Consider the following 52,973-nt stretch of genomic DNA (forward strand, 5'->3'; position numbering starts at 1 on the left):
CCTTCGAGGGGCGCAACCTGCACGCCGAATACGAGGCGCTGCGTTCCCGCATCGGCATGGTGCCGCAGGACGATGTGTTGCACCGGCAGCTCACCGTGCGTCAGGCCCTCGGCTACGCCGCCGAACTGCGACTTCCGCCGGACAACTCGAAGGCCGACCGCCAGCAGGTGATCGACGGTGTGCTGAAAGAACTTTCGCTCATCGAACATGCCGACACCAGGGTGGACCGGCTCTCCGGCGGTCAGCGCAAGCGCGCGTCGGTGGCGCTGGAACTGCTCACCGGTCCGTCACTGCTGATCCTGGACGAACCGACCTCGGGGCTGGATCCGGCGCTCGACCGTCAGGTGATGGTGATGCTGCGCGAACTGGCCGATGCCGGGCGCACTGTCATCGTGGTCACCCACTCGGTGGCCTGCCTGGACATGTGCGATCAGGTGCTGTTGCTCGCGCCCGGTGGCAAGACCGCCTTCTGCGGTCATCCGGCCAGCGTCGGCGCGGCCATGGGCACCAGCGACTGGGCGGAGATCTTCGGGCGGGTCGCCGCGAATCCGGATCAGGCCTTCGCCGCGTACCGGTCCAGGCTGGCCTTCGCGCCACCGCCGCCACCGCCCGCGCCGCCGCGGCAGGGATCGGCTGGCAGTCCGCCGCAATCCGGGCGCGCCAAGCAGTTCTCCACCCTCGCACGACGCCAGGTGCGGTTGATCTTCGCCGACCGCGGTTACCTGGCGTTCCTGGTGATCCTGCCCTTCATCCTCGGTGCGCTGTCGCTGGTGGTGCCGGGCAGTAACGGTTTCCAGAGCGGTCCGCTGGAGCAGGTGCAGAGCGGCAACGAGACGCTGTTCGTCCCGTCCGGCGGCAGCGAGACCCAGCAGTTGCTCGTCGTATTGATTCTGGGCGCCTGCTTTATGGGGTCGACGCTGACCGTGCGCGATCTGGTCGGTGAGCGCACCATCTTCTATCGCGAGCGCGCGGTCGGGCTGCTGCCCTCGGCGTATCTGTTGGCCAAGATCGCGGTGTTCAGCATTACCGCGTTCCTGCAGGCGGCGGTGCTCGTCGGCATCACACTGATCGGTAAGAAGCCGCCGCTGGCGGGCTCGGTCATGCCGAACGGGTCCGCCGAGCTGTACTTGGATATCGCATTGACCGCGGTGTGCTGTGTGGTCTTCGGACTGCTGCTGTCCAGTCTGGCGAGGTCCAATGAGCAGGTCATGCCGATGCTCGTGGTGATGATCATGGTCCAGTTGGTCATGGCGGGTGGCCTGATTCCGGTGACCCACCGGGTGGTGCTGGAGCAGATCTCGTGGCTGTTCCCGTCGCGGTGGGGTTATGCGGCCGGGTCGTCGACGGTGGATATTCGGACACTGTTCGCCAACGCGCAACCCGACGCATTGTGGAAGCACGAGCCGAATATCTGGTACCTCGATATCGGCCTGCTGGTCGCGATAACGGTGGTGTTGGCGTTCATCACGTGGCGTCGGTTGCGGTTGCGGAAGTCGAACGCGGCGGCGTGAACGAGCGAACCATGTCACCACAGCGCGGCGGGCCGTGCGACGGAACCGAGCGCCGGCAACGTGAAGTCGTACGGACCTGCTCAGGCCGGCTCTCACCGGACGCAGTGCGCATATCGCTAGCGCAGCAGGCACACTTATGCCTGTGACGGTGCGAGTTGGGGCAGTACATCTCGGGTGGGATGTGGTGTCCGTTGCCGCGGGCGGCGGCGGGACACCGATCCGCCCCGTGCAGGTAGAAGGTACATACACGCCGCCGGCATATTTGCTGGCGGATTCGTCGGGTCGGCTGCATACCGCCGGAGTGGAGCGGCAGCGGCCGGATCTGGGCATGGCGATCGCTGATGTGCGCGACATCCTCGGTCATCCGCAGATCATGGTGGCCGGTGCGACCTGGCCCGCCGAACTGGTCTTCCGTGCCCGCATGTACAACCCGCTCGCGGCCGTCGGCAAATATCTGCGTGGTAAACCGGATCTGATCGCGCTGCCCTTCCCGGACGGCTGGCCCGACGCGAAGGTCGATGTGTACGTCGACCTGGTCGAACGGCTGGACGTCACGGTCGAACCGCTGCCGGAAAGCGTCGCGCTGTCCGGATATGTGCGTGCGCTGGGGCTGGTGCGGTCGCCGGACGATCGCAATCCGCACGGCATCGGCGCGACCGGGGTGTACTCCGACGGGCGGACCATGTTGGTTGTCGCGGTGCACGGCGACGATGAGCAGCCGACCGAATCGGTCGACGTACCGGTCACCGCGGAGGCAATGCGCGACGCGCGTTCGGCCGACAATGTGGTGATAGAGGTGATGGCCGCGGCCCGCTCGATCGGCGCGGACACCTCGACGGTGCTGCTGTCCGGCAATGTCTGCTTCAACGACGCGCTGCGGTTGGCGTTCCAGAACCACCTCGGGCACCGGTTGCACGTGGCCGATCACCCGATGCACGCGCTGGTGCTCGGGGCCGCGCACCTGCTGGTGACCGATAACGAGAACGGTGAGCCGGAGTCGGCGGGCCGACATGCCGAGCCCGCACCGCCGCCGCGGGTGCGGCCGGTGGAGTCGGCACAGCAGCAGGCCGAATCGGCACAGCAGCAGGAGCATTCGGCGCAGCGTCAGGCGGAAGCGTTCCATGCGCGGTCGGATGTGCCGTCTCGCTCGGAGCAGGAGACGGCCCGTCCTGAGCAGGGGCAGGGCCGTCGTGAGGGCGCGCAGTCGCATCCGTCGGTGGTTCAGTACGGGCCTGGATATCCGACCGCGCAGTCGTCGACCGAGCCGACGGGGGAGGAACCGACCACCAGGGTCAGCCGGGAGTCCCTGCCGCCGAACCTCGCCGAGTTGGGAAGCCGGTTCACCCGCCCGCCCGGGCAATATCCGGAAGAGCAGCGGCCCACAGTCATCGGTCGGCCGCCGACACCGCAGGGACCGACGCCGCAAGGACAGGTGCAGCCGTCGGCTCCGCGCGGTCCCTACCAGCCGCAGCAGGAGCAACCGCCGCCGAGCGGCTCGGAGTGGCAGTCGCGCGAATCGGACGAGGACGCGGACAAACCACGCAAGGGCAACCGATGGGGCAAGTTGTTCGGTGCGCATGCGGTGGTCGGTGCCGCCGCATTGGCCGCGATGGCCATGTCTTCAGGCGGTGACCGGGTCGAACTGGCCACTGATGTCACCGGAGCGCCGGTCTCCTGCCCGTTGACCCCGTACGTGACCAATGAGCAGCGTGCGGGCATTGCCGCGGCGCGCGGATACGACCCGGGCCTGGTGTCGGAACAGGGCGACTCCGGATTCGACGCCGCGGGCGCGGAGTGCGCGCAACCGAGCATCGACGTCCCCCGCTACGTGGTCCCTGGCCCGCCCGGCGCCATCGACCACGGACCGCCGATCGAGATCTGACCGGTTTCATACCGCTGGGACATGGCTGGTATCGTTGCCCGTCGGCGTGTGGAAGTACGTCGAGCCCGGGTCTCCACCGGCCGCCGGGAACCGCTCGATCGCATGCCATGGGCTGGCAACACCGACTACAGACAGGGAACCACTGTGCCTACGTACAGCCCCAAGGCGGGTGACGTGACCCGTAAGTGGTACGTCATCGACGCCAGTGATGTAGTGCTCGGCCGTCTCGCCGTCCAGGCAGCGAATCTGCTGCGCGGCAAGAACAAGCCGACCTACGCGCCGAACTTCGATGGTGGCGACTTCGTCATCATTATCAACGCCGACAAGGTTGCCATCTCCGGCAACAAGAAGTCGGACAAGCTGATCCACCACCACAGCGGACACCCGGGCGGCCTCAAGTCGCGCACTGTCGGTCAGGTGTTGGAGTCGCGTCCCGATCGTCTGGTGGAGAAGGCCGTCAAGGGCATGATCCCGAAGAACAAGCTCGGCAACGCCATCGCGGGCAAGCTGAAGGTCTACGCGGGCCCGACGCATCCGCACGCCGCTCAGCAGCCCATTCCGTTCGAGATCAAGCAGGTGGCCCAGTGACCGCTCCTGAGGAATTCAACGAGGACTACGCCGAGGACGCCAACGTCGAGGTCGTCGAGGAGGACTACGGCTACGAGGCCGAGCCCGCCGCTTACGCCCCGGTCGTGATCGACCGTCCGGTGCAGACCGTCGGTCGTCGCAAGGAGGCCGTCGTTCGCGTGCGCCTGCTGCCGGGCACCGGCAACTTCGTACTGAACGGCCGCAGCATCGAGGACTACTTCCCGAACAAGGTGCACCAGCAGCTGGTGAAGTCGCCGCTGGTGACCGTCGAGCGGACCGAGTCCTTCGACATCCACGCGCGTCTCGTCGGCGGTGGCCCCTCGGGCCAGGCCGGTGCGCTGCGTCTGGCCATCGCCCGCGCGCTCATCGAGGTCACCCCGGATGACCGCCCCGCCCTCAAGCGGGCCGGCTTCCTGACCCGTGACCCGCGTGCCACCGAGCGTAAGAAGTACGGCCTCAAGAAGGCCCGCAAGGCGCCTCAGTACTCGAAGCGCTGATTTGGCTGCGTCGGCCGTCGGCTTCCGTCACCCTGGAGGTGTCGGAGACGGTCCGGTCGGCGGGGCACCTGCACGAGAGCAGGCTCCCAGCACTGCTGGGCGCCTGCTCTTGTGCTGTATGAACTCGAGGCATTCGCGGGGCACTTCCCGGTCGCACCGGCCGCCGCCTTCGGGCACGCCGCGGATCCACCGATGATGGGCGAAGGTATGGGACGTTTGTTCGGCACCGACGGAGTCCGCGGGCTCGCCAATGGCTCACTGAGTCCGGAACTGGCGCTACAGGTTTCCGGGGCGGCGGCACAGATTCTGAGCCGCGGCAAGGAACGCGCGCTCGCCGTGGTCGGTCGCGATCCACGCGCCAGCGGCGAGATGCTCGAGGCCGCGGTGACCGCCGGCCTGACCGCCGCGGGGGTGAATGTGCTTTCGGTGGGGGTGTTGCCGACACCCGCCGTGGCATATCTGACCGGGTTGTACGACGCCTGCCTCGGCGTAATGATCTCGGCCTCGCACAATCCCATGCCGGACAATGGGATCAAGATCTTCGCGGCGGGCGGGCACAAGCTCGAGGACGCGGTCGAGGACCGGATCGAGGCGTTGATCGCCGAGGGCACGCCACTGCGCCCGGTCGGCACGGGGATCGGTCGGGTATTGAACGCATCCGGCGCCAGGGACCAGGGGCTGGTCATCCCCGATCAGTACAGCGTGGCCGGAACACATGAGCGCTACGTCGAGCATCTGGTCGCGGCGACCGGGCAGGATCTGTCCGGGCTGACCGTCGTGGTCGACTGCGCGCACGGTGCGGCCGCCGAGGTCGGTCCGGCCGCGTACCGCGCGGCCGGAGCAACGGTGATCGCGATCAATGCCGAGCCGGACGGCCTGAATATCAATGACGGTTGCGGCTCGACGCATCTCGGCCAGATCCAGCGCGCGGTGGGTGAGTACGGCGCGGACCTCGGCATCGCACACGACGGCGACGCCGACCGCACCCTGGCCGTGGACGCCAACGGCGCGATCGTCGACGGTGACGCGATCCTGGCCATCCTCGCGCTGGCCATGCACGAGACCGGGTCGCTCGTCCAGAACACCTTGGTCGCCACCGTCATGAGCAACCTCGGCCTGCACATCGCCATGCGTGAAGCCGGAATCACCTTGCGCACCACCGCCGTCGGCGACCGGTACGTCCTCGAGGAATTGCGCCGCGGCGGTTACAACCTCGGCGGCGAACAGTCCGGTCACGTGGTGTTCCCCGACTTCGGCACCACCGGCGACGGCATCCTCACCGGATTGAAACTGATGGCCCGCATGGCACAAACCCGCCGCTCGCTGGCCGATCTGGCTTCGGTGCTGCAGACCGTGCCCCAAGTGCTGGTGAACGTCCCGGTTACCGACAAAGCCACGGTCGCCGCCGCCCCCGAAATTCGCGAGGCGGTACAGGAAGCTGAACGCGTCCTTGGGGACTCCGGTCGAATCCTGTTGCGCCCCAGCGGAACCGAACAACTGGTCCGGGTAATGGTGGAGGCGACCGATCCCGTACAGGCCCAGCAACTGGCCGACGATCTGGCCAAACGCGTCGCCGCGGTGTAATCGCTGTTCGGGCGCGCTCAACTGCTTCGATGGTCCGATCCGGCGTGCCGCTCCGACCGACGGGTGGCGCGTGTATCGCGGGAGTTCCGGCGAGTTGTCCACAGAAAAATGGTTATCCACAGACTTTCTGTTCGCCCTGGTCGGGCACTGAGGCCGTGGTGCCGTTGCACCGACAGTTGCTATATGCGACCAGGACTGGAAGAAGTACGCGACAAGCAATTCGGGGTATTCGCCGCATGGCAGGTGCTGTGCGAGTACACCCGCGCGGAGATGCGAGCACTACTCGACCGAGGCGAATGGGTACGGGTCTTCCGCGGCGTCTTCCGTGAGGCCACCACCGCACCGTCGGCCCAATTACGCGTAGAGGCGGCCCGCCTATCCATGGGTGTGCCGTCCCTCACCGCCGCCTACAACACCGCCGCCGAACTCCACGGCTTCGCGGTGCAACACAATCACCCAACCCACGTCCTCGGCCCACAGGATTCGCGCATCGGCCGTCTCATCGTCCACCACGACCAGGTGGACAAAGTCGAACTCGAACTGATCCAGGGCACCGTCACCACCAACGCCGTCCGAACCGCAATCGACGTCGCACGAACGGTCAGCCGACCGGATGCCTTGGCAACCTTGAACGCCGCTCTGCGCCGGGGTGTCCCGCGTTCCGCCCTGACCCTCGAACTCCAACGCCAGTACAGACGCCGCGGCTACATCCAAGCCGCTGAACTCCTGGAACTCGCCCGAGCACACCCCCAATCCACCCTCCGCACCGACCTGCACGGCCCGAACACGACGCCTAGCTTTCGGTGAGTCGGCCGTTGTTCATGTGCCAGCGGCGGGTTGCCGTGACCGAGTCGAGCATGCGGCGGTCGTGGGTGACCAGAAGCATTGTGCCCTGGAACGATTCGATGGCCTGCTCGAGCTGTTCGATGGCGGGTAGGTCGAGATGGTTGGTTGGTTCGTCGAGGACGAGCAGATTGACGCCGCGGGCTTGCAGGAGCGCGAGGGCGGCGCGAGTACGTTCGCCGGGGGAAAGGGTTTCGCAGGCGCGCAGGACATGTGGGCCGCGCAAGCCGAATTTGGCCAGCAGGGTGCGGACCTCGGCGTCGGGCCAGTCGGGCATTTCCGCGCTGAAAGTGTCTGCGAGGGAGGTACTTCCGCGGAACAGCCCGCGCGCTTGGTCGACCTCGCCGATTTCCACGCCGGAGCCCAGTGTGGCGGTTCCGTTGTCCGGCTGTATTTTTCCGAGCAGCAGTGCGAGCAGCGTGGACTTACCCGAACCGTTGGCCCCAGTCAGTACAATGCGGTCGGCCCAATCGACCTGAGTGGTTACCGGGCCGAGTTCGAAATCCCCTCGGGCGAAGGTCGCATTCGACAAAGTGGCGACCACCGAACCACTGCGCGGGGCCGCCGCAATGGACATGCGCAGCTCCCACTCCTTGCGTGGCTCCTCGACCACGTCCAGACGCTCGATGCGCCGTTGGGTCTGGCGAGCCTTGGCGGCCTGCTTCTCGGTGGATTCGGCGCGCATCTTGCGGCCCGCCTTGTCGGAGTCGAGCTTCCTGGGGTCGCGGGCCTTGCGCCGAGCATTGCGAACGCCGTGTTCGAGCCAGTTGCGCTGCATTTGAGCGCGAGCCTCGAGCCCGCCCTTGGTGTCGGCGTACTCCTCGTAGGCCTCGCGGGCGTGCTGGCGGGCGATCTCGCGCTCCATCAAATACGCCTCGTAGCCACCGTCATAGATCCCGACCTGCTGCTGCGCAAGATCGAGTTCCACAATGCGATTCACGGTGCGCGCCAAGAACTCTCGGTCATGACTGATCACCATCAACGGCACCCGCACGTCGGTCACGAACTGTTCCAGCCGGGCAAGGCCGTCGAGATCCAGATCGTTGGTCGGCTCGTCGAGCAGCAGAATGTCGAAGCGGGACAACAGCACCGAGGCGAGTCCGGCGCGGGCCGCTTGACCGCCGGAGAGTCCGGTCATCGCGGTGTCGAGGCCGTTCGGCAGGCTTTCCGCGAGACCGAGATCCGCCGCGACCTCGTCGGCCCGCTGGTCCAGATCGGCACCGCCGAGCGCGAGCCAGCGCTCCAGGGCGGGCGAATATTCGTCCTCGCCGCCGTCGGCCAAGCGCTCTGCCGCGGCATCCATGATCCGCTGTGCTTCGGCGACACCTGTTCGGCGGCCGAGGAATTCGAGCACCGTCTCCCCAGCGATCCGCTCAGCCTCCTGCGCCAAGTACCCGACGGTGGCATCGGGCGGTGACAGTGTGATGCTGCCGGTGGCCGTGGATCGATTCGCGAGCATGCGCAGCAGCGTCGACTTGCCGGCACCGTTCATGCCGACCAAACCGATCACATCACCCGGTGCAAGGGTGAAATCGAGGTCGTCGAACAGGGTGCGTTCGCCGTGGCCCGCGGAGAGTCCGCGGGCGTGCAGAGTGGTGCTCACCAGCATGAGTCTGCCGTGTCCATGCCACGCGTCGACACCCGGTCCGATCCGAGGGTGCCGGTCCTCGGGGTTTCACCCCGAGTCCATGGCCTGCGGAAATCAGGGTCGGGATAGGTCGTGTGACCGATGTAATGCGCGGTTTTCCTTGGGAGAGTTGATGTCGTACCGAACATCGCCAGAGAGGGAACACAATGACTGCCCCCGCACCCACCCGCCGACTCACCCGCTCCGCCAACGACAAGTGGATCGCCGGCGTCTGCGGCGGCATCGCCGAATACTTCGGCTGGAACGCTAATGTCGTCCGGTTGCTCTTCGTCCTGTCCTGCTTGCTCCCGGGCCCGCAGTTCATCGTGTATCTGGTGCTGTGGCTGATCATTCCGAAAAAGTGACTATCCCCAACAACTAGGGGCAGCGGCTGCACCCGGGACTCGCGGATGACACTATGGATCGGCACCCACCGATCGACCGCCGTGTCAGCCACGCGAGTCCCGACCAGGAGGAGTCATGATCACCTCAGGTGAATTCCCGGGCATGGATCTACCCGGCATCGACGCATCCTCCTCCCTGGACGGCCTCGGGGAAGTCGAACTGCACCACCCGACCCAGGACATCGACGGCGACGGCACTCTCGACACCGTCACCACCACGGGCCCCGAGGCCATGCAGGTGTGGACCGACTGGGACCACGACGGCATTGCCGACCAGGTGACCGTGGTCGAGAAAGACGGTGACTATTCGGCATGGGAGTTCCATCGGCATCCGGACGGGACGTCCGAGTGGGTGCGAACCGACCGGGGGAAGATCGGGCACTAGCCGCCGAGCGCCTTCGATTCTCGGCCCGGCCTCGTTCTCGGGGCCGGGCCGAATCTGTATGTCACATCCAGCCGTGACTACCCGTTGCCGGACCGCGTCTCGACACTTCCACTCGCTGGCCGAAACTCAATTACACTGTCCGACAACGGCCTCCGCAACTCAGCTTCGTGGTTCACCCGGCCGCAAGTTGCAATGATTCGCGCACCTCATGTGCGGATCATTGGAATCTGCGGAACAACTACGATGTCGGCAACCTCGAGCCCTGCGGTTCTTCTGCGACGCGTCGAAGGTGTTTGTAGCTGGTAGGCCCACGCAGTGGATTTCTGCTTGTACGACCTGGGCCGAGCGATTCGATGGAACCGAGCCCGAATCGGTTGCGTCCAAGGGAATATGGCAACGTCTGAATCTCGAGTTGGGGCCGGACGATCGGCAACCTGTAGTGGGAGGGGGCTGGACTGTGAGTGATTCGAGCATGCTCGGTGTCAAGACGGGTGAGCTGGGAAAATTCGCCAACGATTTGGGCGACTCCGGGCAAGTTGTTCGAAACCGGGCGATGGACGTGGCCGACCATATGTTCGGACCCGCTGACGCCGGTGCGAACTACCAAGATCGAGGGAAGAAGATCCAGGCGGGGCTGGAGAAGATCTACAATTGGCTTGGAAACTGGTCCGAGGCGACGTTGGCGACGTCGGATGTGATCGGTGCTTCGGTGGTCAAGTACTCGAATACCGATGATGAGAATTCGCGCAACATTGAAAAGCTTGGCAATGACAAGAAAACGTAGCTATTGGCCGAGCGAATTGAATACTTCAGAGGGGGTGGTGCAAAGTGACATTTGAGGTGCCCGCGAATGGGACAGTCAAAGAGTATCTTGATATCGGATCCCGAAGCCTCTTGTACTTCGAGTGCTTCGAGCCGCGGTACAGGCGCGCATTCGGTGATTTGCCAGCGGGATTTCCGGCGTACGCTCAGCTGCATAAGCGCCATTATGAGCAGAATGGCCTGAACGAAGACACGCTTCTGAAGGCTGCGTCAAATCTGGAGATGGTCCTGCGGCACACAGGTGCTGAGCTTGATGTACAGCGAACACACGCGAAAAACCTTCCCTCGCTGTGGTCGGGCGAGGCGGCTAGTGCGGCTCTGGACATGCTGAACAAGCAGATAGCTCGAGCCGACGCGGACAACAGCGCCGCAGGCGCGGCGCGGAAGTCCATCGCTGACTCTTTCGAGGGGTTACGTGCGGCCGTCAGGCTCAAGGCAGAAGCGGTCCGCTATATTCTGGAGAACGGCGAAGAAATTCGGATTGCAGAAAAAACTCCAGAAGATATCGACAATATTATCTCCGGTAGAAGTATTGCGTGGAGCAATACGTCCGATAGCAGCCTGCTCAACAAGCTGTGGCGAATTTTTCCGGATTTGACCGGAGGTGTCGACGCCTGGCATATTCAGCAAGCCGGTTATGTGGAGCCCGGATCCGACTATAATAATCGAATTCAGGATCGTTGCCGACACTGGCTGGAGAATGTGTTCAAGCCGGACTATTCGGCAAAGATCAAGACGTTTACCGATGCTTGCGATTCGGCGGATCGCGGCGTCAAACAGGTGTACGACAAGATTATCGAGGACTTGGAGAAAGTCTCGGACGCACGATACGACCGCCCAGCTGGTGCGCCAACTGAGACGCCGAGCACCCCAGGTACTCCGGGCACCCCGGGTACGCCGGGCACCCCAGGTGCACCGGGTACGCCAGGTACGCCGGGTACGCCGGGCACCCCAGGTACGCCGGGCACCCCAGGCACCCCAGGCACCCCAGGCACCCCAGGCACCCCAGGCACCCCAGGCACCCCAGGCACCCCAGGCACCCCAGGCACCCCGGGTACGCCGGGCACCCCCGGCGCAACGAATCCGACTTCGACGAATACCACCACGGCGAGCAGTCTCCTGTCCGGGTTGTCATCGCTGACGTCGGCAGCCTCGCAATTGACATCACTCGGCGAGTCCGTCGGTCAAGGTCTCACTTCGTTGAGTACGTCGATCAAAGACACTGTCGACAACGCGATCGAGCAGTTGACAAAGACTTCCGAGACAACGGAAACCGAGGACAAGGACGGCGACGGCAAGCCGGACGGGGACAAGCCGGACGGGGACAAGAACAAGACCGCGGCCGAGTTCGACTTGGGTGGAAAGCATGTCAAGGTCGAGATAGGCGCAGATGGTCAGCCCAAACTCGTGATGACCGACAGTGACGGCACATCGCATGAGTACGGCGTGACTCTGGATGACAAGGGCAATCCGGTCATCTCCACCGACGAGTCGAAGGTGGAGGACGACGAATCCACGACGCCCGGTGACAAATCCGATACGGGAACGCCTGCTACCGAAGAGAACAACGGAAGTAGTCCGGGAAGCGCTTCAAGAGTCCCCTCGACCGGCAAGCGGGAAGAGGACGGCGAGCATACGCCACAGCTTGTACCGGAAGCGGATCCGCAATGGGAGGAGCCCGCCGACAGCGGTGCCGAACTGGCCGAGGCCGGGCCGTTGTGAAGTTGTTCCGCGCCAATGTGATCGGTGACCTTCGCAGGAGGGCGTCATCGTGAACCATTCAGACGATATGGAACAGATCGTCGAGGAGATCCGTCGACGGTCGACGATGCTGCTCGACGAATTCGAGGAGATCAATAGACGCACCGCAGACAAGGACCGTGAGCTTGCCGAACAGTCCGCCATAGGAATGCGTCAGTTCTGGGAAGACCATGCTGAAGAGCTGGCGGCGGCAAAGGCTGAGGCGGAACAGAAAGAGCGGCTCGAGGTCGAGGCACGCGCTGAGCAAGAGCGTCTGAAGGCGGAGGCTCGTGAGCAGCGCGAGGCGATCGCGCGGTCTATTGCCACTCGCAGAGCACACGATGTTGTCACCCCGATAGACGACGAAGGTGACGAGGAATCGGAGTATTACCGCCGCAATAGTTGGTTGATCTGAGGAGCTGCAGGCCGCCGTGCGAGGATTCGGTTAATGGGCCATTGCTTGCGGCCTTGGATCGCGCCGTCGCACGGCGGGCAGGAGCAAGTCCTCGCGACCGCGAAAGCGCTGTTCACCCAACGCGGTGACGAGGTACAGATGGCCGATGTGGCGGAACTCGCGCTCGACGGCCTCCGGCCATGATCACTTGCGCAACAGCTGCGCGAGCTGCAAGACCGGGAGCTTCGGCGGCTCCTCCTCGCGTGGCGCTTCCGGATCGACCACAGTGGTGTGCGGGATAACCGCCTCTGGATCGGAAAATGCCGCATACGTCTTGTCGTGCAACAGTGTGTGCAGCAGATATCCGGTGAGCACGGCCCGCGTCGTCCGCGCGGTCTTGGCCTCGTGCTTCCCGACACCCAACGCGGCCAGCGCGCGACGCCCTTCGACAATGCCGTTATGTGACGCCCCGTCGACCGCTCGCAGAACAACCGACCCGGCCCACGCGGCAGTCAGCGGGATCGCATTCGAGCTGACGGATTCGATATCGGTCGCACCCGCCAACACCAACCCGGGTGTATCGATATCGGGCGCGATGGACTCCGCGGACGGCGCTGTCGGCGCCGGGTAGAGGGCGGCGACCGCGGCAACGCGACGTTGTCCGGCGGCGATCACCGCGCCGCCCGCGCCCATGCCGTGCCCGGCCAGCGCCAGTCGATCCGGATGCACGCTGATCGCGCCGTCGCCGAGTCGGACGCCGGTGCAGATATCGAGTGTGGTGAGCAGATCGGTGGCCAACCCCAGATGTGACGGAATCGGCCCGCGCTCGGTATCGGGCGCCGCGGCCACAAAACCCCAGGAAGCCAGGTGTTCGAGGGTGGCGCGATAGTTGGCGGCGCTGGTCAGCCAGCCGTGGCCGAAGGCGACCGCGGGCAGATTCAGTCCGGACTCCGGGGTGAACACCACGCCGGGCTGACCGGCGATGGCGAGATTGCCACGCAGTACACGGTGAGGCCCCCGGCTGGTCAGGATGCTCAGAAGTGATTTCACAGACGCCGACACGACGTGAACGTTATCCGATAAGTACTCTGGTGAGCCATGTGCGGAATCGTGGGGTACGTCGGGTACCGGGATGCCCTCGGTGTTGTCGTTGACGCGTTGCGCCGCATGGAATATCGCGGATACGACTCGGCGGGCGTCGCGATCCTGGATGGCGCGGGCGTGTTGGCGGTGGAACGCAAGGCGGGCAAACTGGCCAATCTCGAGGCCGAACTCGCCGAAATCGGGACCGATCACTTCGCGGGCACCACCGGCATGGGGCACACCCGATGGGCCACGCACGGTGCGCCGACCGACCGCAACGCCCATCCGCACCGCGACACCACCAACAAGGTGGCCGTTGTGCACAACGGCATCATCGAGAACTTCGCCCCGCTGCGTCGGGAAATCGAAGACGCCGGGGTCGAGTTGGGCAGCGATACCGACACCGAGGTCGCCGTGCACCTGGTGGCGCGCGCATACGCCGACGGCCCGACCGCGGGTGATTTCGCGGCGAGCGCGCTGGCCGTGCTGCGTCGGCTGGAGGGTGCGTTCACGCTGGTCTTCACCCATGCCGACCATCCGGACATCATTGTCGCGGCGCGTCGCTCGACGCCGCTGGTCGTCGGTGTCGGCAGGGGCGAGATGTTTATCGCCTCCGATGTCACCGCATTCATCGAGCACACCCGTGAGGCCGTCGAACTCGGCCAGGACCAGGCCGTCGTAATCACCGCCGACAGCTATACGGTCACCGATTTCGCGGGCAATGACGGACTGGCGCGGACCCGGCCGTTCACCATCGACTGGGATCTGGCCGCCGCCGAGAAGGGCGGGCACGACTTCTTCATGCTGAAGGAGATCGAGGAGCAGCCCGCCGGTGTCGCGGACACGCTGATCGGCCACTTCACCCACGACGAGGCCGGTGGCCGGATCGTGCTGGACGAGCAGCGCCTCGCCGATCAGGAACTGCGCGACTTCGACAAGATATTCGTCGTCGCCTGCGGCAGTTCCTATCACGCCGGACTATTGGCCAAGTACGCGATCGAGCACTGGACTCGGTTGCCCGTCGAGGTCGAACTGGCCAGCGAATTCCGATACCGCGACCCGGTTCTGGATCGGTCGACGCTGGTGGTGGCGATCTCGCAGTCGGGCGAGACCGCCGACACGCTCGAAGCGGTGCGGCACGCGAAGGAGCAGAAGGCGCGCGTGCTCGCCATCTGCAATACCAATGGCGCGCAGATTCCGCGCGAGTCCGATGCGGTGCTCTACACCAGAACCGGGCCGGAGATCGGTGTCGCCTCCACCAAGGCGTTCTTGGCGCAGGTGACCGCGAACTACCTGGTCGGGCTGGCCTTGGCGCAGGCCCGCGGCACCAAGTATCCGGATGAGGTGGCGCGCGAATTCGCCGAACTCGAGGCGATGCCGCACCTGGTGCAGCGGGTGCTCGAGACCGCGCCGCAGGTGCGCGCGATCGCCAGGGAGCTGGCGTACGTGCCGACCGTGCTGTTCCTCGGCCGCCACGTGGGGTATCCGGTGGCGCTGGAAGGTGCGCTCAAGCTCAAGGAACTCGCGTATATGCACGCCGAGGGCTTCGCAGCCGGTGAGCTCAAGCACGGCCCGATCGCGCTGATCGAGCAGGGGTTGCCGGTGATCGTGGTCATGCCCTCACCCAAGGGACGTGCGGTTCTGCATTCGAAGCTGCTCAGCAATATCCGTGAGATCCAGGCCCGCGGCGCCCGCACCATCGTGATTGCCGAGGAGGGCGACGATACGGTGCGCCCGTTTGCCGACGACCTCATCGAGATCCCTTCGGCGCCAACGCTTTTCCAGCCGTTGCTGTCGACCGTTCCGCTGCAGATCTTCGCCGCCGAAGTGGCTCAGGCACGCGGGTACGACATCGATAAGCCGCGCAACCTGGCGAAGTCGGTCACCGTCGAATAACTCAGGCCTGTCCGGCCCGGGTTGTCTCGCTTGCGGTTTCGACACCGCGACGTTCGAGATTGCCCGACAGGACCGCTAGACCCAGCGCGCTCACGACCAGGATGACGCCCACCCAGTTGGGTGAGGTGTAGCCGTAGCCCGCGGCGATGACGACGCCGCCGAGCCAGGCGGAGATCGCGTTGCCGAGATTGAAGGCGCCGATATTGAGGGCGGAGGCCAGGGTCGGCGCGTTGCCTGCCTGGTCGAGGACCCGCTTCTGCAGCGGCGGGACTGTCGCGAAGCCGAGGGCGCCGATGAGGACCACGGTGCCGGCGGCCGCGACCTTGTTGTGCGCGGTCAGCGTGAACAGCGCGAGCGCCAGCGCGAGGCCGCCGAGGCTGGTGTAGAGCATCGGCATGAGATGTCGGTCGGCGAATTTGCCGCCGATCAGGTTGCCGAGGAAGAAGCCGATGCCGAACAGGACCAGCAGCCAGGTGACCGAACTTTCCGCATAACCGGTGACCTCGGTCATCATCGGCGCCAGGTAGGTGATCGCGGCGAAGACGCCACCGAAGCCGAGCACGGTCATTGCCATCGCGAGCAGCACCTGTGGATCGGTGAGCACCGCGAGTTCGTGGCGCAGGCGCGCGTCGTGTGGCGTGGGTTGTTCGGGCACCAGTGCGGCGACAGCGACCAGACCGGCCAGGCCGATCAGCGCGACGAGCAGGAAGGTGAGCCGCCAACCGAACTGCTGGCCGAGCAGTGTGCCCAGCGGCACGCCGACGATGGTCGCGACCGTGAGCCCGGTGAACATCATCGCGATCGCACTGGCCTTGCGATCCGGGCTGACCAGATGTCCGGCCACGACCGATCCGATGCCGAAGAAGGCGCCGTGCGCGAGCGAGGCGACGACGCGTCCGGTCAGCATGAGGCCGAAAGTCGGTGCAAGCGCGGACAATGCATTGCCCGCGACCAGGAGCAACAAGCTGACGAGCAGCATGCGTTTGCGGGACATCCGGGTGCCGAGTCCGGTCATGATCGGCGCGCCGACCAGCACGCCGAGCGCATACCCGGTGACCAGCAGGCCAGCGGTGGGGATCGACACTGCGTAGGTGTCGGCGATGTCGGGCAGCAGTCCGACGACGACGAATTCGGTGGTGCCGATTCCGAAGGCCCCGAGTGTCAGGGCGAGTAGTGCCAGCGGCATGAGCACGAGCCTCCACATGATGTTGTGCCAGAGCTTTACAGGCGGCCACAATAATTGCAGGCGCTTACTATTTGCAAGCGCGGGCTATTGCGAGAACCATCTATCCTGGAGGACCGAGCCCCGACGCAGAAGGAACGCCATGACTGCGGATGCCGCCCTGACCGGCCTGGCCGATGGTTGGTACGCACTGTCGCTGCTGCACGATCGGATCGAGGCGCATATCGAACGCGCCTTGCAATCCGGTCACGAGCTGAGCGTGCGCGAGTTTTCCTTGCTCGTCGTGCTCAGCCGTCAACACGACGGCCCCGGTGGACACCTGCGGATGAACCAGGTCGCCGAAGCCGTGGTGCTCAGCCAGAGCGCGACAACCCGCTTGGTCACCCGCCTCGAAGATCGGGGCCTGCTACAGCGCTACCTCTGCCCCGACGACCGCCGCGGCATCTACACCGACGTCACCTCCGCGGGCCTGGAACTACTGACCCGCGCCCGCCCCACCCACGACACCGCCCTGTCCGGCGCCTTGGGCCAGGCCGCCGCCGACCCCGAACTGGCCCCCCTTGTCGCCGCCGTAGAAGCGATGAACACCAATGCCGCCCGAGGCACCCGTATTCCGCAGGCGTAGCCCCGCATTAGGCGCAGGGTGATCAGCTCGATGACCAGCCGCTCGGTCTCGACGCCGACCGCGTGGGCGCGCGATGCGATCGTGGGAATTCTCGACGGTTTCCAGCGGTGCCGCCGATGCTCAACGACTTCACGGCGCGCCTCGTCGACCTCTTCGTGCCATCCTCGATGCGTCGTGGTGCCTGATCACATGGTCCGAATCTCGCCGGTGCTGCTCAGGATGGGTCGATCAGTGCGATGGACCAGCCGCACTCGGCCTGGCATGAGTCGAGGTCGGGCAGGGCACGACCGCGACGCAGAGCGCTGATCGGGCCCGGCTATTCGACGGTGACGGTGCCGCGCATCTGCGGATGCAGAGAGCACAGGTAGCGATAGGTGCCTGGGGCGAAGAAGGTGTAGCTCCATTCGCCTTTGTTGAAGATCGGGCTGTTGATGCCCATGGCCTTATCGCCGATGCCCTGGACGGTGTGCGGGACGGAGTCCTTGAACCTCCAGGTCACGGTCTCGCCGACCTTGACGGTGATATCGGCGGGGGAGAACTTCATATCCGTGACGTCGACGGTGACGGCCGCGGGTTTCGAATCGCCGGACTTGGTGGTCGTCGCCTGACCGGCCTTCGCAGTGGTCGATGCGGCGGTCGAGTTCGTGTCGCCGGAGCCGCAGCCTGCCGACAACAGCATCGCAGCCAGGATGAATCCGGTGGTGATCCGGATGGACATCGCGCGGCGCACCATCGGCATGACGTCCAAGCGTAGTCTGCTGACGGTACGGGTCCGCGCAGCGCCCATGGCGATCCCGTACCAGCGCAACCGCAGTGCCCGATCGACGCAGTGGAGGCGAGCGTTTCATGCCCAACCAGCGGGACTATTTCACCGCCGATGAAGTGCGCGCGGCCGAGGCCGAGCTGTTCGCCCGTGTTCCCGAGGGCATGCCGATGCATCGGGCGGCCTACGGATTGGCGACGGTGGTCGCGAGCGAGTTGCGCGCCCGGACCGGCGGCATCGCGGGCAGGTCGGTGCTGCTGCTCGTCGGCTCCGGCGATAACGGCGGTGATGTGCTCTGGGCCGGATCGATGCTGCGTCGCCGCGGCGTCGCCGTCAGCGCGGTGCTATTGAATCCGGAACGGGCTCACGCGAAAGGCCTTGCCGCACTGCACAAGGCAGGTGGTCGGATCCGAACCGCGGCGCAGGTGTCGCATGCTGGCGCCGCGAACTCAGCCGGGGCGGGCGATGCCGGATCGAACCACAGCGCACCGATGCTGGACGAAACAGGCTTGGGCGCACCTGATCTGGTGATCGATGGCATCGTCGGCATCTCCGGCCGCGGCCCGCTGCGCCCGATGGCCGCGGAAATCGTTGCTGCTCTGCGTGTTCCGATCATCGCCGCGGACCTGCCGAGCGGAGTCGATCCGGATACCGGCGCGGTGACCGGCCCCGCGGTGCGCGCCGAGGTCACGGTCACCTTCGGCGCATATAAGCCGGTGCATGCTTTGGCGGCGCCCTACTGCGGCCGAATCGAGTTGGTACCCATCGGTTTACGGCTGCCGGAACCGAATCTCGCGGCGCTGGAACCAGCGGAGATCGGTGCGCGGTGGCCGATCCCGGGACCCGCCGACGACAAATACACCCAGGGCGTCACCGGCATCTGCGCGGGCAGCGCGACCTATCCCGGCGCAGCCGTACTGTGCACCGGCGCCGCCGTCGCGGCCACCTCCGGCATGGTCCGCTACGTCGGAACCGGCGCCGCCGAGGTCCTCGACAATTTCCCCGAAGTCATTGCCGCCCAGACCATCTCGTCCACCGGCCGAGTCCAGTCCTGGGTATTCGGTCCCGGCGCGGGCACCGACACCGACGCCAACAAGCGACTCGCCGAAATCCTCGCCACCGATCTTCCCGTTGTCGTCGACGCCGATGGCCTGACCTTGCTGGCCGCCGATCCCGATCTGGTCCGCGGCCGCACCGCCCCCACCGTATTGACCCCGCACGCAGGCGAATTCGCCCGCCTGACCGGGGAAGAGGTCGGCCACGATCGGGTAGCCGCCGTGCGCGACCTCGCCGAATCCTGGCAACTCACTGTCCTGCTCAAAGGCCGCGCCACCCTCGTCGCCACCCCGGGCTGCCCGGTACTGGTCAACGAAGCGGGTGGTTCCTGGGCCGCCACCGCGGGCGCGGGTGACGTCTTGTCCGGCATTATCGGCGCCCTCCTCGCCGCGGGCCGCGACCCCGCCTGGTCCGCGGCTGCCGCCGCCCGTGCCCACTCCCTGGCTGCCAACCTCTCGGCCCACGAAGATCACCGCTACGCTGCCCCCACCTCCGCATCCCCCCTCCTCGACCACCTGCGCCCGGCAATCCGCGTCTTGCGCACGCTTGCGGCGAAGTGACGTGCACTGGCCGGGACCGCACTCGCAACTGCCGCGTCGACGCCCCTGCTCGACGCGCTGATCTCGGCAACCGCACTCCTCGAGGGCGGCAGTCGGGGGGCATCCGTGTCCTATTCGGGCGCACCGCCAAGTGACCCCGCCGTCCCGTTCGAACCGATGCCCTCGCGCGAGCCAGATGCCGAATGGCAGGATCAATAAGCGTGGAGGCGCAAGTGGAGACGGTTATCGATCTGGATGCCATTGCTCACAACGTGCAGATCCTGCGTGCACATGCGGGGGATGCGGCGGTGATGGCGGTGGTCAAGGCCGACGGCTACAACCACGGCGCCGTCGAGGTCGGGCGGGCGGCGCTGGCGGCCGGTGCGGCCGAACTCGGGGTCACCACGGTCGCCGAGGCGGTGCAATTGCGTACCGCCGGAATTACCGCCCCGATCCTGTGCTGGCTCAATAATTCCGATGCCGACTTCGGCGCCGCGATCGAGCACGATATCGAGATCGGCGTCTCCTCGCTGGCACACCTGCGTGCGGTCGAGGCCGCGGCGCGTGCCACCGGCCGGACCGCCGTCGTCTCGCTGAAGGTCGACACCGGTCTCAATCGAAACGGCGTCGCGTCGCCCGAGTACCCGGCGGTGCTCACAGCCCTGCGCATGCTGGTAGACGAACAGGTGGTGCGGTTCCGCGCGATCTTCTCCCACCTCGCCCACGCCGACGAGCCGGAACATCCCTACCTGGACATCCAGCGCGACCGATTCGTCGAGGCCACCGCCGCCGCCAAGGAGCACGGCCTCGAACCGGAACTGGTCCACCTCGCGAACTCGGCGGCGACGCTCACCCGCCCGGATCTGGCATTCGATATGGTCCGGCCCGGTATCGCGATGTACGGCCTGACCCCGATCCCGGAACTCGGCGAGTTCGGCCTGCGCCCCGCGATGACTTTCCAAGCGCGCGTCGCCCTGGTCAAGCAGGTCGCCGAAGGCGAGGGCATCTCCTATGGTCACCAGTGGATCGCGCCGCAGGACACCACTGTCGCTCTCATCCCCGCCGGATACGCCGACGGCGTGTTGCGTTCGATGAGCAACCGCTTCGCGGTGTGGCTCGGCGGTGAGCTGCGCCCCAACGTCGGCCGCATCTGCATGGACCAATTCATCGTCGATCTCGGTGACAATGCGGCAGGCGTCACCGAGGGCGATACCGCGATCCTGTTCGGCGCGGACCAACCGCGTGCCCAGGAATGGGCCGATCTGCTCGACACGATCCACTACGAAATCGTGTGCGCTCCACACGGCCGAGTGCTGCGGCGCCACATAGGGGGATTTCGATGAGAACAGCCGTCCGCGGCGGACGCGCCACCGCCGGTGTGGTCGGCGCGCTGGCCGGTGCCCATGCCTTGCGCTGTATCGGCACCCGCGTGCTCTGGCCCGCCCACGCCGACGAGTACCGCGACGAGAACGTCGACCTGCTGGACGCGGATCGCTCCGGTGCGGTGTTCACCGAAGACGGTGTGTGCCTTGCCACCCGGGAATGCGGTCCGTCCGACGCACCGGTCACCGTGATCTTCGTGCATATCGTCGACGCCGCACTCGACCGGCTGTTCATGCGCGCGGGAGTCATCGAGGACATCCCAGCAACCGCGGAGGTCGCCGGTGGCTGAACGGCAGCAGCGGATTCTGCCCACGGTCGCCGACACCGAGGCGTTCGGTCGCGAACTCGCCGCCGGACTGGGCGCGGGTGATCTGGTGGTACTCGACGGACCGCTCGGCGCCGGTAAAACCGCACTGACTCGCGGTATCGCGGAGGGCCTCGGCGTGCAGGGCCGGGTCAGCTCGCCGACCTTCATCATCGCCCGCCAGCATCGGGCTGGGCAGCGCGAGGGCGCCGCGTCGGTACCGCTGGTGCACGTGGACGCCTACCGACTCGGCGGCGATCTGGATGAACTGGACGCCCTGGATCTCGACACCGATCTGCATCAGGCGGTCGTAGTGGTGGAGTGGGGCAAGGGTGTCGTGGAACACCTTGCCGAGCGGCACCTGTACGTTTTGCTCTCGCGCGAACCGAATTCCGAAGTCCGCACCGCGATCTGGGAATGGGTCGGTTAGGTCGCGGAGACAGCTGATGGTGCGGGTGCCGAAACTACCGAGTAGCTCCGCACCGCACGCAGGGTACCACCCGGTATCGTTGGGCCAATCATGCTTGTACTAGCCGTCGACACCGCGACCCCTGCCGTGACAGCGGGATTGGTGGAACTGGAGCAGGTCGCACCCGGCACCGTCGCCCCGGCGCGGGTCCATACCGTCGCCGCTCGCGTCCGGGTCGACGCCCGCGCCCACGCTGAGGTGCTCACCCCGCAAATCCTCGAATGCCTCTCGGAGGCAGATCGTTCCAGGGCCGATATCGAGGCGGTCGTGGTCGGCATCGGGCCGGGTCCGTTCACCGGACTCCGGGTCGGTATGGCGACCGCCGCCGCCTTCGGTGACGCACTCGGCGTCCCGGTCTACGGTGTGTGCAGCCTCGACGCGATCGCCGCCGACGCGGTCCTCGAACCCTCGCTGCTGCCCGGCATCACACCCGAGAGCGAACTGCTCGTGGTCACCGACGCGCGCCGCCGCGAGGTGTACTGGGCCCGCTACCGTGACGGATATCGCATCGCGGGCCCGGAGGTGAGCAAGCCCGGTGACCTGGATCCCGTGCAGGCCACCATGATCGCCGGATCCGCATCGCACGTCGACCTGTTCGACCTGCCGGTACTTCCGGCCGAGACCCCGTCACCTGCCGGTCTGGTCCGGGTCGCGGCTCCCGAACTGCTGGCGCGCGCTGTACCGGAACCGTTGATCCCGCTGTACTTGCGCCGACCGGACGCGGTCGAACGGAGCTATCGCATGCTCGACCGGACGGGAGCGTGACGGCCGTGGAGTCCGACCGGAGGTCCACGGGGCCAAGCCCCGCAGCTCAGGGGGTGCGGGGGTCTTCCCCACCGGAGCCGAGCAGACCCACGCCGCGCATCGAGCCCATGGACGTTGTGGATATCGAGCGCTGTGTCGAACTCGAGCAGTTGTTGTTCCCGGAGGACGATCCGTGGCAGGCGGTGTCCTTCCGCTCGGAGCTGGCCGGGTCGCACAACCGCTATATCGTCGCGCGCGACGAGGCCGGGCGAATGGTCGGCTATGCGGGTATCGCGCTGCTCGGTGATGCCGAACATCCCGAGGCCGAGGTGCACACCATCGGCGTCGATCCGGGCTGCCATCGCCGCGGTGTCGGCACGATACTGCTGGAGGCGCTGCTCGCCGAAGCCGGAAAGCGCGGCGGGCCGGTCTTCCTCGAGGTGCGCACCGATAACGCCCCCGCCATCGCGCTCTATGCCAAGCATGGCTTCCACATCATCGGCCTGCGCAAGAACTACTACCATCCCAGCGGCGCCGACGCCTACACCATGCGCCGACCGGAACTGACCGCCGCGAACCCGGCTTGGGGCCCGCGGCCGGCCGAAACGGCACAACCGAACGAGGTGCTGTCGTGATCGTCATGGGTATCGAAAGTTCCTGCGACGAAACGGGAGTCGGCATTGTGCGCCGGCACCCCGACGGTAGCTGTGAACTGCTCGCCGACGAGGTAGCCTCCAGCGTCGAACAGCACGCCCGCTACGGCGGTGTGGTTCCGGAGATCGCCTCGCGCGCCCACCTCGAGGCCATCGTGCCCGCGATGCGCCGCGCGCTGGCCGCCGCGGGCATCAGCAAGCCCGACGCGCTCGCGGTGACCATCGGACCCGGACTGGCCGGTGCCCTGCTGGTCGGCGTCGCGGCCGCGAAAGCCTATGCGGCAGCGTGGGATGTGCCGTTCTACGCCCTGAACCATCTCGGCGGGCATGTCGCGGTGGACACCCTCGAACACGGCCCGATGCCGCCGTGCGTCGCGCTGCTGGTCTCCGGTGGGCACACGCATCTGCTGCACGTGACGGATCTTTCCGCGCCGATTGTCGAACTGGGCAGCACCGTCGACGATGCGGCGGGCGAAGCCTTCGACAAGGTCGCCCGGCTACTCGGCCTCGGCTTCCCGGGCGGACCCGCACTGGATGCGGCTGCGGCACACGGCGATCCGAAGGCCATCGCGTTTCCCCGAGGCATGACCGGCCCGCGCGACCCCCGCTACGATTTCTCCTTCTCCGGCCTCAAAACCGCCGTCGCCCGCTATGTCGAGGCGGCCCAGCGCAATGGCTTCACCGCCGACGAACTGCCTATCCCGGATATCGCGGCATCCTTCCAGGAGTCGGTCGCCGACGTACTCACCATGAAGGCAGTGCGTGCGGCCCAGGATGTCGGTGTCGAGACCCTGGTCCTCGGCGGCGGCGCCACCGCCAACTCCCGAATCCGCTCGATGGCCGAAGACCGCTGCGCTGCAGCCGGATTGCGCCTTCGCGTCCCCAAACCGCGCCTGTGCACCGACAACGGCGTCATGATCGCCGCCCTCGGCGCCCATGTCATCGCGGGCGGCGCCTCCCCCTCACCCCTGACCGTCGCCACCGACCCCGGCCTCCCAGTCTCTGTCAGCCAAGTCGGCTGACCCGCATCCACCGGGCGCCCGCGAGGGGCCTTCACCTCTCAGTCGTGCGGCCCGACCGACTGCCCGGCCTGCCCTGCACTCGACCCCGAATTCACCCTGGGCGGGAACGAAATTCGCGATTGCGCAGGCGTCGGCAACACCTGCAACGGAGTGGTCTGCGGCGCAGATGAGGCCGGACCACGGTCCGGCCCCGACGACCCCAGACCCGGTGCATTCGGATTTCCGAACAGCGGACCGAGCAACTCCGGGAACGGGATCGGCGGCAGGTTCGGATCCGGGCGCAGTGTCGGCGCGGACGGGGTTGTGGTCCCGGCGGGCGACGGGGCGGTCGTGGTGGCCGGTTGGCTTCGGTCCGGGGTGAGCGAGGGGATACCGGCGCCGGAGGGCCGGGTGGGGCTCTCCCGGTTCGGGCCGGTGGTCGAAGTGCCAGCACTAGTCGGCGGCACCACCGTCACCGACGTCGGGGGTAGTTGGCCACTGCTGGTGGTGCCCGCGGGGGAGATCTCTTCGTCCCCGGTCGGCGCGAAGGTATTCACCCCGTAGCCGATGACCAGTCCGACCACCACGATCGCACCCGCCAGGGTGCCGACGACCTTGGTGAAGGTACCGACCGGCGCGTCCGCGGCGCCGACCACCGGGAATACCGACGGCTGCACCGAATCCGCCACCAGCGCGGCGCCTTTCGCGATCACCGCCTCCGGATCGTCGATGGTGTGCACCGGAATGTCCAGCTCACGTTCGAGGGTGGATAGGACGGCCGGAATATTGGCCCCGCCGCCGATCACTATGACGGCCTGCGGGAATCTGGGCGCCCGCGCGAAGACCGCGGCGGCGAAGAAGGCGGTCTCGCGCAGCAGATCCGAGATCAGTTCCTCGAAGTCGGCCCTGGTCAGCTTGAGCGGCTGCCCCGCGACATGGTCGATGGTTACGGCGGGCGCGATCGACAGGTGTTCCTTGGCGGCGCGGCCGCGGTTGGTCAGCATGCCCCGGTTGGGTCGGGTGCCGCGCCGCGCGTAGTGCAGATCGACGAGGTGGTGATAGATCAGCTCATCGATCGCGTTGCCGCTGATCGCCGCGGTGCGCTCGGTGCGCAGGATGGTGGAGTCGGCCTGATCGGCGACGGTGACGCTGAGACCGGTTGCGCCGAGATCGACGATGGCGACCGTGTCGTAGCGGTCTGCGAGTCCGGTGTGCCGCAAATACATCAGTGCCGCAGTACCTTCCGGCACCAGCCGCAGATCGCGCTGTTTGCCGGTGGCCGACCGGATCACCTGCGCCTGCTCGTTACTGCGGTAGGCGACCGCGACGCTCGTGGGCCGGCGACCGGCGGCGGAATCGACACCGATCGATGTCGCACCGGCGAAGCGCGCACCGACCGGATGCGTCGGAAAGGCCACGTCATAGGAGACCTGCGCGGTCGGGAGCTGGGTGGTCATCAGTTCGATCGAGGACGCGACGAGATCGCCGAGATCGGAGTGGGCCGCGTCCGCGGAAACCACCCGATAGTCGAAACTCTGCGTGCCGTTGGACGCGGTCGCGACCAGTGCCGAGCACACGACCTCGTTACCGGCCGATATGCCGAGGGATGTTCGCATGTCACCTCCCTTCGAGCGGATGGTCATGGTGTCGCCGACCATCTCGAATGAACAGCCGGATTGCTCGCGTGGATGGCGAGCGATCCGGACGCGGGACCGGGCCGACCCGTTGTCCGGATGGGTTGCTGGGACGGCCATGGATCACGTGTGGTCTTGCCCTCTGGTGAAGCTTCTTGTGGAAACGCTGGTGTTGTGACGCTGGTTCGAACTCGGTACTGACGCTGATCTTGCTCTTGCGGAGCGGGTATTGCTCTGTGGCGCTGGGTGTTTCGTGGCGCTCGGTGCTCCCCCACGACGCCGGTTCGGGCCGAACACGGCGAGCGGAGCACGACCGTCGTCAATACTGTCACAATCCGTTATCCGAACGTTACAGATTTGCTGAAGTCTTGGGAAGCCCTCAGGCGCTGTGGCGTGGCGCGTCGCACGCGTGTCGGAAAACGACACGACGTGCCCGGACCAACGGTTTTGGCACAGTCCAACCTTGAGCGCTGGCACTCTCATGTATAGAGTGCTAGTCGGCACTGTGTGATGTGCGTGTGCCAGTTCGACTACTGAGCAAGGGTCCCGGCACCCGCGACGACGGGGCTGATGCGCAGGGTCGAGTTCGAGTGACCGCCGGCGACTGCTTGCGGGTCGCTCGATACAACACCGATACCGATGGTCCGGGACAACAGTTCCGGACGACCGTAAATCCCCTGAAAGTGGAGGGCTCAACGTGGCGAGCGTGAACATCAAGCCGCTCGAGGACAAGATCCTCGTCCAGGCCAACGAGGCCGAGACGACGACGGCCTCCGGCCTGGTCATCCCCGACACGGCGAAGGAGAAGCCGCAGGAGGGCACCGTCATCGCCGTCGGCGACGGACGCGTCACCGACAAGGGTGACCGCATCCCGGTCGACGTCAAGGAAGGCGACGTCGTCATCTACAGCAAGTACGGCGGCACCGAGATCAAGTACCAGGGCGAGGAGTACCTCATCCTGTCGGCGCGCGACATCCTGGCCGTCGTCACCAAGTAGCCGATAGGCACATGCGTTCCGCCCCGGTGTCTTTCGCGACCCGGGGCGGAGTGCGTTCGGCCCAGAACACACAGGAGCTGACAAACACATGGCAAAGCAGATCGAGTTCGACGAGAACGCTCGTCGTGCTCTCGAGCGCGGTGTCGACAAGCTCGCCGATGCGGTGAAGGTCACCCTCGGGCCGCGTGGTCGCCACGTCGTGCTCGCGAAGGCATTCGGCGGCCCGACGGTGACCAACGACGGTGTCACCATCGCGCGTGATATCGACCTCGAGGATCCGTTCGAGAACCTCGGCGCGCAGCTGGTCAAGAGCGTTGCGACCAAGACCAACGATGTCGCGGGTGACGGCACCACCACCGCCACCGTGCTGGCCCAGGCGCTGGTCCGCGCAGGCCTGAAAAACGTTGCCGCGGGCGCGAATCCGATCGCGGTCGGTTCGGGCATCGCCAAGGCTGCCGACGCGGTCTCCGAGGCGCTGCTCGCGCTGGCCACCCCGGTCTCCGGTGAGCAGGCCATCGCGCAGGTCGCCACCGTCTCCTCGCGTGACGAGGAGATCGGCGCGATGGTCGGCAAGGCGCTGACCACCGTCGGCAAGGACGGCGTCGTCACCGTCGAGGAGTCCTCGACGCTGCAGACCGAACTTGTCGTCACCGAGGGCGTGCAGTTCGACAAGGGTTACCTCTCGCCCTACTTCGTCACCGATGCCGACAGCCAGCAGGCCATCCTCGAGGATGCCTACATCCTGCTGAACCGGGAGAAGATCAGCTCGCTGCCCGATCTGCTCCCGCTGCTGGAGAAGATCGCCGAATCCGGCAAGCCGGTGCTGATCATCGCCGAGGACGTCGAGGGCGAGGCGCTGTCCACTCTGGTGGTCAACTCGATCCGCAAGACCCTCAAGGCCGTTGCGGTGAAGGCCCCGTTCTTCGGTGACCGGCGCAAGGCGTTTCTCGACGATCTCGCCGTCGTTACCGCGGGCACCGTGGTCAACCCGGATCTGGGCATCGCGCTGCGCGAGGCGGGCATCGAGGTGCTCGGCAAGGCGCGTCGCGTGGTCGTCACCAAGGACGACACCACGATCATCGACGGTGCCGGCACCGCCGAGGACATCGCGACCCGCGGCGCGCAGCTGCGGCGCGAGATCGAGGCCACCGATTCCGATTGGGATCGGGAGAAGCTCGAGGAGCGCCTGGCCAAGCTGGCCGGTGGCGTCGCGGTGATCAAGGTCGGCGCGGCCACCGAGACCGCGCTCAAGGAGCGCAAGTACCGGGTCGAGGACGCGGTGAGTGCGGCCAAGGCCGCCGTCGACGAGGGCATCGTGCCCGGCGGTGGCACCGCGCTGGTGCACGCCGCCGCCAAGCTCGTCGAACTGCGCGACTCGCTCTCCGGCGATGAGGCCATCGGCGTCGATGCGGTGCGTACCGCACTGCGTGCGCCGCTGTACTGGATCGCCACCAATGCGGGTGTGGACGGTTCCGTGGTGGTCAGCAAGGTCGCCGATGGCAAGGAGGGCTTCAATGCCGCCACCCTCGCCTATGGTGATCTGCTCACCGACGGTGTCGTGGACCCGGTGAAGGTGACCCGTTCCGCAGTCGTGAACGCGGCGTCGGTGGCCCGGATGATCCTCACCACCGAGAGCGCCGTGGTCGACAAGCCTGCCGAAGAGGAGCACGACCACAGCCACCACGGTCACGCGCACTGAGCGTAGGCCGCACGGCAATGGCCCCCGGGATCGCACGTCGTCCCGGGGGCCTTCGTTTATGAACAATATGAACGCAAAGGCCGGATAATAAGTCGAAAAATATCAATCGCGGCTCCCCTGCCACCCCGAACCCTGTGCCGATCGGTAGGTGCCGCCGAGAGTTTCGCTATGGACCGGCGGACTGTCGCCAGCCGGGTTCTGGGCGTACCCGACGAGTTACCCTGTGCCGGCGAAATCAGTTGTTTCGTGGGCAGTGGTGACGTAGATCGGCCGTCTGTACAGAGATTTACGAGGCGACGGGTGGCTGCTCAGCGGCGATGGCGGCGAGCAATCTGGCACGCAGGGCGGCGGGCGGCTGGGCCGCCATCGCCTCCGCGAACGCGGCGAGGACTTCCTTCGTCTGCTTGACTTCGGTCATGAATTCCGCGCGTAGTGCGGGGTCCTCGCCGTCGAGCACTTCCTGTACCGCATTGTGTTCTTCGTCGTCGATCGATCCGAGCGCGACGGCGTGCGCGAGATCGATCCGAGCTTCGTTCATCTCACGTCACCCCCAAACTTTTCTTCAGTCGTGTCAATCCGTCCCGTATCCGGGACTTAACGGTCGGTAGCCCCACGCCGAGGAAGTCGGCGACTTCCGCGTAGGTTCGCCCGCCGTAGTAGGCGAGCGAGATGGCTTCCCGCTGAGTCTGTGTCAATGTCCCCAGACCCTGCTGGACGGCCCGTTGCTCGAACCTGCGCTCTACCTCTTCGGTGACCTCATCGAATTCATTACCGAGAACCCTTATCCCGTAAGCGACTTCGCGCAGGGTGTGGGCCTGTTCGGTGCGGACCCGGTCGACGGCCCGCCGATGTGCGAGGGTCATCAACCATGTCACCGCGGATCCTTTGGCCGCGTCGAAACTGGATGCGGTCCGCCAGATCTGGAGATACACCTCCTGGGTGGTCTCCTCCGCGTAGCCGGGGTCGTGCAGGACGCGTAGCACCAGACCGAATACGCGCGCGCACGTTCGGTCGTACAGCTCGGCGAATGCCTCCTGGTCGGACCGGCCGCAACGTTCGAGAAGTGCGGCGAGTTCGATACTTTCGGCGGCGCGTGCCGTTACCGCAGATTCCACCCCGTTCGAAGCGACGGTAGGTGGGATGGCTTCTCTTCGGAACGAGTCGCCCTCTGCGGCCGGCGGCCGCGTTGTCACAACGCTCCATTCTGTGTCATCGGTCACTACCGTAGCTGGCTGCTATCACACCCTGTGCAGTGGGGTATCAGTGAACCTTGTGTGGACTAGCAACTACCCGGTAAACCTCGACGCGCAGGCGGTTCTGGCGGGGGACACGCCGTGACACGCCGATGGTTTTCGCGAAACGCCGTATGTGCAATCGACTCCGGCTTGTGGCCGCCGCCGCGTGTTTGCTAGGCATTCGGCGCGCCGCGCCACCTGGATGGGAAGAAGTTGGTTTCACACGGCCATGCGACGCCGGTTGCGCCGGGCGTGCATCTCGCGCTCGGTTTCCGACATACCGCCCCAGATGCCATAGGGCTCGCTGACTTTGAGCGCGTGGCTGCGGCACTGCATGAGCACCGGGCAGGCCCGGCAGATCTCCTTGGCGCGCATCTCGCGCGCGGTACGGGCGCGGCCGCGTTCACCGTCCGGGTGGAAAAACACCGCGGAATCCTGGCCTCGGCAGGATCCCCGCATCTGCCAGTCCCAGACGTCCGCGTTCGGTCCGGGGAGGTGGGTCGGCATGGGCATTGGTGAACTCCTCGTGGTGCGAGCTCGTCAGTGTTGTCGAGCAGTTGTTCTGCAACAGTTGTGGCCACGGCGCTGGGTCGGCGACGTGCCAGGGGCTCGCCTATTGCGGTCGCTGCAATTTCGCGCGGCACCGACCGTGGCGATGAGCTACGTTAGGTCCAGCCGCGAAATTCCGTCAATAGTTCGACGCGGCAGTTTCCTAAATCTTAAGCTGCGAAATTTAACCTCGAAGCTGTTTACTTTTTTGGACCAGTCCGGTAAATATGATCGGTTGACCGGAGTCCGGTTTGTCTTCGCATGGCGCCAGTATTCCGCATTCCCGCAGGTGGGAAAGGGTCGATGCTCGCCTCCCCGTGTGGTAGCGAGTACGCCGCGGCATGGGCCCTGTCACATCGTCGATGTGCGGGTTCGATGTCCGGTCGATCGGAGATGGCGGAAACGGGACGCTGAGGTTAATGGCGTGAAACGCGTGTGAATTCCGGTTGCACACGCTATGTGATTGCCGGTAGTACTTTTACCTGATGGAAACCTGGCGACGGCGATGAAATCGCTCAATATTAGCCGGAAGTACTTGGCAGACGGTTTCTCGCGGCGCGGGCGCCCGCACCGCTTGGGATAGAGTTCGCCCGTGCTCGTGCCTGCTTCCCCTACATATATCGCGTCGGCCATGCTTGTCGACGCGGCTTTCGGTGCCTGCCCCGGCCGTGTCGCTACCGAGTTGCCAGCCGCCGCGAATCCGCTCGATTCCTGGTATCGGGCGGTGATCCTCGGTGGTCAGGGCTGCTATGCCGCGGCACGGGAAGAGTTGCGGGTATTGCGCGCGCGAACCACCGATCCGGTGTTGCTGTCGCTGGCCGCGAGTACTGAAGGCTCGTTTCTACGTCAGCTCGGCTGGCATGCCCGTGCTGCCGGATACGACGGTCGCGCGGCCGCGTTGATCCTGCCGACGGCGGCCACAGTCGGGCCCGATCGGGTGGACGCGATCTGTGATGCGCTGACCGGTCTCGCGGCCGACGCGCTCGGTACCGGCCGCCTGGCGCTGGCCACCCGTCTGCTCCGCCGCAGTCATGACGCGATGACCCAGGCGGACTCCCCGCACGGCTGGCGAACGCTGATCCGCTGGCATTGGGTCTGCGCGGAGACCGCACTCGCTTCCGGTGCCGCCGACACCGCCGCCCCCCATGTCGCGACGGCCCTCGCACTGGCCGAGGACGGCCCCTCGGTCCGGCACCGGGTCAAGTCCCGGCTCTTGGTGGCCGCGACCGCCGCGGCGGCCGGTGATATCGACCACGCGCGCGCGCTCGCCGAAGAGGTCGCCGAGCAGTGTCGCGAGTACGGATTGCTCCCATTGCGTTGGGCCAGTTCGATGTTGCGCGCCGGAGTGTCCGTCGGCGCGGGCGCCGGCGCGGCCGCTACCGATGCGCAGAGATGCGCGGAGACTATCTGCCGTCGTGGCGGGCGCTTTCGTCCCATGAGTGATTCCCAAGTCTGATCAAGAGACCACCGTGTTGCCCGTATCCACGGGCTGTATCGCTATTGTTAGATCCGTTCCGCCCCTTCGGCGGAAGCACTGGTCATCTCCGCCGGTGCCACTTGTAACGCCAGGAAATTCTCTGACGATGACGAACACGGGCGAAGAGTTGGACCTCGCCGTCGCTGCCGCTGCGCAGGGCGACAGATCCGCTTTAGCCCAGGTACTCGAAATGGTCCGCCCGTTGGTGGTGCGCTATTGCCGCGCGCGGATCGGCGCCGCGGAGCGTGGACAGCTCTCTGCGGACGACGTTGCGCAGGAGGTATGTCTGGCCGTGATGACAGCTCTGCCCCGGTATCAGGACCAGGGCAGGCCCTTCATGGCCTTCGTATACGGAATCGCTTCGCACAAGGTTGCCGACGCTCATCGCAACGCCGCCCGTAACAAGGCGGAGGCAATGGCCGAAGTACCAGATGTCATATCCACCGACCAGGGGCCGGAACAGCGCGCTCTGGAATCCGAAACGAGCAGGCAGATGAATAGCCTGCTCGCGACGCTTCCGGAGAAGCATCGCGAGATTCTGATCATGCGTTTGGTCATGGGTTTGTCAGCAGAAGAAACCGCAGTCGCCGTGGGCAGTACGGCGGGTGCGGTACGCGTCGCCCAACACCGGGCGCTCGCGAAACTGAAGTCACAAGTGGCGAGGGCAGGTGAAATGTATGGCTAGGGATGGCGAGCGCGGTCGGGGCGACTGGAAGGCGCGACGTGGATCGCGAAATAGCGGTCCCTACGCCGGGAGTGGTGACACTGGTCCGGTGGACATCGCGGCGGTGCGCAAAGACGATGCGCTGATTGATGCCATTGCTAGTAACGGACCGGTGCAGACCGACAGCGCGGAAGAGTTTCAGCTCGCGGCGCTGCTGGCGGATTGGCGAGCGGAGCTGATTTCTCCGCCGCTGCCTGCTGAACCGAACCTCGATGAGATCGTTGCCGCGGTCAATCAGGAGATCGGTGCCCGGCAGGTCCGCGTCGGTGCACAGTCCGGTCGGCGACTACGGCTTGTCAGTCCGATTCTCGGGACGGCTGCCGCGCTGGCTCTGGTCATCGGTGGTCTGTCGGCGTTCTCCTATGGCGCCGCTCCGGGTGATCCGCTCTGGCGGGTCAAGGAAGTCGTGTTCAGCGAGCAAGCGCAGTCGACCGTGGTGCAGCGTGCCGACAGCGATCTGGCCACCGCGAAAGTGGCACTCGCTCAGGACAATCCGACGCAGGCCAGAGAAAAGCTGGAGGGCGCCAAGGCAAATGCCGAGCTGATCGACGATCCGGTCAAGCGGGACAAGCGAATCAACGAACTCAACGCCTTGATTGCGGAGTTGAACAAGGTCGCTCCGGAGATCGGGAAGTTGCTTGTGCCGAGTACGGCACCGACGACATCCAACCCGGCGGCAACCGATGGCACCAACCCGACGACCACCAAGCCGTCGGGCAGTACTGGTTCGACCTCCGTCATGGCGCCGCCGGTCGATACGACGGCACCGAATACACCGGGTAAGTCGACATCGCCGACAACCCAGCCGCCGGTGACCACTCCAGAACAGCCGACCCAGCCCAGTCATCCGAACCAGGGGCCGCCGAGCACCGTGGTGGGAACCCAACCCACAGGGGTCGTGCCGAGCGTGGACAGTAGCCCGCCCGCGCAACCCCCGACCCATCAGCAGCCGCCGACCTTCGTGATTCCCACTGTTTTGCCATCATTGCCGTCTTTGCCGGGGTTGCCCGGATCGAGCCCGACCCCTTAATCGGAGTCGATCCTCCGATAGCGCTTTGGTTCGTCGAAGCGCTCGATGCAGCAGAAGCGCTGTGGCGGATATATATCCGCCACAGCCGCGCGTGTCGTGAGTGCGTGGACATCCGAATCATCGTGCATGAACCGATCGCCGACCGGCGGTCGGCTTTTGTCTGTCAGCTATTTCACATCACATCCGCGCGTCAGCGCGCTGTGTGAGCGCGCGATGTCAGCTGTCGAACCCATCGAATCCGTCGCCGTGGAAGGCCTCGTTCATCGAGGCGTCTGCGTATCCCCGGCAGTAATCCCAGGTGACATACGCTTCCGGCATCGGGTCGTAGGCGGGCTCATGCGGGCGCACCGTGCCGTCGACCAGCAGTTGAAGCAGGTTGGCGCGCAGCATATCCCAGTCGTGGTAGTGGTCCTGTCTGCAGTCTTCGCAGCTGACCACGAGTCCTCGGATGCCACGGTGCGCTAGTAGTGCCTCGTAAACCGCAAGGTCGGCGAGGTCCTCCTCGACCGCAAGGCGCTCGTGGGGATCCAGCGGTTCACCGGGCTCGATGGCATCGAGCGCGGCGGACGGGTCGGAGGGGTCTCCGGCGAACGGATCCGGCGGCAAGCCAGGTGGTAGATGGTCACGCACACCCCCACGGTACGCAGAACAGGGTGCTCTTCGCCAGCTATGCGGCGCGCCAGTTTCGGCGGTGGGCACGGTTTCGCGACCGACCGCGGCGGGCGAACCAGGGACATGGCGGGTATCGCGCACAGCGGACTCGAGTGTTGTCGAGGCGCTGTCGGGCGCGAGTTTGCGGGACAGATACCATGGGTGACAGGCCCGGCCAGTATCCGACTGCGCTGGCGGAGCCGCAACCGTCCATCCCAACAGCTTCCACGACGCCGGTCCTCCCGGCGTTCGTTGCTTTCGACGTCCAGGAGGGGTCGATCCGAATGAGTAATCCCGTATCGGGCGAACGAATCGCGGTCCGCCCTCCTACGGGTGGTGACGATCCGAACAAGATCGCCATGCTCGGCCTCACGTTCGACGATGTGCTGCTGCTACCGGCCGCTTCGGATCTCATCCCGAGCTCGGTGGAAACCTCCAGCCAGCTGACCCGCGAGATCCGATTGCGCACCCCGCTCTGCAGTTCCGCGATGGACACCGTGACCGAGGCGCGCATGGCCATCTCCATGGCGCGCGCGGGCGGTATGGGTGTATTGCACCGCAATCTCGCCGCCGCCGATCAGGCTGCGCAGGTCGAGACCGTCAAGCGGTCCGAGGCGGGCATGGTCACCGATCCGGTGACCTGTCGCCCCACCGACACCCTCGCCGAGGTCGACGCGATGTGCGCCCGCTTCCGCATTTCCGGCCTGCCGGTGGTGGATGAGACCGGCGCGCTTGTGGGCATTATCACCAACCGCGATATGCGCTTCGAGGTGGATCAGAACCGGCGGGTCGCCGATGTGATGACCAAGGCGCCGTTGATCACCGCGCAGGAGGGCGTCACCGCCGAGGCCGCGCTCGGTCTGCTGCGCCGCCACAAGATCGAAAAGCTGCCGATCGTCGACGGTGACGGCCGCCTGCGCGGACTCATCACCGTCAAGGACTTCGTCAAGACCGATCAGTACCCGAACGCCACCAAGGACCGCGACGGCCGCCTGCTCGTCGGCGCCGCGATCGGTGTCGGCGAGGACTCCTGGTCGCGCGCGATGACCTTGGCCGACGCCGGGGTGGATGTGCTCGTCGTCGATACCGCACACGGGCATCAGGCCGGGGTGCTGCAGATGGTTACCAAGGTCAAGGCCGAAGTCGGCGATCGCATCCAGATCGTCGGCGGCAATGTGGCCACCAGAGCCGGTGCGGCCGCGCTGGTCGAGGCGGGCGCGGATGCGGTGAAGGTCGGTGTCGGTCCCGGCTCCATCTGCACCACCCGCGTGGTCGCCGGTGTCGGCGCGCCCCAGATCACCGCGATCCTCGAGGCTGTCGCCGCGTGCAAGCCGCACGGCGTTCCGGTGATCGCCGACGGTGGCATCCAGTTCTCCGGTGATATCGCCAAGGCCATCGCCGCAGGCGCGTCCACCGTGATGCTCGGTTCGCTGCTGGCCGGTACCGCCGAGTCGCCGGGTGAGCTGATCCTGGTGGGCGGCAAGCAGTTCAAGAGCTACCGCGGCATGGGTTCGCTCGGTGCCATGCAGGGCCGCGGCCAGGCCAAGTCCTACTCCAAGGATCGTTACTTCCAGGACGATGTGCTCGCCGAGGACAAGCTGGTGCCCGAGGGCATCGAGGGTCGGGTGCCGTTCCGCGGGCCGGTCAACCAGGTGATCCATCAGCTCGTCGGCGGGCTGCGGGCGGCCATGGGCTACACCGGGTCGCAGTCCATCGCGCATCTGCAGGAGGCACAGTTCGTGCAGATCACCGCGGCGGGACTCAAGGAGAGCCATCCGCACGACATCACGATGACCGTCGAGGCCCCCAACTACACTGGTCGCGGCTAGTCCGGTTGAGGTTGGTGCACGGGACCGTCCGGTCCGTGCATGATTGAGCTTGTTCGCAGGTCGTCGCGGTGAACAGCCGCGACGGTTGCGCGAAGCGAGTGGCCAGGGATAACGAGTCCCGATGGCCAGTCCCCGCTCTGTCGACCACGACGGAGCGAGTCTTACGAGCGAGGAGTTCGCGGCCCGTCTCGCATCCGCGCGAAGGCGCGGCCATCGACTCAGCCGAGTCGTCGAAGCGCATGCGGCGAAGTCGCGAGTCTCGACGGCTCGGACGCGAGACGGGCCGCGAACACGCCGTGCCGAAGGCGCGGCAATGAGACAAGGAGAACAAGCGTGCGCGACATGGTCGAGATCGGTATGGGTCGGACCGCCCGGCGTACCTATGAACTGGACGATGTCGATATCGTCCCGTCGCGGCGGACTCGTTCGTCGAAGCAGGTATCGCTGGCATGGCAGTTGGACGCCTACCGATTCGAGATCCCGTTCCTGGCGCACCCCACCGATGCGCTGGTCTCGCCGGAGTTCGCCATCGAACTCGGCCGGCTCGGCGGCCTCGGCGTCATCAATGGTGAGGGGCTGTGGGCTCGGCACGCCGACGTCGCCGCGAAGATCGACCAGTTGCTCGAACTCGTCACGAAGAGCGGCTATGAGCGCGCCGTCGGGCTGCTACAGGAACTGCATGCCGCGCCGATGCAGCCGGATCTGCTGGCGGCCGCGGTCGCGCAGGTGCGGGCCGCTGGTGTGACGGTGGCGGTGCGGGTGAGCCCGCAGAACGCGCGCGCGCTGACCCCGGCGCTGGTGCAGGCCGGTATCGACCTGCTCGTGGTGCACGGCACCATCATCTCTGCCGAACATGTCGGTGACGGTGAGCCGTTGAACCTCAAGACCTTCATTGCCGAACTGGATGTGCCGGTGGTGGCCGGTGGCGTGAGCGATCACAAGACCGCGCTGCATCTGATGCGCACCGGCGCCGCGGGCGTCATCGTCGGCTACGGCTCCTATCCGGGCGCGACGACCACCGGCGAGGTGCTCGGCATCGGGGTGCCGATGGCCACCGCCATCGCCGATGCCGCCGCCGCGCGTCGCGACTACCTGGACGAGACCGGCGGGCGCTATGTCCATGTGATCGCCGACGGTGATATCGCCACCTCGGGTCAGTTGGCCAAGGCCATCGCCTGCGGCGCCGATGCCGCCATGCTCGGGGTACCACTGGGGCTGGCCGCCGAGGCACCGGGTCGCGGCTGGTACTGGCCGTCCTCGGCCGCGCATCCATCGGTGCCGCGCGGTTCGCTGCTGCATGTGGAGGATCCGTGGGATCTGGGCGGCGAACTGTCCGGTGATATCGCCGAGACGGTGCGCCCGAACTTGGAGCGGGTGCTGTACGGCCCCTCCGACGACCCGTTCGGCTCGCTGAATCTCGTTGGCGGCCTGCGCCGCTCGATGGCCAAGGCAGGCTACTCCGACCTCAAGGAATTCCAGCGGGTCGGCCTCAGCGTTCGCGCGTGATTCAGCCGCGCTCGGCGCACCTGCGTCGGGACGGACTGCCCACGGCGGAACTGCTGGATGGCGTGATGCACCCGTTCGGAGTGGGCCATGGTGACCGCAGGGAGAACCCTGCTGTACCGATGGTTCGCTCGCTTCGCTCCCTCACTAAACTGTTCGAGTGGCAAAAACTCAGAGACCGGTCCTCGTCGTCGACTTCGGCGCACAATACGCCCAGCTGATCGCCCGGCGGGTCCGTGAATCGAGTGTGTATTCGGAGGTGGTCCCGCACACCGCCACGGTGGACGAGATCGCCGAGAAGCAGCCACTCGCGGTGATTCTGTCCGGCGGACCGTCCAGTGTGTACGCCGAGGGCGCGCCGCGGCTGGACCCGCGGCTGTTCGATCTCGGTATTCCGGTCTTCGGCATCTGCTACGGCTTCCAGGCTATGGCGCAGGCGCTCGGCGGCACCGTCGCGCATACCGGCACCCGTGAATACGGCCGCACCGAACTCAGTACCGACGGCGGTCTGCTGCACGGCGGTCTGCCCACCAAACAGCCGGTGTGGATGAGCCACGGCGATGCGGTCACCGACGCGCCCGAGGGCTTCGAGGTCACCGGAACCAGCGCGGGCGCACCGGTCGCCGCATTCGAGGATCGGGCCCGCAAGCTGGCCGGTGTGCAGTACCACCCGGAGGTGCTGCATTCGCCGCACGGGCAGCAGGTGCTCAGCCGCTTCCTGCACGATCTCGCCGGGATCCCCGCCACCTGGACCCCGGCCAATATCGCCGAATCGCTGATCACGTCGGTGCGTGAGCAGATCGGCGAGGGCCATGCGATCTGCGCGCTGTCGGGTGGTGTGGACAGCGCGGTCGCCGCCGCGTTGGTGCAGCGCGCCATCGGTGACCGGCTGACTTGCGTGTTCGTCGACCACGGCCTGTTGCGGGCGGGGGAGCGCGAGCAGGTGCAGCGGGACTTCGTCGCCGCGACCGGCGCCAAGCTGGTGACTGTCGACGCGGTGGACAAATTCCTCGGCGAGCTGAAGGGCGTCACCGATCCGGAGCAGAAGCGCAAGATCATCGGCCGGGAGTTCATCCGGTCGTTCGAGGATGCGGTCTCCGAGGTCGTCGTCGAGCAGAGCGGTGGCGGCGCCTCCGAGGTCGAGTTCCTGGTGCAGGGCACGCTCTACCCGGATGTCGTCGAATCCGGTGGCGGCAGCGGCACCGCGAATATCAAGAGCCACCACAATGTCGGCGGTCTGCCCGAGGATCTGGAGTTCGAACTCGTCGAACCACTGCGGCTGCTGTTCAAGGACGAGGTGCGCGCGGTCGGCCGCGAACTCGGGCTGCCCGAGGAAATCGTTGCCCGCCAGCCGTTCCCGGGGCCCGGCCTGGCCATCCGCATTGTCGGTGAGGTCACCGCGGACCGCCTGGACACGCTGCGGCAGGCCGATGCCGTCGCCCGCGAGGAGTTGACCGCCGCGGGACTGGACCGCCAGATCTGGCAGTGCCCGGTGGTGCTGCTCGCGGATGTGCGCAGTGTCGGCGTGCAGGGCGACGGCCGCACCTACGGTCACCCGATCGTGCTGCGCCCGGTCTCCAGCGAGGACGCCATGACCGCGGACTGGACCCGGCTGCCCTACGACGTGCTCGAGCGCATTTCCACCCGCATCACCAATGAGGTGGCCGAGGTCAACCGGGTTGTCCTCGATGTGACGAGCAAGCCGCCGGGCACCATCGAATGGGAGTGACTCCGCAATCGGGCCTGGTTTGCCGGATTTCGGGAGTACCGTCGGCCGGATAGTCCAGTTACCAGGGGGTCCGGATGGCAGCGAAGAAGCCGCTCTGCACCGTCAACGCGGTCGTCGAGGCACCGTGTGGGTTGGTGGCCGCGCTGCTCACCACGGTGAGCGCCGGCCCGGTCGGTCCGCACAACGGCTTCTTCCTCGCCCACGGACCCGATCCCGACCTGCGGCTGCGCGGTGGCCCGAATGAGTTCTGGGCCGCGATCGCCGGGAATCCCAATGGGATTCGGGTCGAGGTGGATCGGGCACAGGCAATGCTCGCGGTCGAGGGAAAGTGGTGGTTTCGCGCCGAATGTCGAGTGCTGCCGCATCCGAAGGGGGCTCGGATGACCCAGCAGGTGTTCAATATCGCGACCAGTGCGCGGTGGATGGTGCCGATGGTCGCGCGGGGTGTCGAGGGCAAGCAGCGAGGGAGTATGCAGCGGCTACTCGACCGGATCAGTGGACATTTGGGTTGCCCGGCCTATTTGGAGTAGTGGGTTCGGGGAGTACCTTTCGGGGGCGGTTGCGGCAGTCGGCGTGCCCGGTGTGCGGCCGAGGATGGGTTGCCCGAGTAGCAAGCCGCCGCCGAGGTAGCTCCGGCTCGGTGTCAGCGGCATGAAACGGCCGATCGGGATTCCCCTATGACCGTTCGGTTCGTCGTGGCTGTCGAACTGTTCCATGGGCATTGGCGTTCTGTCCTCCGGAAAGAAAAATGGCCCGTCTGCGGGACGGGCCATTCGGGTGATCAGCCGGGTCTGCGCGGGGATATGACCAGCAGGACGCCGACCACGATGGCGGCGATCACGACGCCCCAGCCGATCGAGGCCACACCGGTTGCGGTCATGGTGGCCGGGCCGATGAAGGCCCAGATGCTCACGCCGAGGGCGAGCAATCCGACGATCAGCAGGGAGACGGACGGTCTCCGCTTGGTGACGTTGTCTTCGGTGGGGTCAGCCACGGCGCACCTCCGCATTGCCGGTCCGGACATGGACTTTCAGATCGAGCATCGGCGCGCCGTCGGCATGCGGGCCGGTAATACCGGTGGGGCAGTTGACCTCTCCCATATTGACCGAGCAATCGGTGTGCACCGCCATCCCCTCGGGCAATAGGATCTTGGCCTCGCCGACCCGGACCGCGACCTCGACGGTTCGGTTTTCGGTCAGCTTCAGCGACCGCAGATCCAATGTGCCTGTCCCCATGGTCAATTCGTACTTCGGGGCCAGGTCGGTCATCGAGGTCGGCGCCCAGATGCGATCGCCGACGGTGGCGCTGTCGAATTCGATCGGGCCGATCATCGAGGCCAGCACCACGAATCCGGCGAGCGGTGCGGTCAGCACCAGCAGGCCGTAGCCGCGACGGAGAAACGCGCCGATCACCAGACCCATGCCGATCACCGCCAGCGCCACCGCGCCGATGCGGCCGGGTGTCATCCACTCGTTGCCGGAGGCGGCCAGCGCACCCGCACCGGCGGCGGCCAGAATGGCCAGACCGAGCACCACCGGGGTGAGCCGGGAGCGGGGACGCTTCAGCGGAGGTGCGACGATGGTGCGGGTCGGGGTGGGTTCGGGGAGATCCCAGGCGAGCGGGGCGACGCCGAGCGGATCCCAGGAGGGTGGGGTCGGGCCGGTGAGATGTGCGGGTGCCGCCGCCGTCGTGCGGGAGGGAGGAGTGCCTGTGGCGGGGGCGGATTCAGTTCGTGAGCTGCCGCCGGTTGTCGGATCGGTGTCGCTTGCGCCGGATGGCGATATGGTGCCGCCAGCTGTCGCGGCGGACGTTGGGGCCCCGCCGGAGGGGCCGCCGGTCGCGTGCGGCGATTCGGCAGCGGTGGTTCGCGGCGTTGCCTCATTGTCCGGCGCTGTGGTCTCGACGGGAAGTGCCCTGGTACCCGCGGTGCCTTTGTCGAGCACGACGGTGTCGGTGTCTTCCTTACGAGCCAGGACCGTGTCGGCATCGGCTGGCGTCGCGTCCGCGTCGATTGACGTGCCGCCTGTTTCGATCAGTTCGGCTTTGCTGCCGGTCTTTTCGGCGTCTTGCAAAGGGACCGTGTCCAGATCTGCCTGTTGCGCCGAGGCATTCGCAACCGGTGTCTCCGGTGCGGGAGCGTCCGGAACATATGCGTCCGGCAACTTCGTGTACGGCGTGTACATGCTGGTCTCCGATGCGTAGAAATCGCCCGGCATCGTGCGCGGCGGGAATACCGCTCCGGGATAGCCGGTCACGGTGAGACCGCCGGTGGAGGCGCCGGGCGAACTCGTGCCCAGCGGTGGCTGCGGGTTTCGCATATACAGCATCCACCAACCGGCCAGCATCAGCGCCATGCTGATCAGGCCCGAGCCGCCCAGTCCGACGCCGATCGGTCCGGTGGTGCTGACCGCGATGGCGAGTGCCACGATCAAAACGATGGTCTTGGTGTGCGACTGCGAGCTGTGCCCCTTGCCGAACAGCGACTCCGCCGCCGAGGACTGATCGCCCGCCTCGCTGAACAGCAGCCAGGCGAGCAGGTACAGCACAATGCCCGCCCCACCGAAGATCGTCGACACCACGAGCGCGACCCGCACGAGCACCGGATCGATCCCGTAGCGCTGTCCGAATCCGGCCGCGACGCCCGCGATCGGACCTTGCCGCGGCAACCGGACGGGCCGCGTCTGCCACATCTGGTGTATTTGATCGCCGAAGCTCGTTTTTGTCATGTTTCCCATGGTGGGGTTGACCAGCACTGCGGCGCATCGGGGGGAACCCTGAAACTATGGCTGATCCTTTTGGACCAATCGGTCTCTTGATCAGTCGTCGCACGAGGACGGTAGGAGAGTTGGGACAGGTAGCGGTGCCAGAGTTCGGGAGTCATGCGGGTGGCGGTGGCATGACAGATGCGGTCGCTCGGGCAGCCGTTACGGCTGACGGTCCGGTTGTGGGCGGACGGTGAGGATCTGCTGGGCATACCCGATGGGTCCGCGGGTGTCGTGCAGAACTGTGGAGGTGAGGCCCTGGCCGGTTCGGCCGAAGATGACACTCGTGTCGAGACCGGTCCATCGGCCCTCGGGTTGGCGATAGAGGTGGATGGTCAGGTCCAGGTTGGGGAACATCCATTTGGTTGGCTCCTGCCGGGCCGCGATGCCGTTCGCGGTGTCGACCAGGGCGACGTACGACGCGAGGTCGCTGGCTTGTTCACCGGCAACCAGGTCCAGGTGGGTGGTGATCCACGCGGTGGTGCGTCCGGGCTGTGGGATGCCGACCGCACGGGTGTCGAGGGAAGTGATGTAGCCGCCGGACCACATCGAGGTGAGTGGCCATGACGGCAGCGATTCGGGCTCGGGGAACCGGTCGGGTTCGCCGCCCGCCACGTTATCGGTGTCGTGCGTGTCGAGGAACCATGCGCGCGCGGAAACGGCATCGCGGCCCGCGATGGTGACCGTGGCTTGGACGAGCTCGATGGTACGGCCGGGCCGGACGGTCTCCACGTGGATATCGAACTCCTCGAACGCGATTCGGCCGAGGATGTCGAAGCTGATGCGGCTCAGCACCAGGGCAGGGCGTTCTTCGTGTGCCCGTACCCGTTCGATCTCGTGGACGATCAGCCCGCCGAGCGGGCTGAAATGCTGCTCGTCGGTGGCCCATGCTCCACTCGCGTGGCCGGTCGGGACGAAGCGGTGCGCGCCGACGCGTTCGAAGTAGCTGGACTCAGGTCGGGTCGTATCCATCACGAATATCAACCTATGGGTCGAATTTCAGTCTATCCAGTCGGAAGTTAATCTTTGTGGTTGATTTCACGGGGTTTTGCAAGCTGGTCGGGCTATCGACCGCGGAGTCCATCCACGCGGTTCACGGTGGATTTTTCGACGGAATGCCCCGGATATGATCGGGCGATGACTTCGACTGTGGACGAGGCAGCCGCGCCCGCCGGGCGCGCGGCCCGCCGTCGCGATCGTCGCAAGGCGGAGATGATCGCGGCCGCGCTGCAGATCCTGTCCAGCAGCGGATATCAGGGTATGCGCTTCGAAGACGTGGCCGAGCGCACCGATATCGCGAAAGCCACGCTGTACCACTACTTTCCGAGTAAGGACGCGCTGGTCGCCGCGGCATTGGAGAAGCTCACCACCGACGTGCTGACCCGTCTCGGCGCAGCCCTCGACACCGCGGCCGACCAGTCCGCGACCGATCAACTGCGTGCGCTCGTCACCGAGCAGCTACACGTGCTGACGGTGCGGTACCCCGAAGTAGGCAAGCTCTTCTCGTTCCCCGCGCCTTGGCCGGACGAGCACAGCGAGGCCATCAAGACAATGCGCCGCCGCCACGACCAGATCTTCCGCGATGTCATCGACCGCGGCATCGCCGGCGACGAGTTCGATTGTCCGGACCCGTCGGTTGCCTTGCACTGCCTGCACGGCATCCTCAACCACGCCTCCATTTGGCTGCGTCCGGACGCCGATCCGGACAATCGAACTCGCGACGCCGTCGTCGACGCGGCACTGCGGCTGTTCCTTCGAGCCTGATCGCTGACGTTTCCGCCCCAGCGAAACGTATGGCGCGGCGGCTGTGAGCTGCCTAAGCCATTGGTCGGTATTCGATCTGAAAAGCACTGGTAGACATGCCTTGCGGCGGTTATCCGGTCCGGCGGCGGATCCGTCGGTTGTCCGCTCCGGACGCCGCAAGACGAGCTCGATATAAGAACGGCAGTTCGGCGTGGCTTTCTTGTCCGGACCAGACAGGAATCGGCGTGGTGTGCGCAAGATCACCATGTCTGAGAACGCCGTAGCGTTCTACTGATATCGGTCCTACTGGGAGGAAAAAGTGTCACGCACCAGGTTCGTCGTCAGCGCTTGCGTCGCTGCGGCATTGGCGGGTACCGCCTTCACCAGCACTCCAGCATCTGCGGATGTGCTCCCCAGCCTCACAGGCCCAGCGGTTCCCGCGATCGCCGACCTCAACGGCGACGGCTACACCGATGTCGTATTCAGCGATTTTGTGCTCGGATTCGGAGTGTCGGTATTCCTGGGAAGGCCCGGCGGAGGTTTCCAGCCCGCCGTCCGCTATGCCACCGGCGGTCAGGCGGACTATGTCGCCATCGCGGACTTCGACCACGACGGCAAACTCGATATGGCCGTCACCAACTTCACCACGAGCGATGTCTCCATACTGATGGGCAACGGCGACGGCACCTTCGCCGAGGCTGTCAACTACGCGACGGACCTGGCCCCGGGGGCGGTGGTCGTCGGCGACTTCGACCACGACGGCAACCCTGACTTGGCCACCTCCAACCAGGCCCCGTCATGGTCGGTGCTTCGGGGCAAGGGCGATGGCACTTTCTTTCCGGCTTACACCGTCTCCAGCAACCTGGGCGTCGGCTCCGGCTCCGCCGACGTCGCAGATTTCGATGGGGATGGCAACCTCGACCTGCTACGCGGCAACTACGTCAACAGCACCATCCAGATCTACCGCGGCCGCGGTGACGGCACCTTCGACGCCCCGACTACATTCGGCGACGGTGCCCTGACCGCCTGGTACGGCATGGCGCGCGACATCAACGCCGATGGCAAGGCCGACATCCTGTTCTCCAACCTTGTCGCAGGCACCGTATCCACGCTGCTCAACAATGGTGACGGCACCTTCGGCGCGCTCGCGACATATCAGACCGGCGGTCTGCTCCCGCAGTGCTTCGACCTCGCCGACCTCAACGGCGACGGCTTGCTCGACATGGTGGTTGCCAATGGCGGCACCTCCAGCATCAGCGTGCTGCTCGGTACCGGCAACGGCACCTTCGGCCCGCCGCACACCTACCCCTCCGGCGGGCTCGTCCCCCTGTCCACCCCGATTCTCGCCGACTTCAACGGCGACGGAAAGATCGACACGGTCATCGGCAACACCGGCACGGGGAACATCACCCTGCGCTACGGCAACGGCGACGGCACCTTCGGGCCCGCTATCGACTACGCCGCCTGATCGACCGCTACGGGCTCCGGCGGGCCGGGGCCCGTAGAAGATCAGGGTGATTCCTTATGGTCGGGTGTCGGTGAGCCGTGCCAGGATCGAAGGCATGTACCCGTCCGTGCCCGCGTTCGATGCTGCTCGGGGGGCCGATCCACGAGGTTTCGGTGCCGCGCCTGGGTTTGCACCCGGCCCCGGCCGCTTCGGCGCCGCGCCGGTCCTCCCGCCCACCCCGCCGTATCCGAGGATGGTGCGGCGTTCGGGTGGCCGGATCGTCGGCGGTGTGGCCGGCGGTGTCGCCGACCATCTCGGGCTCGATGTGTTCAAGGTGCGGATGGCATTCGTCTTGCTGTCCGCACTCGCGGGGGCCGGAATCGTCGCCTACGGGATGCTGTGGATCTTCACTCCTGGCGGCAACGATGCGGTGAAGCCCACCGGCAAGGAGCGCCGTCAGGCGATCGGGCTCGCCTTGCTCGGGCTCGGGCTCGCGGTCGGAGTGTCGTGGCTGTTCAGCGGTACCGCGGCGAAGGTGATCGTGCCGGTCGTCGTGGTGGCGGTGGGTGCGGCGCTGGTGTGGCGCGAATACGACACCGATGGCCCGCGGTCGCTGCTCGGACTGCCCGCGCGACCGTCGGTGGTGACCTGGTCGCGCATCGTCGCCGGGATCACGATGATCGTGCTCGGCCTCGGCGTGGTGGTGCTGGCCAGGATCGATCTGAGCTCGCTCGGCTCCGCGCTGCTCGCGGTGGCGGTGACGCTGATCGGTGCCGGTCTGTTGACGGTGCCGCTGTGGCTGCGCATGATGAGTGCGCTGAATGCCGAGCGTGCGGCCCGCATTCGCAATGAGGAACGCGAAGAAATCGCGTCCCACCTGCATGATTCGGTGCTGCAGACCTTGGCGCTCATTCAACGTCAGGCCGATGATCCGCAAGAGGTGGCTCGGCTGGCGCGCAGTCAGGAGCGGGAACTGCGGCGCTGGCTCTTCGAGGATTCCGGGCCCGCGCAGTCGAGTCTGGCCGCGGCGCTGCGCACGATCGCGGGCGAGGTCGAGGATCAGCACGGGGTGAAGGTGACACCGGTCACCGTCGGCGATGTGACGATGGACGGTGCCGACAGCGGATCCGGCCTGCCGAAGGAGCATTTCACCGCATTGCTCGGCGCGAGCCGGGAGGCGCTGGTGAATGCCGCCAAACACGCGGGCGTCCCGGAGATCGATCTGTTCGCCGAGGCGGAACCGCATCAGGTGAGCATCTTCGTGCGCGATCGCGGGGCCGGATTCGATATCACGGCGGTGCCGCAGGATCGGCAGGGTGTCGCGAAATCCATTCGCGCCAGAATCGAGCGGCGCGGCGGTCAGGTGGAGATTCTGTCCGGACTCGGTCGGGGCACCGAGGTGCGGATCATTATGCCGCGCACCGATTCCGGTGCCGATCGGGACCGGGCCGAGGCGGAACAGCTGGTCGGCGACGATCAGGTCGACGGAGTACGACAGACAGTCGGCAACGCCAACTGATCGCTACCGATGGTGCGACGCGGGGATGACGGACCGATGCGGTGGCAGTTGTGGTACCGATGAAGTGCGGACGGCCTGTGGGCGGTCCGTGCGTCAGGGTGGGTCGATCCACCGAGGGTGAGGAGAAGTAGGTGGCCGTGCGGGTCTTTCTCGTCGATGATCATGCCGTATTCCGCTCGGGTGTGCGGGCCGAATTGAGCCGGGAGACCGATATGGAGGTCGTCGGAGAGGCCGGAGGGGTGGCCGAGGCGGTCGCCGGAATCAATGCCGCGCGTCCGGATGTCGTACTGCTCGATGTACATATGCCCGACGGTGGCGGGGTCGCGGTGCTGTCCGGGATCGATGATGGTCCGGTGTGCCTGGCGTTGAGCGTCTCCGACGCCGCCGAGGATGTGATCGCGGTGATCCGTGCGGGTGCGCGCGGCTATGTGACCAAGACGATCTCGGGATCGGAACTGGCCGATGGCATTCGGCGGGTCGCTGGTGGTGATGCGGTGTTCAGCCCGCGGCTGGCCGGTTTCGTCCTCGACTCGTTCACCGGCAAATCACCGGTGCCGGAGCCGCCCCTGGATCCCGAACTGGATTCGCTCACCCCGCGCGAACTGGAGGTACTGCGGCTCCTCGCCCGCGGCTACACCTATCGTGAAATCGCGGAGAAGCTCTACATCTCGGTGAAAACCGTGGAAACACACGCCTCCAACGTGCTCCGCAAAACCCAGCAATCCAACCGCAATGCCCTGACCCGCTGGGCCCACCGCCGCCGCATCGACTGACCCGTTACCGTTTGGCTGCTGCTTCGGCTGAGCTGCGAGCAGTTTCGGCTGCCGCACGGTTGCTCGTCGTGGCGCGGTCGGCGCGTGGTGTGGAGTCGTGCGGCAGTTAAGAGGCTGCGGTGCAGCAGGTTTCGCCGCAGGAGTTACATCATGGCGATGATGACGGCGATGATGATGATCAGACCGATCAGCAGGCCGATGGCGATTGCGAGCGGGGCATTGCTCGGTTCCTTCGGCTTCGGGCGCTGGGGTGCGGCGGCCGCTGGACTTGACGGGGTGCTGCGGTGCGGGCGCGGCAGCGGAGTCGAATGCGGACTGCGCAGGCCCGATGCCGAATTGCGGGCGGCCCAGGCCGGAATGGTGCCGTCTTCGGTGCGTACCGGAGCGCCGAGGATGTACGGACCGGTGCCGGGTCCGAATGCGGCGGTGAGGATTTCGTCCCGCGCCTCGGCCATGGTCGGCCTGCGCTGTGGGGCCGGTTCCATCATGTGCAGCAGGGCGTTGGTGAGCATGCCGCTGCGGCTCGGCGGGATGATCTGGGCCATGGCCGCGCGATAGACCACGGCATCGGTGTCGTCGTCCATGCCGAACGGTGGTTGTCCCTCGATCGCGGTGTAGAGCGTGGCGCCGAGGGAGAACACATCGCTGGCCGTGGTGGGCTGCGCGCCGCGCGCCACCTCCGGGGGCAGATAGGCGGGGGTGCCGGTGATCACACCGTCCGGTTCGTCGGAGCTGTCGGTCGCGCCGCGCGAGATGCCGAAGTCGCTGAGCTTGGCCATGCCGACGACGGGTCCGCGGTCGGCGACGAGGATATTGCCCGGTTTGATATCGCGGTGCACGATGCCCGCGGCGTGCGCGGCCGCCAACGCATCGGCGACCTGCGCACCGATCTGCGCTACCTCGATCGGCGGCAGCGCGTTCACCAGCGCCAATGCCCTTGCGACACTGCGTGATGGCAGATGCTCCATCACCAGCCACGGCTCACCGGCCTCCAGCACCACGTCGTAGACGGCGATGGCGTGCTCATGCGAGAGCTTGGCCGCGACCCGGCCCTCGTGCATGATCTGGTTGCGGATCGCATTGGCCTGCGCCTCCGGGAGTCCGGCGGTGGAGAGCACCTGTTTGATCGCGACATCCCGGTTGAGCAGGCGATCGTGTGCGAGCCATACCGCGCCCATACCGCCGCCACCCAGCTTCGACTGCAGACGGTAGCGGCCGGCAACCAGGTAATCGGGGCCGACAATGGGACGAGCGCGTTCGGTCACGGGTGCAGGGTAGCCGAAAATGAGGCCAGCTGGCCTGATTCGGGGCCGACACCCTAGTGCGCCAATAGCCGATCCGGGTGCGTGCCGTCCACCATTCCGATTGTCCTTGCGGGACCGGTACCGCGGTGGGGTGAGCTTCGCGCCCCACGTTTGTCGGCGACCAACTGAAAGAAGTTGCGGTGAGCGGTATTCAGATCCGCCAACGCCTGCTGCAGCATCACCGACGACACCTCGGTCGGCCACGCCCGTTGCGGGTCATCTTCGACTCGGTCAGCCTTTCGAGAGCTGAGGTACGGGAGCCCGGCGTTGTGGATGTGCTGCCGCGCACATAGAGCGTCGTTGGACACCTCCCGGGCATACCCGAACGCCCGCGCCAGGCTGACCACCTGGCCGGGTGTCCAGAGCCGGAAGTTGTACGGCAACTACACACAGCCGCGATAGCCATATCGAAGCTGATCAACTCCCCTAACGGCAAAGTTGCGAAGTGATCGCGGTCGGTGCGCGTACTTGACGGAAGTCGAGGGCGGGTTTCTACTGAGCGGGTATCGAACGTATATTCGATATCTATCGATAGCTGGATCGGTGCTGAACCTTTGATCGTGAGGGTTCGGGCCGCGCGCTTCGCCTCGGGTCCATCGTTGGAAGTAGGTGGTTGTGATGGGTTCGGATGAGGAATCAGGGGCGGGGAGACGGCGGGACACGATGCCGCCGAGGGATAAACCGACACTGGATGAGCTGCGGCGACGGATGGCCGCGATACCCGGGCGCGGGGAAGTGGCGGCCGAGCGGATTCCGCGCGCCGCCGAATTGCGCAGGGAAGCGCTTGCGGTGCCGCCTGCCCTTGCGGAGCTACTGCCCGATGGCGGCCTGGTCAAGGGTTCGGTGGTGGCCTATTCGGGGGCGAGTTCGCTGCTGGCCGGGCTGCTCGCCGCGGTGACCGAGGGCGGTGGGCATGCCGCGGTGGTCGGGATGCCGCGGCTCGGGCTGCTCGCCGCGGTCGAAATGGGTGCGCAGTTGCAGCGCCTCGCCGTCGTCGCCGATCCCGGGCCGGATCCGGTGGAGGTGGCCGCGGTATTGCTCGACGGCCTCGATCTGGTGGTGCTCGGCCTCGCCGGCGCCGCCGTCGCCCCGTCCCGCACCCGTGTCATCGCCGCCCGTGCGCGCAGTAAAGGAGCCACCCTGGTGGTCACCGACGGCCGCTGGCCCAATCCGTCCCTACGCGTGGATACCCGCATCGCCGGGTACGGCGGCCTCGGCGCGGGCCGCGGCCGCCTCCGCTCGCTCAGTCTGGAGGTCGCGGTCCGCGGCAAGGCGGGCCCGCCCTGTCACGGCCGAATCGAACTGCGCCCCAGTGCGAGTCGAGTGGAATGGGTGTCACTGGAAACGGTCGCCGCGGCCGATGAAGCAACCGTCGAGGCGCACGGTGCGGCGTCCTGAGTCGGTCCTCGGCGACCGCCGGATCGTGAGTTCCGCCACGCGAAGCGGCCATTTCCGGCGAGGCGAGGTCTCGACGCGGCGGGCGAGCGCAGTATGCCCCGCAAGTGAGGTGACACCCGTGCATGCGATGCGCTGCCGTGATCCGAGTGCAGTGATGCTCACTGGCATAAGCAACAGCGGTCCGCGTGCGCCGCACTGGACTCGGCCCGGATATGGGCTGTGCGGCATCGCAATTCGTCTTGGCAGTGGGCGGTTGTCCGCACATCGATGGACAAGTGGACGAGCCGGGACAGGCGCAGAGGAGGGCACGACGGCGTCGCTGGGCCACGAGGGCGCGCAAACCGGTGCCGCCCACCGAATCGCGGTCGCCGGATGCCTGAGTCGGCATGGGAGTACGGCTCCTGTGCACGTTGTGCGGCGACGTGATCCGGTCGGCTGCGCGCCTGCAGGGGTGCGGCGGTGATTCGGCCGAGTCGGGTGGGTGGGATGCGGGTGCTGGCGCTGTGGTGTCCGGACTGGTCGGCGGTGACGGCGGCGGCGGTGGCGCGGGTGCCTGCTACGCGACCGGTGGCGGTGCTGTTCGCCAATAAGGTGGTGGAGTGTTCGGCCATCGCCAGGGCCGAGGGGGTGCGGCGTGGACTGGCCAAGCGCGAGGCACAGGCACGGTGCCCGAACGTGTATGTCGCGCAGATGGATCCGGACCGGGATGCGCGACTGTTCGAGCCGGTGGTCGCGGCCATCGATGCGACGGTGCCGGGCGTGGAGGTGCTACGCCCTGGGTTGTTGGTGCTCGGTGCGCGGGGTGCGGCGCGATTTTTCGGGTCCGAGGAGGCGGCGGCCGAACGGCTCGTCGACGCGGCCGCCGCGGTGGGGGTGGAGGCGCAGATCGGCATTGCCGACGAGTTGTCCACGGCGGTGATCGCCGCGCGCTGCACCGCGATCGTGCCGCCCGGCGCGGGTGCGCGGTTCCTGGCGCCACTGCCGGTGCGCGAACTCGCGCTCGAGCCGAGCCTGTCCGCACCGGAACGCGGCGATCTGGTTGATCTGTTGCACCGCTTGGGATTACGGCGGATCGGTGATTTCGCCGCGCTGACTCCGATCGAGGTCACCTCGCGCTTCGGCGCCGATGCCGTGCTGGCGCATCGTTGCGCCAGGGCCGTACCGGAGCGTTCGCCGTCCGCGCGTCGCCCGCCGAAGGATCTGACGGTGCAGTATCGCTGCGATCCGCCGATCGATCGGGTCGATGCCGCGGCCTTCGCGGGGCGCCTGCTCGCCACCCAGTTGCACGAGGCGCTGTCCAATGCCTCGATGGCCTGCACCCGCTTGTCGGTACTCGCGGAAACCGAGGCGGGCGAACAACTTTCGCGCATCTGGCGGTGCGCCGAACCGCTGACCCCGGAGGGCACCGCGGATCGGGTGCGCTGGCAGCTGGACGGCTGGCTCACCCGCCGCGATCGGCCTACCGCACCGATCACCCTGCTGCGCCTGGAACCCGTCGAAGTCGTCGCGGCGAGCGCACTTCAGCTCGGGCTGTGGGGCGGTGTCGGCGAGGAAGACGAACGGGCCCGCCGCGCCCTGATCCGGGTGCAGGGGCTGCTCGGCGGCGAGGCGGTTCGGATCGGCGTGCTCAGCGGCGGTCGGGGACCCGCCGAACGCATCACCATGGTCGCACTCGGTGACGAGCCGATTCCGGCCGCCGACCCGGCCCTGCCGTGGCCCGGCCGCCTGCCCCGGCCCGCACCCGCGGTGATCCTGGTGAACCGTCCGGTAGTGCGGCTGGAGGCCGCCGACACAACGCCCGTGCAGGTCACCGACCGTGGCCTTTTCACCGCCGACCCGGCCCTGCTGCGCTGGGGCAGCAAACAGTGGCGGCTCGCGGGCTGGGCCGGTCCCTGGCCGGTGGACGAACACTGGTGGACGCCGGAATCCGCCGCCCTCTGCGCCGGAATCGCCGCCCGCATCCAGGTGCAACTCGCCGGTGAACCGGCCGATGTCCGCGTCCTGCTGCTCATCTACAACGATCGGACCTGGCGCGCCGAGGGGCTCTACGACTGACTGGTTATGTGCCCGACCACACCAGCGCCAGCGTGAACGGATGTCCGCGCAGCTCGGCCCATTTCGGCTTGGCCTCGATCCAGGCATCATCCACCAGCGCCTCGACCATCTCGGTGAGCACCCAGCCCGCCGCCGACGCCGCCGACACCTGCTCGCTGATCAAATGCAGATGCGTGCTGATCGCGACCGGCTCACCTTCCGCAGGGGTGTAGTGCGTCGGCATACCGGTCACCATCATGAACTGGGGGTGATAGCTGACTGTGACACAAGTGCCGCCGGGCGCGGCCAGTCGCCAGGCTTCCGCGTAGAAGGGCGCGAGCTCGTCCAAGTGCTCGTCGATCAGTGAGGAGATCACCAAATCATATGCACCACTGGGTAATCCGGTGTCACGCACATCGGCATGAGCAAGTGTGGTGTGCGCCCCGCGCGTACGGGCCCGTGCCAGCATCCCCGCACTCACGTCGACACCATCGATATGCCGAATTCCCCGCTCCCGCAACCAAGCTCCGGTCCGTCCGGTCCCGCAGCCGAGATCCGCGGCGCGCCGCACCCCACCCCAGTCCGGGCACCGCAGCCGATTCAGCAGTGCGAGATCCATCTTGTCCATGACGGTCTGCTCATACGTCGGCGCCCACCCGTCGTACCCTGCGGCGACATCAACGGTGCGATAGTTGCGGCGATCGAAGTCCGCGAAGGAGGGCATAGCCGCAGTATTGTCGCGATACACCGGCAACCGCCAGACAATTTTCCGACACTCAATGAATGCCGAACATAGAGTGTCCAGGCTATTCGGCTCTGGGGACCACAGCGGAGCGAGTCTTACGAGCGACGTTCGCGGCCCGTCTCGCGTCCGAGTCGTCGAAGCGCATGCGACGAAGTCGCGAGTCTCGACGGCTCGCGAGTTTGGTGATGTCCCAGGAATACACCTGCCGGGGTGCG

51 protein-coding genes (1 of these 51 running past the window's edge) are annotated in these 52,973 nt (G+C 66.4%); 36 read left to right on the top strand and 15 right to left on the bottom strand.

Annotation, left to right across the window (positions count from 1 at the left end; genetic code table 11):
• The 6 genes from AB0J29_RS06845 to AB0J29_RS06870 all read left to right on the top strand — a co-directional run.
• A protein-coding gene (locus AB0J29_RS06845; protein WP_364780453.1) for an FHA domain-containing protein crosses the window boundary here: on the top strand, window positions 1-1,511 show its 3' portion. The gene continues 1,069 nt to the left of window position 1, outside the view; only the last 1,511 of its 2,580 coding nucleotides appear in the window; its start codon lies beyond the left edge, outside the window; the stop codon is at window positions 1,509-1,511.
• A gap of 136 nt (window positions 1,512-1,647) precedes the next feature.
• Window positions 1,648-3,393, top strand: a complete 1,746-nt coding sequence (locus tag AB0J29_RS06850; protein ID WP_364780456.1) for a hypothetical protein — start codon at window positions 1,648-1,650, stop codon at window positions 3,391-3,393.
• 144 nt (window positions 3,394-3,537) lie between these two features.
• Complete coding sequence (gene rplM / locus AB0J29_RS06855; protein ID WP_364780459.1) at window positions 3,538-3,981, top strand: 50S ribosomal protein L13; 444 nt, start codon at window positions 3,538-3,540, stop codon at window positions 3,979-3,981.
• Window positions 3,978-4,478 (top strand): 30S ribosomal protein S9, encoded by a 501-nt coding sequence (gene rpsI / locus AB0J29_RS06860; protein ID WP_364780463.1) that lies wholly within the window; start codon window positions 3,978-3,980, stop codon window positions 4,476-4,478. Before rplM ends, rpsI begins: the two co-directional genes overlap by 4 nt.
• A 207-nt stretch (window positions 4,479-4,685) precedes the next feature.
• Window positions 4,686-6,062, top strand: coding sequence for a phosphoglucosamine mutase (glmM, locus tag AB0J29_RS06865; RefSeq protein ID WP_364780605.1), 1,377 nt, complete (start codon window positions 4,686-4,688; stop codon window positions 6,060-6,062).
• A 183-nt stretch (window positions 6,063-6,245) separates the two neighbouring features.
• On the top strand, window positions 6,246-6,869 hold the full coding sequence (locus AB0J29_RS06870) for a hypothetical protein (RefSeq protein WP_364780466.1): 624 nt from the start codon (window positions 6,246-6,248) through the stop codon (window positions 6,867-6,869).
• On the opposite strand, the gene AB0J29_RS06875 is transcribed toward AB0J29_RS06870, so the two are convergent.
• Entirely contained in the window at window positions 6,856-8,508 is a 1,653-nt protein-coding gene (locus AB0J29_RS06875) for an ABC-F family ATP-binding cassette domain-containing protein (protein WP_364780469.1), read from the bottom strand. The two genes, AB0J29_RS06870 and AB0J29_RS06875, sit on opposite strands and share 14 nt — an antisense overlap.
• 191 nt (window positions 8,509-8,699) lie before the next feature.
• On the opposite strand from AB0J29_RS06875, the gene AB0J29_RS06880 reads away from it, so the two are divergent.
• The 6 genes from AB0J29_RS06880 to AB0J29_RS06905 all read left to right on the top strand — a co-directional run bounded on the left by AB0J29_RS06880 (window position 8,700) and on the right by AB0J29_RS06905 (window position 12,481).
• The gene (locus tag AB0J29_RS06880; protein WP_364780472.1) at window positions 8,700-8,897 is read left to right on the top strand and encodes a PspC domain-containing protein; all 198 of its coding nucleotides are present in this window, start codon (window positions 8,700-8,702) and stop codon (window positions 8,895-8,897) included.
• A 115-nt stretch (window positions 8,898-9,012) separates the two neighbouring features.
• Window positions 9,013-9,321: a DUF6802 family protein gene (locus AB0J29_RS06885; RefSeq protein ID WP_364780475.1), complete on the top strand. Its 309-nt coding sequence runs from the start codon at window positions 9,013-9,015 to the stop codon at window positions 9,319-9,321.
• Between the two features lie 457 nt (window positions 9,322-9,778).
• Window positions 9,779-10,105 carry a hypothetical protein gene (locus AB0J29_RS06890; protein ID WP_364780478.1) on the top strand — a complete coding sequence of 109 codons (327 nt, stop codon included), beginning with the start codon at window positions 9,779-9,781 and terminating at the stop codon, window positions 10,103-10,105.
• Between the two features lie 44 nt (window positions 10,106-10,149).
• Window positions 10,150-11,865 (top strand): hypothetical protein, encoded by a 1,716-nt coding sequence (locus AB0J29_RS06895; protein WP_364780481.1) that lies wholly within the window; start codon window positions 10,150-10,152, stop codon window positions 11,863-11,865.
• Window positions 11,866-11,914: 49 nt separating this feature from the next.
• A complete protein-coding gene (locus tag AB0J29_RS06900) occupies window positions 11,915-12,298 on the top strand; it encodes a hypothetical protein (protein WP_364780483.1) in 384 nt (127 codons plus the stop codon).
• A 33-nt stretch (window positions 12,299-12,331) separates the two neighbouring features.
• A complete protein-coding gene (locus AB0J29_RS06905) occupies window positions 12,332-12,481 on the top strand; it encodes a hypothetical protein (protein WP_364780486.1) in 150 nt (49 codons plus the stop codon).
• Here the strand turns inward: AB0J29_RS06905 and AB0J29_RS06910 are convergent, their stop codons facing one another.
• On the bottom strand, window positions 12,482-13,339 hold the full coding sequence (locus tag AB0J29_RS06910; RefSeq protein WP_364780489.1) for a dienelactone hydrolase family protein: 858 nt from the start codon (window positions 13,337-13,339) through the stop codon (window positions 12,482-12,484).
• Window positions 13,340-13,375: 36 nt separating this feature from the next.
• Between AB0J29_RS06910 and glmS the strand changes: the two genes are divergently transcribed.
• Window positions 13,376-15,256, top strand: coding sequence for a glutamine--fructose-6-phosphate transaminase (isomerizing) (gene glmS / locus AB0J29_RS06915; protein ID WP_364780492.1), 1,881 nt, complete (start codon window positions 13,376-13,378; stop codon window positions 15,254-15,256).
• 1 nt (window position 15,257) lies between these two features.
• On the opposite strand, the gene AB0J29_RS06920 is transcribed toward glmS, so the two are convergent.
• A complete protein-coding gene (locus AB0J29_RS06920) occupies window positions 15,258-16,442 on the bottom strand; it encodes an MFS transporter (RefSeq protein ID WP_364780495.1) in 1,185 nt (394 codons plus the stop codon).
• Between the two features lie 139 nt (window positions 16,443-16,581).
• Between AB0J29_RS06920 and AB0J29_RS06925 the strand changes: the two genes are divergently transcribed.
• A complete protein-coding gene (locus tag AB0J29_RS06925) occupies window positions 16,582-17,064 on the top strand; it encodes a MarR family transcriptional regulator (protein ID WP_364780498.1) in 483 nt (160 codons plus the stop codon).
• Window positions 17,065-17,380: 316 nt separating this feature from the next.
• Here the strand turns inward: AB0J29_RS06925 and AB0J29_RS06930 are convergent, their stop codons facing one another.
• On the bottom strand, window positions 17,381-17,803 hold the full coding sequence (locus AB0J29_RS06930; RefSeq protein ID WP_364780501.1) for a plastocyanin/azurin family copper-binding protein: 423 nt from the start codon (window positions 17,801-17,803) through the stop codon (window positions 17,381-17,383).
• A 107-nt stretch (window positions 17,804-17,910) separates the two neighbouring features.
• On the opposite strand from AB0J29_RS06930, the gene AB0J29_RS06935 reads away from it, so the two are divergent.
• From AB0J29_RS06935 to tsaD, 7 genes are all read left to right on the top strand, one after another.
• Complete coding sequence (locus AB0J29_RS06935; protein WP_364780504.1) at window positions 17,911-19,443, top strand: NAD(P)H-hydrate dehydratase; 1,533 nt, start codon at window positions 17,911-17,913, stop codon at window positions 19,441-19,443.
• Between the two features lie 182 nt (window positions 19,444-19,625).
• On the top strand, window positions 19,626-20,765 hold the full coding sequence (gene alr / locus AB0J29_RS06940; RefSeq protein WP_364780507.1) for an alanine racemase: 1,140 nt from the start codon (window positions 19,626-19,628) through the stop codon (window positions 20,763-20,765).
• A complete protein-coding gene (locus AB0J29_RS06945) occupies window positions 20,762-21,094 on the top strand; it encodes a hypothetical protein (RefSeq protein WP_364780510.1) in 333 nt (110 codons plus the stop codon). The genes alr and AB0J29_RS06945 overlap by 4 nt, the downstream gene beginning before the upstream one ends.
• Window positions 21,087-21,539 carry a tRNA (adenosine(37)-N6)-threonylcarbamoyltransferase complex ATPase subunit type 1 TsaE gene (tsaE, locus tag AB0J29_RS06950; RefSeq protein WP_364780513.1) on the top strand — a complete coding sequence of 151 codons (453 nt, stop codon included), beginning with the start codon at window positions 21,087-21,089 and terminating at the stop codon, window positions 21,537-21,539. The genes AB0J29_RS06945 and tsaE overlap by 8 nt, the downstream gene beginning before the upstream one ends.
• A gap of 90 nt (window positions 21,540-21,629) precedes the next feature.
• A complete protein-coding gene (gene tsaB / locus AB0J29_RS06955) occupies window positions 21,630-22,343 on the top strand; it encodes a tRNA (adenosine(37)-N6)-threonylcarbamoyltransferase complex dimerization subunit type 1 TsaB (protein ID WP_364780518.1) in 714 nt (237 codons plus the stop codon).
• Between the two features lie 107 nt (window positions 22,344-22,450).
• Window positions 22,451-22,957, top strand: a complete 507-nt coding sequence (gene rimI / locus AB0J29_RS06960; RefSeq protein ID WP_364780521.1) for a ribosomal protein S18-alanine N-acetyltransferase — start codon at window positions 22,451-22,453, stop codon at window positions 22,955-22,957.
• Complete coding sequence (tsaD, locus tag AB0J29_RS06965) at window positions 22,954-23,997, top strand: tRNA (adenosine(37)-N6)-threonylcarbamoyltransferase complex transferase subunit TsaD (protein WP_364780524.1); 1,044 nt, start codon at window positions 22,954-22,956, stop codon at window positions 23,995-23,997. The genes rimI and tsaD overlap by 4 nt, the downstream gene beginning before the upstream one ends.
• Before the next feature lie 38 nt (window positions 23,998-24,035).
• Here the strand turns inward: tsaD and AB0J29_RS06970 are convergent, their stop codons facing one another.
• Window positions 24,036-25,592 carry an Hsp70 family protein gene (locus AB0J29_RS06970; protein ID WP_364780527.1) on the bottom strand — a complete coding sequence of 519 codons (1,557 nt, stop codon included), beginning with the start codon at window positions 25,590-25,592 and terminating at the stop codon, window positions 24,036-24,038.
• Window positions 25,593-26,307: 715 nt separating this feature from the next.
• Here AB0J29_RS06970 and groES point away from each other — a divergent pair.
• Window positions 26,308-26,607, top strand: a complete 300-nt coding sequence (gene groES, locus AB0J29_RS06975; protein WP_364390777.1) for a co-chaperone GroES — start codon at window positions 26,308-26,310, stop codon at window positions 26,605-26,607.
• Window positions 26,608-26,695: 88 nt separating this feature from the next.
• The gene (gene groL / locus AB0J29_RS06980; protein WP_364780530.1) at window positions 26,696-28,306 is read left to right on the top strand and encodes a chaperonin GroEL; all 1,611 of its coding nucleotides are present in this window, start codon (window positions 26,696-26,698) and stop codon (window positions 28,304-28,306) included.
• Window positions 28,307-28,592: 286 nt separating this feature from the next.
• Here the strand turns inward: groL and AB0J29_RS06985 are convergent, their stop codons facing one another.
• From AB0J29_RS06985 to AB0J29_RS06995, 3 genes are all read right to left on the bottom strand, one after another.
• The gene (locus AB0J29_RS06985; protein ID WP_364780533.1) at window positions 28,593-28,844 is read right to left on the bottom strand and encodes a hypothetical protein; all 252 of its coding nucleotides are present in this window, start codon (window positions 28,842-28,844) and stop codon (window positions 28,593-28,595) included.
• Window position 28,845: 1 nt separating this feature from the next.
• Window positions 28,846-29,421 carry a sigma-70 family RNA polymerase sigma factor gene (locus tag AB0J29_RS06990; protein WP_364780536.1) on the bottom strand — a complete coding sequence of 192 codons (576 nt, stop codon included), beginning with the start codon at window positions 29,419-29,421 and terminating at the stop codon, window positions 28,846-28,848.
• Window positions 29,422-29,760: 339 nt separating this feature from the next.
• Window positions 29,761-30,054, bottom strand: a complete 294-nt coding sequence (locus AB0J29_RS06995) for a WhiB family transcriptional regulator (RefSeq protein ID WP_014981828.1) — start codon at window positions 30,052-30,054, stop codon at window positions 29,761-29,763.
• 628 nt (window positions 30,055-30,682) lie between these two features.
• On the opposite strand from AB0J29_RS06995, the gene AB0J29_RS07000 reads away from it, so the two are divergent.
• The 3 genes from AB0J29_RS07000 (at window position 30,683) to AB0J29_RS07010 (ending at window position 33,321) form a co-directional block, all read left to right on the top strand.
• Window positions 30,683-31,546, top strand: coding sequence for a hypothetical protein (locus AB0J29_RS07000; RefSeq protein ID WP_364780539.1), 864 nt, complete (start codon window positions 30,683-30,685; stop codon window positions 31,544-31,546).
• A gap of 127 nt (window positions 31,547-31,673) precedes the next feature.
• Complete coding sequence (locus AB0J29_RS07005) at window positions 31,674-32,252, top strand: sigma-70 family RNA polymerase sigma factor (RefSeq protein ID WP_364507763.1); 579 nt, start codon at window positions 31,674-31,676, stop codon at window positions 32,250-32,252.
• 88 nt (window positions 32,253-32,340) lie between these two features.
• A complete protein-coding gene (locus AB0J29_RS07010) occupies window positions 32,341-33,321 on the top strand; it encodes an anti-sigma-D factor RsdA (RefSeq protein ID WP_364780542.1) in 981 nt (326 codons plus the stop codon).
• 216 nt (window positions 33,322-33,537) lie between these two features.
• Here the strand turns inward: AB0J29_RS07010 and AB0J29_RS07015 are convergent, their stop codons facing one another.
• The gene (locus tag AB0J29_RS07015) at window positions 33,538-33,951 is read right to left on the bottom strand and encodes a DUF5319 domain-containing protein (RefSeq protein WP_040686729.1); all 414 of its coding nucleotides are present in this window, start codon (window positions 33,949-33,951) and stop codon (window positions 33,538-33,540) included.
• Between the two features lie 305 nt (window positions 33,952-34,256).
• Here AB0J29_RS07015 and guaB point away from each other — a divergent pair, with 305 nt between their 5' ends.
• The 4 genes from guaB (at window position 34,257) to AB0J29_RS07035 (ending at window position 39,563) form a co-directional block, all read left to right on the top strand.
• Entirely contained in the window at window positions 34,257-35,801 is a 1,545-nt protein-coding gene (guaB, locus tag AB0J29_RS07020; RefSeq protein WP_364780545.1) for an IMP dehydrogenase, read from the top strand.
• A 333-nt stretch (window positions 35,802-36,134) separates the two neighbouring features.
• Window positions 36,135-37,307 (top strand): GuaB3 family IMP dehydrogenase-related protein, encoded by a 1,173-nt coding sequence (locus AB0J29_RS07025; protein ID WP_364780548.1) that lies wholly within the window; start codon window positions 36,135-36,137, stop codon window positions 37,305-37,307.
• 157 nt (window positions 37,308-37,464) lie between these two features.
• Window positions 37,465-39,033 carry a glutamine-hydrolyzing GMP synthase gene (guaA, locus tag AB0J29_RS07030; protein WP_364780551.1) on the top strand — a complete coding sequence of 523 codons (1,569 nt, stop codon included), beginning with the start codon at window positions 37,465-37,467 and terminating at the stop codon, window positions 39,031-39,033.
• A 74-nt stretch (window positions 39,034-39,107) separates the two neighbouring features.
• On the top strand, window positions 39,108-39,563 hold the full coding sequence (locus AB0J29_RS07035) for a hypothetical protein (protein WP_364780554.1): 456 nt from the start codon (window positions 39,108-39,110) through the stop codon (window positions 39,561-39,563).
• Between the two features lie 251 nt (window positions 39,564-39,814).
• Here the strand turns inward: AB0J29_RS07035 and AB0J29_RS07040 are convergent, their stop codons facing one another.
• The 3 genes from AB0J29_RS07040 to AB0J29_RS07050 form a co-directional block, all read right to left on the bottom strand.
• Window positions 39,815-40,027: a hypothetical protein gene (locus AB0J29_RS07040; protein WP_364780557.1), complete on the bottom strand. Its 213-nt coding sequence runs from the start codon at window positions 40,025-40,027 to the stop codon at window positions 39,815-39,817.
• A complete protein-coding gene (locus tag AB0J29_RS07045; RefSeq protein ID WP_364780560.1) occupies window positions 40,020-41,768 on the bottom strand; it encodes a PspC domain-containing protein in 1,749 nt (582 codons plus the stop codon). Before AB0J29_RS07045 ends, AB0J29_RS07040 begins: the two co-directional genes overlap by 8 nt.
• A gap of 189 nt (window positions 41,769-41,957) precedes the next feature.
• Window positions 41,958-42,767, bottom strand: coding sequence for a thioesterase family protein (locus AB0J29_RS07050; protein ID WP_364780608.1), 810 nt, complete (start codon window positions 42,765-42,767; stop codon window positions 41,958-41,960).
• Between the two features lie 165 nt (window positions 42,768-42,932).
• On the opposite strand from AB0J29_RS07050, the gene AB0J29_RS07055 reads away from it, so the two are divergent.
• From AB0J29_RS07055 to AB0J29_RS07070, 4 genes are all read left to right on the top strand, one after another.
• The gene (locus AB0J29_RS07055) at window positions 42,933-43,559 is read left to right on the top strand and encodes a TetR/AcrR family transcriptional regulator (RefSeq protein ID WP_364780563.1); all 627 of its coding nucleotides are present in this window, start codon (window positions 42,933-42,935) and stop codon (window positions 43,557-43,559) included.
• 298 nt (window positions 43,560-43,857) lie between these two features.
• A complete protein-coding gene (locus AB0J29_RS07060; protein ID WP_364780566.1) occupies window positions 43,858-45,006 on the top strand; it encodes a VCBS repeat-containing protein in 1,149 nt (382 codons plus the stop codon).
• Between the two features lie 94 nt (window positions 45,007-45,100).
• On the top strand, window positions 45,101-46,504 hold the full coding sequence (locus tag AB0J29_RS07065) for a PspC domain-containing protein (RefSeq protein WP_364780569.1): 1,404 nt from the start codon (window positions 45,101-45,103) through the stop codon (window positions 46,502-46,504).
• A 137-nt stretch (window positions 46,505-46,641) separates the two neighbouring features.
• Window positions 46,642-47,277 carry a response regulator transcription factor gene (locus AB0J29_RS07070; protein WP_364391084.1) on the top strand — a complete coding sequence of 212 codons (636 nt, stop codon included), beginning with the start codon at window positions 46,642-46,644 and terminating at the stop codon, window positions 47,275-47,277.
• A 143-nt stretch (window positions 47,278-47,420) separates the two neighbouring features.
• On the opposite strand, the gene AB0J29_RS07075 is transcribed toward AB0J29_RS07070, so the two are convergent.
• Complete coding sequence (locus AB0J29_RS07075) at window positions 47,421-48,542, bottom strand: serine/threonine-protein kinase (protein ID WP_364780572.1); 1,122 nt, start codon at window positions 48,540-48,542, stop codon at window positions 47,421-47,423.
• 53 nt (window positions 48,543-48,595) lie between these two features.
• Window positions 48,596-48,763, bottom strand: a complete 168-nt coding sequence (locus AB0J29_RS07080) for a hypothetical protein (protein ID WP_364780575.1) — start codon at window positions 48,761-48,763, stop codon at window positions 48,596-48,598.
• A gap of 481 nt (window positions 48,764-49,244) precedes the next feature.
• On the opposite strand from AB0J29_RS07080, the gene AB0J29_RS07085 reads away from it, so the two are divergent.
• Together AB0J29_RS07085 and AB0J29_RS07090 are read left to right on the top strand one after the other, a co-directional pair.
• Complete coding sequence (locus AB0J29_RS07085; RefSeq protein WP_364780611.1) at window positions 49,245-49,979, top strand: hypothetical protein; 735 nt, start codon at window positions 49,245-49,247, stop codon at window positions 49,977-49,979.
• A 486-nt stretch (window positions 49,980-50,465) separates the two neighbouring features.
• Complete coding sequence (locus AB0J29_RS07090; protein ID WP_364780614.1) at window positions 50,466-52,034, top strand: DNA polymerase Y family protein; 1,569 nt, start codon at window positions 50,466-50,468, stop codon at window positions 52,032-52,034.
• A gap of 4 nt (window positions 52,035-52,038) precedes the next feature.
• Here the strand turns inward: AB0J29_RS07090 and AB0J29_RS07095 are convergent, their stop codons facing one another.
• Window positions 52,039-52,737: a class I SAM-dependent methyltransferase gene (locus AB0J29_RS07095; RefSeq protein ID WP_364780578.1), complete on the bottom strand. Its 699-nt coding sequence runs from the start codon at window positions 52,735-52,737 to the stop codon at window positions 52,039-52,041.
• Window positions 52,738-52,973 lie beyond the last annotated feature (236 nt).

It is taken from the genome of Nocardia sp. NPDC049707 (assembly GCF_040674855.1).
Taxonomy (GTDB): Bacteria; Actinomycetota; Actinomycetes; order Mycobacteriales; family Mycobacteriaceae; genus Nocardia.

What these genes read in the sequence shown, in the direction of transcription:
- AB0J29_RS07050 (WP_364780608.1), bottom strand. Translation starts at nt 42,767, where the DNA reads ATGGATACGACCCGACCTGAGTCCAGCTACTTCGAACGCGTCGGCGCG.
- guaB (WP_364780545.1), top strand. Translation starts at nt 34,257, where the DNA reads ATGAGTAATCCCGTATCGGGCGAACGAATCGCGGTCCGCCCTCCTACG.
- alr (WP_364780507.1), top strand. Translation starts at nt 19,626, where the DNA reads ATGGCAGGATCAATAAGCGTGGAGGCGCAAGTGGAGACGGTTATCGAT.
- AB0J29_RS06850 (WP_364780456.1), top strand. Translation starts at nt 1,648, where the DNA reads ATGCCTGTGACGGTGCGAGTTGGGGCAGTACATCTCGGGTGGGATGTG.
- glmS (WP_364780492.1), top strand. Translation starts at nt 13,376, where the DNA reads ATGTGCGGAATCGTGGGGTACGTCGGGTACCGGGATGCCCTCGGTGTT.
- AB0J29_RS06925 (WP_364780498.1), top strand. Translation starts at nt 16,582, where the DNA reads ATGACTGCGGATGCCGCCCTGACCGGCCTGGCCGATGGTTGGTACGCA.
- AB0J29_RS06885 (WP_364780475.1), top strand. Translation starts at nt 9,013, where the DNA reads ATGATCACCTCAGGTGAATTCCCGGGCATGGATCTACCCGGCATCGAC.
- AB0J29_RS06970 (WP_364780527.1), bottom strand. Translation starts at nt 25,592, where the DNA reads ATGCGAACATCCCTCGGCATATCGGCCGGTAACGAGGTCGTGTGCTCG.
- AB0J29_RS06930 (WP_364780501.1), bottom strand. Translation starts at nt 17,803, where the DNA reads ATGCCGATGGTGCGCCGCGCGATGTCCATCCGGATCACCACCGGATTC.
- AB0J29_RS06985 (WP_364780533.1), bottom strand. Translation starts at nt 28,844, where the DNA reads ATGAACGAAGCTCGGATCGATCTCGCGCACGCCGTCGCGCTCGGATCG.
- AB0J29_RS07095 (WP_364780578.1), bottom strand. Translation starts at nt 52,737, where the DNA reads ATGCCCTCCTTCGCGGACTTCGATCGCCGCAACTATCGCACCGTTGAT.
- rimI (WP_364780521.1), top strand. Translation starts at nt 22,451, where the DNA reads ATGGACGTTGTGGATATCGAGCGCTGTGTCGAACTCGAGCAGTTGTTG.
- AB0J29_RS07005 (WP_364507763.1), top strand. Translation starts at nt 31,674, where the DNA reads ATGACGAACACGGGCGAAGAGTTGGACCTCGCCGTCGCTGCCGCTGCG.
- AB0J29_RS07035 (WP_364780554.1), top strand. Translation starts at nt 39,108, where the DNA reads ATGGCAGCGAAGAAGCCGCTCTGCACCGTCAACGCGGTCGTCGAGGCA.
- AB0J29_RS06920 (WP_364780495.1), bottom strand. Translation starts at nt 16,442, where the DNA reads ATGCCGCTGGCACTACTCGCCCTGACACTCGGGGCCTTCGGAATCGGC.
- AB0J29_RS07055 (WP_364780563.1), top strand. Translation starts at nt 42,933, where the DNA reads ATGACTTCGACTGTGGACGAGGCAGCCGCGCCCGCCGGGCGCGCGGCC.
- groL (WP_364780530.1), top strand. Translation starts at nt 26,696, where the DNA reads ATGGCAAAGCAGATCGAGTTCGACGAGAACGCTCGTCGTGCTCTCGAG.
- AB0J29_RS07090 (WP_364780614.1), top strand. Translation starts at nt 50,466, where the DNA reads ATGCGGGTGCTGGCGCTGTGGTGTCCGGACTGGTCGGCGGTGACGGCG.
- AB0J29_RS06870 (WP_364780466.1), top strand. Translation starts at nt 6,246, where the DNA reads ATGCGACCAGGACTGGAAGAAGTACGCGACAAGCAATTCGGGGTATTC.
- AB0J29_RS06945 (WP_364780510.1), top strand. Translation starts at nt 20,762, where the DNA reads ATGAGAACAGCCGTCCGCGGCGGACGCGCCACCGCCGGTGTGGTCGGC.
- AB0J29_RS07065 (WP_364780569.1), top strand. Translation starts at nt 45,101, where the DNA reads ATGTACCCGTCCGTGCCCGCGTTCGATGCTGCTCGGGGGGCCGATCCA.
- glmM (WP_364780605.1), top strand. Translation starts at nt 4,686, where the DNA reads ATGGGACGTTTGTTCGGCACCGACGGAGTCCGCGGGCTCGCCAATGGC.
- AB0J29_RS06995 (WP_014981828.1), bottom strand. Translation starts at nt 30,054, where the DNA reads ATGCCCATGCCGACCCACCTCCCCGGACCGAACGCGGACGTCTGGGAC.
- AB0J29_RS06905 (WP_364780486.1), top strand. Translation starts at nt 12,332, where the DNA reads ATGGGCCATTGCTTGCGGCCTTGGATCGCGCCGTCGCACGGCGGGCAG.
- AB0J29_RS06880 (WP_364780472.1), top strand. Translation starts at nt 8,700, where the DNA reads ATGACTGCCCCCGCACCCACCCGCCGACTCACCCGCTCCGCCAACGAC.
- AB0J29_RS07085 (WP_364780611.1), top strand. Translation starts at nt 49,245, where the DNA reads ATGCCGCCGAGGGATAAACCGACACTGGATGAGCTGCGGCGACGGATG.
- AB0J29_RS06935 (WP_364780504.1), top strand. Translation starts at nt 17,911, where the DNA reads ATGCCCAACCAGCGGGACTATTTCACCGCCGATGAAGTGCGCGCGGCC.
- AB0J29_RS07045 (WP_364780560.1), bottom strand. Translation starts at nt 41,768, where the DNA reads ATGGGAAACATGACAAAAACGAGCTTCGGCGATCAAATACACCAGATG.
- tsaB (WP_364780518.1), top strand. Translation starts at nt 21,630, where the DNA reads ATGCTTGTACTAGCCGTCGACACCGCGACCCCTGCCGTGACAGCGGGA.